This is a genomic window from Nonlabens sp. Asnod3-H03, from assembly GCF_045063665.1.
Taxonomy (GTDB): domain Bacteria; phylum Bacteroidota; class Bacteroidia; order Flavobacteriales; family Flavobacteriaceae; genus Nonlabens; species Nonlabens ulvanivorans.
The window spans coordinates 1,917,793-1,974,869 of record NZ_JBEFOD010000008.1 but is presented as its reverse complement, the minus strand read 5'-3'; the positions used below and the strand labels follow the sequence as shown (position 1 = coordinate 1,974,869).

Here is a 57,077-nt window from a genome sequence, read left to right as displayed (position 1 = left end):
CAAATTGGATTGTCATTTCATACTCATCTTGTCCTGTTTTACCTATCCAGGCTTTAGTAATAATTTTCCTAGAATCATTAGCACTCTTTTTAGTCAGTTGACTGTCTGGAATCGGAATCGACGAAACGCCATCACACCAAAATTCTTTTAAATCATCTCTCTCGGATAACTCAAATGTTTTTCCAAGATGATATTCCAAATGAGTGCAAAAATCCTCATTGAAAGATAAGTTCTCGTCATATGTTTTATTATCATCTGTCAATTCTATTTTCTACAGTTTCTTTCAAAATGTTTTACAATGGCAAAGGTATAAGGCGAGTGAGGCGTTTTAGCCGGTACGCGTAGACCATTTGTTTGTTGGTTATTGGTTGTGAAGTTACTGAATTTATGAATGATCACAGCCTCGCTATAAGCCTTTAAAACGTCTCAATCGCCATTATACAACGTTCTTGTTTGTTTCCTAGCGGCTGGCGAGTATCGGGTAAGTACAAGCTGACTATAGCTCTAGAGATTTTACAGCTTTGCCATTATTGTCTCCGACGAGCACAGCGAGAGGAAGACAGTTGAGTAGGTTGGGAGACTTGTGATTTATAATGACTAAAGCTGGTTGATCTATTGCAGCGTTATTGCAGTTCTATAGTTTCTAATCCCAAGAGCGTAATTATAAATTACAAAAGCGAAAACCTACGGCCGCAGGCAATGGACTAGAACGTGTTTGTATATGGTTTGTTGCGTGGTTAGGCAACTAAGTTAGCAAATAAAAATCGAATAGAAAATCCGCGAGGATTTTCGTAAGTAGGCTAGAACTAGCAATAAATTATACACGTTGTTGCCACCAGTTATTTTATTCCGACAACTGTTTCAATCGGTTCGTTTTTATAATCAAATTCAACTTTTTTCATTCTGTGAATTGGACTGTCAAATCCTATAATTAAATCTCCGCTAAATGACCTTAAATCCAAAACTCGAAATTTTTTCTTGTATTTAGTCAGCGTTTGTTTTTCCAAATCTAAAAGTCCAATTCTTTGAAATGTTCCACCAAAAAATGATTTATCCCAAATCGGAATTGCAGTTTTCTGTCCATTTCTTGTCCAAATTGCAGGTCCACCACATTTCTCGCTAATTAAAATTACTTTTGATTCATTCGTTTTGAGTTTGCATATTCCGCTCAAAGGTGCTCCCATTCCAATTTCGTTTAGGTTTGAGTATTCCAAAGTTGCGTAATTTCCATTTTCAATTCCGTTTGAGTTTTGATTCGGAAAATCCCAAGCATTTGGATATTTCAAAGCATCTATTGAATAGCCAATAATTCGGCTTATCGAAAGTTCATCAAATTTTAATGCTTGCAATATTGTTCTTGCTAAATACTTATCGTGTTTTTTTGCTTTATCAAACAACGTCATTAATCCACTCGCAGAAAGACGTTCATTTCCTGTCATTCCTCCAATTCCAATAACGCTATTTGCTTTTTCGTAAATTTCTTGTTTCGTCATTTCTCTAATTGGTGGCAATGGCAAAGGTATAAGGCGAGTGAGGCGTTTTAGCCGGTACGCGTAGACCTTTTTTTGTTGGTTATTGGTTGGTGAAGTTACTGAATTTATGAATGATCACAGCCTCGCTATAAGCCTTTAAAACGTCTCAATCGCCATTATACAACGTTCTTGTTTGTTTCCTAGCGGCTGGCGAGTATTGGGTAAGTACAAGCTGACTATTGCTCGAGAGGTTTTACAGCTTTGCCATTCTAGTCCATTGAGTAGGTTGGGAGACTTGTGATTTATAATTACTAAAGCTGGTTGATCTTTTGCAGCGTTATTGCAGTTCTATAGTTTCTAATCCCAAGAGTGTAATTATAAATTACAAAAGCGAAAACCTACGGCCGCAGGCAATGGACTAGAACGTTAAATATATGGCAAGTTGGGCAGAAAATAAGCGATTACTTTCGGTTTAGCCACAAGCCAAATCTTTTTATTTTGTTTTAATTTTTCTCTTTTAATACCAAATCAAAAGATTTGGCGACTTTGCAAATAGACAACAACCTTTCGGTTAAACACTAATCGCCCTATTTGCTATATATAGTGTTCTACACCTTTTTTTCTTTTCGATATACGTTTATTTCACTACTTGTCGCTGTAATAAAATATTCTCCATTGGATGAAAATCCGAAAGCTCTTAATTCATAATCGTGAAAGATTCGGAAGCAATGTTTTCCATCATCTTCTTTATATATACTTTTAAAATTCGGTTCAAATATTAAGTCAATTATTGGCCATTCAGTTGCCATATATTGAATTCCGTCTCCAAATTTGCTTAAGAGTGGTAATCCGCCTCCACATAATCCACTAACAGTTATTTTTTCATCCGCCAGTTTTCCAATTCCCATAGACCAAAGTTCATAAGAATTAAACCAATCAAAATCGGTATTATAATCTCTTTCGGTCAATTCAAATTTCGAACAGTCAATAATTCCTCGACCTTGACTTGAAACAATTAATAACAATTCAGGATGATTTTTTGAAAATCCAACTTCGCTTAATCCTCCAACAGCAAATGTTTCTTTTTTCCATCCAGTTGGAATGTCAGATTTCATTGCATTATCGACTAATTTTTGAAGTCTTAATCGATTTTCGTGTTCTGGATTATTGTTTTTACTAAAAATTTTCAATGCGTTGTCAAATGGTGTAGAACGGTCTTGGCTATGATTTCGGCGTGGAATCATCCGCAGGATTATTCCGCATAGAAATCAAGCTAATTATTATTAATGTCCTTTGTTTTAGTACTATCGCCACGCTGAATTATAGCCGTTGTTGTATGCCGTTTTTTTAATTCGGTTTGTAATGAGTCAATTGTTTTTTCCAACGCCTCTATTTCAGTTTGTTGATTGTCAATTTTTTTATTGTCGATATAATTTAACCATCCTAAAATAGCTGTAGATAAACCAAATATGATAGCAATACCAATTTTAATAACAACAGGGGTTATTTTTCTCCTTTGCGCCTTTTTTTGGGCAACATTTTCAGAACGTAAAAAAGATGAATAAGAACCAAATTTTTCAATCACTTGTTGTCCGTCGTATTTTATCTTTACGTCAAACTTGCTATGATTTGATGGCTCAACCCAATTGTTTTCAATCATTTCATCAACGATTGATTCAACCATATTTTCGTCAGTTGTATCAAACTCACGTTCAGATAAAGTCAACATACTTAAAAATCCGTTTGGGTTATCAAGTCGGTTTTGTAAAAGTTTGTCAAATAATTCTGTTCTATTCATAGTGTTTGGTCAAATGTCATACAATGGCAAAGGTATAAGGCGAGTGAGGCGTTTTAGCCGGTACGCGTTGACCTTTTGTATGTTGGTTATTGGTTGTGAAGTTACTGAATTTATGAATGATTACAGCCTCGCTATAAGCCTTTAAAACGTCTCAATCGCCATTATACAACGTTCTTGTTTGTTTCCTAGCGGCTGGCGTGTATTGGGTAAGTACAAGCTGACTATAGCTCAAGAGGTTTTACAGCTTTGCCATTATTGTCTCCGACGAGCACAGCGAGAGGAAGACAGTTGAGTAGGTTGGGAGACTTGTGATTTATAATTACTAAAGCGTTAACCACAGGAACATAAATGGAGTAACTATCCAAGATTATAATAATTATAAAGAAGCTATTCAAGATCCTGATTTATCACAAATGGATCAACTTTTTATGGACGGTAAGCTTGAATTGTTAAGTGAGATTAAGTTGGATAAGGTACAGTTGAGTTTCTAGAATTAAATCTTAAAGGTTTCTGGTAAGGATAAATGAAGGTCGTTCACTATTGAATTAATAATCAAAACTTCATATAGTGGTCTAATTATTAAAGATATAGCACTATCATTTTGAATTCTACAATGTTTGTAATTTCTAGAGATTTTTGTGGGAATTTTTACGTACTTACTTGGTAAACACTATATTTGAGTCTTAAATATTGCTCATATTTTATCTTAAAAAAGATGCTCAAATTTTATTGCGTTACAGTTCTTTATATTTTAAATCATTTATTGGCTTCTTCTCAAGTAGGTATAGGTACCATTTTACCAGAACCGTCGTCTATTTTAGATATAGAATCGACCACTCATGGTGTATTGTTTCCCAGAATGACCACAACAGAAAGAGATGCCATCACAACTCCTGCCGAAGGTCTTTTTATCTATAATTTAGATAGTGATTGTTTTCAATATTACAAGGGTACATCGTGGTCTGGTTGTTTAAGTGAGACACCGGTAAATGCATTAGTCTGTTCATCTACATCTGTAAACGGTACATATGTAGCTGGTAATCCTTTAAACGCGAGCAATACAATAACCATTGATGTTATTGTTAATGTAATTGAATCCTACACCATCAATACCAATACTGTAAATGGTTATAGTTTTACGAGTTCTGGTGTGTTTACTCATATAGGTGTAAATACAATCACTCTTACTGGTTCAGGAACACCTATTCTTCAACAAACAGATGATTTTACAATAACCTTCACGGGTAGAGGAGATACCTGTCTTACAAGCATTAATATAACCACAGTTCAGCCTAATTGTCTAGCTTATTATAACGCAGGTTCTACTACAGATGGAGTTTATACGATAGATCCAGATGGTGCTGGTGTTAATCCTGCTTATGATTGCTATTGTGATATGACAAATGATGGTGGTGGATGGACACTGGTATTCAATCATAATACCGCTGGTGGTTACTGGGCAAACAACACGGAAGCCAATGAATTCAACATTGCTTCACCTGGTTTAACGACTAATAAATATTCTATTTTAAGCAAACTTGATGAGCTTATAAGCGGATCAGATTATGAGTTCAGGTTACATTACCCAACTTTAGGTTTAACAAATCATTGGTCTCAAACTCTTGATCCTAGAAGTAGTGCTTCGGGAATTAGACCTGTTGCTGGTTATAATCCTATAAGCGTTAGTATGACTAACAGTAATTGGGGTGGATTAGAATTATCAGGTGGTAACACATACATAGATGGTTCTGTAAATTCGGGTAGTTGGTTTTATTCTATAGGTAGTGTTAATCAATGGAATGGTGGTATACCGGCTAATGCAAGTGCGGTGAATACTGTCCAGCTATTTGTCAGGTAATACTAAAAGATCATCTTTAAAACCTCATTTATAGGATGACAAATATCATGTTAATTAAGGAAGCTGTTATTTAATTTTGAATGAATAACAAAAACTAATAACATGAATAACGTAGAAATCAATCAAGGAGAAATTAAAGTAAAACTTAAAGGTTTAAGCGGTGGTAAGCTATCATTTGCTACGATGGGTTTTGAAAAGGATGTGGTGAATTTAGAAAGCGGATTACTACGTCTAGTTTTTGATCTTAAGGATATAGGTGAACACAACTACTATCAAGTGCCTACAATTGAAGTTTTCTATGAAGAGAATATGTCTGAGACTCATTGGATATGTGAGTTTAATGGAAAAACCATTTTAGATAAAATGGATCATCATGGTAATTCTACCATCTTGTTATTAAATAGAAAAGTATTGAGTGAACTAGAGCAGCATCATGAGAACGCTATTATTGTGCATGCAGAGTTTCCTCAACCAGCTCATATTAATTTGGAGAAGTCGTTCATACATTTCTTTAAATAAAAGTTGAGAAATCATCAGTTTTAAAACCTCAATGACAATTCATATTGTCGTTGAGGTTTTTTTATCGTGAAATCATTTAATTAGAGACGACTTTCAAACCTACAATAGATATTATTAATGTTGAAATAAAGAATAATCTCCATAAAGTCGCAGGTTCTTTAAAGACTATAATACCTAATAAGACTGTTCCTACAGCACCTATTCCTGTCCATACGGCATAAGCGGTTCCTATAGGTAGTTCTTTAGTCACTTTAACTAGCAATATCATACTTATAGATAGACACACTATAAAGCCTATATACCAGTAGGTAGTCTGTATACCTGTACTTTCTTTTGCCTTTCCTAAACAGGTAGCAAAAGCTACTTCAAATAAACCTGCAATGACTAATAAAATCCAATTCATAAAGTGTGATGTAATATTGTTAGAATCTTTTTTAAATACGATGCTACCTAAATTGGTTCTTGAGCAAAACAATTCTAACACGCTATAAGGAATAAGATAAGACGATTTTAAAGTACATAATCTTCAAATAATTCCTCTAATGTTTTTTCAGGGTCATCGGTTAGACCTGGATGTGTTTTAGAACTTTGAATAATCGTACTCCTACAAGCAGATAGCCATCTGAAACGATCAGATAGTTCCATAGCTCCTATTTTACCACCTGATAAACTTCCATCACAAACTAATTTCCACGCCTTAAGGTAATCTTCAAAAACTGTAATGTTGGCATCTGGATCAAAGGCTTTTAATTTATCTAAATCAATGTGATATTTAATACCTACGTATTTTTTACGCTTGCAAAACATAATCACACCTACATTAAAGAACTCTTCTCTTTCAACTCTAGGAACTATTCTTATAACAGCGTATTCAAATGTAAATCTACCTTGCATCTATAGCTTCTTTAATAAGTGCATCAATTTTAGATAAACGCGTCTTTAAAAATAAAGTGTAGGCATTTTTCATCTCTAGACCAGTCATCTCGTCTGTTTCACTTGTCAACCAGTCTGCGGGAATACTTGAGATTATATCTGTAATCTTCTCTAGACTCAGTGATTTTTTAATAATTGCAGCAGCTTCTTCTAGTTTAGTTGCTTTAGATAATAAAACATGATCCTTAATTAATGGAAAAGTTCTTGTTAAATGATTTTCCCAGGTGCTCCAGTCGTGATGAAAGTAAAAGCTTGCGCCATTATCAATGATCCATAATTCTTTATTCCAATGCAATAAATTAGTGTTTTTTGCAGTGCGGTCTATATTACTAATAATACTATCTAGGAGTACCACCTTTGAGGCAGTAAGAGCATCTACTTCACTTACTAATGGATCGTAAGTTATAGAGCCAGTTAAAAAATGTAATCCTAAATTTAAACCAACGCTAAATTTAAGTAGGTCTTGTATCTCTTCATCTGGTTCTGTTTTACTGAAAGAGTCATCTAGATTCATGAACACGATTTCAGGTACGTTAAGACCTACAGAGCGAGCCATTTCTCCTCCTATAAATTCAGAAATTAAAGCTTTTTTACCTTGTCCAGCACCTCTGAATTTTATGACATAGAGAAAGCCATCATCTGCTTTAACGATGGCTGGTAGTGAGCCGCCTTCTCTTAAAGGTTGTACATATCGTACTACATCTACGGTACGAATTTCAATTTTATTCATAAATCTAATTTACTAAAAAAGCGTCTGATAAAGGCTTTTTACATCGTACAGTTTATTTTTTACTCTTACGAGAATTACGTCTACCACGTCGGGTACTTTTACGGCTATAAACTATGTCAATAAATTTAAGTAAAGGCAATAATAGGATAGGTGTAAATCTAGAGAGGATTACAAACTTTAAAGAAACGATTATCGCTAGTAACCATATGAAACTCGCTGCTAGATCTCTAGACTTAATCCATTGTAGGGTGATCTTTTCTTTAGGATTATTTAATAAGCCATCTTTCTGAATCCTATATACCATTAAATATTTGAACAAGCTGAGTGCTATTATATTCGCAGAATACACCATAAATGGTTCGTTTATATAAAATGTTTTGCAATAGAAAGCTGTTGTAAACGGCATTAATACTACCATAAACAATAGCATGATATTGATCCACAGTACCGATGTAGTATAATGTTTAATATGCTTAGAAATATTCATGTGACTAACCCAATAAACGGCTATCACAATAAAACTAACTGTATATCCTATAAAGTTAGGAATCAGTTGGGTAATATTAAAAGCAAAGGTTTTGGTCTGTATCGCTTGATAACTAGGAACTGCGAGGTCCAATACAAGCAATGTCATGGCTATAGCAAATACGGCATCAGTGAAGTTGTTAACTCTGGTTTTGTCGTAGGTAAGATTCATTTAGTAAATATATAAGATTTTAATAATTACGCTTTCGCGAAAGCATAAACTAAAATCCTATCCTAATACTTCATTGAGTAATGCCGCTAGTCGTACTCCACCTTTCTGCAATTGTCCTTTAAGGACATCAAAATAATCGTACATATACCTGTAACCCAGTTTTTGCCCTACAGTAGTATTTGCATAAATATCTTTTACCACTATGCGACTATCTTCTAACCAGTCTCTATGGGTACCACTAGCCATAGTTTTGCGTTCTTTTTTGGAAAGTTGTGGCATATTCATGGCTAGTTCACTATAGGACATCCCATAACTTTCAATCATTTGAGAATCCCAGACGCGATGCAAATTTGTTCCATCTCTATACCATCGTACTTGAAAATCGTTGCCGCCTTTATCTTCACTTATTCCTGTGTGTAATGGCTGGTGTAGATCACCTATAAAATGAACTAATAGACGCAGTTGGAAAGCTTTTTCTTCCTTAGTGGCAGTATCTGACTTTAAGGTAGCGATGCAGTGATCTATGGCCTGTATAATATCACCTTTTTCACTATGTGGATGTGTGTCATACGTTTTGTCAAATGGTACATTTACATAATGCTGTGGTCCATAGGCTCTATATAGCGTATCGCTCTTAATATCGTCTGCATAAGTAGATACTAAGGCAAGGGATTCTCCATCAAGTAACTGGGCAATCGCTTTACGAGCTTTTTTATTGAGGTATTGCTCTGCAATCGCACCAGTAGCGCGATGACCTGTTTTTCCCCAATCGTCTGCTTGTGCAGTAAAAGCTACTAGAAATACTAAGAAAGTGATGATAAAACGCATGAATCTATTTTTTTGGCAAGTTACTATCGCCTTGATTTAATAATGTTAGGTATTTATTAATTATTCTTCATCTGGCGTAAAACATTTTGACAACATTTGATAGATGTCTGGATGTTTGCGTTTCATTAATTTGGGTCTCGAGAAAAAATACTCTGCTGCAACCGCAAAAAACTCTATCTGACTACTACCACCATAATGACGTATATCAGATTTATCTTTATTAATGCGTTCCATTTCTTCATGCATTAAGTTAATCCAAGGTATGACGTATGATTGTTCTAATAAAGCATGAGGTATACCATCAATAGTACCATCCATTTTATCAATAAGGTGTACAAACTCGTGTATAGCGGTATTTAATTTATCGGTTTCATTTTTAAAACCATGGTAAAGTGCTTCTTTAGAAAGTATCATTTTATGATTCCATTTACTAGTTCCTACCATACCAAAAATACGTCTTCCATTTCCATGACCTTCAAATTCTAGATCTTCATTAAAATGTTCTGGTAAAAGAATAACTGTTTTTAAGTTACTATAATGCCAGTCTGGAAATTGAAAAACAGGAATGATTGCGCTTGCCGCTATTAATAAAGCATCTGTCTCTGTAGGTTCTGTTTCTATAGTTTCAATCTCAATCTCATCTAAGAAAGCCTGCATGCGCAGTTTAAAAAACAATCGTTCTCGAGGCTCGAGTTTTTCAAAAAAGTTGACATGTTCTAATAGTATTTCATCCCAATGATCTGTGGATGGAGCTGGTGACTTTTTACGGAAAAGATTAAAAATGGGCATGCAAGAAATGTATTATAAAAGCTAAATATAATAGCCGAAGAGTGATTTTTTACAATTGAGTTGTGTTTTTCTACAATTGGGTTATTATGACTTTATATAAAGAGAAGACTGCTTCATATTTGTGATGTTCTAAACGAATAAAGTATTTTTAGAATTACAAACAGAAAGTATGTCATTTAAGAAATTCATAAAATTTATAATCGCAGGTATAGTTATCTCTATTGTCATTAATTTAATTAATGCATACATGAGAGGTGGCTTTTTAACCATCGTAAAAGAAATAGAAGGTTTTGGTATCAACTTTATGTTTTCTCTCGTATTAACAGTGGGAAATCAATGGTGGTTTGATTTAATGACCAAAAAGTATTCTTGGAAAGAACATACTTTAAAACGTATTGTTCTTGGTGCAGCAGGATCAGTAATCATTACTATGGTTTTATTAACCATACTTAACTTTTTTACTTATGTGGTCATCTATGGAGGTAGCTGGGATAGCTTTGTGAGTAATCAGTCTATAGATTGGTATTTGTTTGGGTTATTTATTACCCTAGTGATGACACTTATCTATCATGCTATTTACTTCTATAGATTGTCTCAAACTCAAAAAGTAAATGAACAAAAAGTTATTGCAAGATCTGCAACTGCACAATTTGACGCTTTAAAAAATCAGTTAGATCCTCACTTTTTATTTAACAGTTTAAATGTGCTCGTCTCTTTAATTGAAGAAAACCCTAAAGCGGCTACTAAATTTACGACATCGCTTTCTAAAGTATATCGGTACGTACTAGAACAACGTAATAAGGAACTTGTAACTGTAGATGAAGAATTGAGTTTTGCTAGGGCTTATGTAGGTTTACTTAAAACCCGATTTGAAGATAGTATAGAAATAGATATTCCACAAAAAAGCTCAAATCCCGAGATGAAGGTAGTACCATTATCCTTACAGTTACTGCTAGAGAATGCCGTAAAGCACAATGTTGTAAGTGATAGTAAACCGTTAAAGTTGCGCATTTATGAAGATAATAATCAATTGATTATTGAAAATAATTTACAGAAAAAGCAAGTAGCTAATACTAGTAGTGGTGTAGGACTACAAAATATAGCGTCTAGGTATCAATTACTGACTAAACGTAAAATGAGCATCGCACAAGATGATCAGTTTTTCAGAGTACAAATTCCTATTCTAATTAAATCACAAGATGTATTAACCGCAAATATAGAAGACATGACACCAGTAGAAGACATAAAATTAATCAAAGCAAAAGAACGAGTGGCCAGCATTAAAGAGTTTTACGATGATGTTGTTAAGACAGTAGGTATTTTACTTTTTCTAGCCGCTATCAATTACTTTACATCAGACTTTCCATGGGTGATATTCCCTGCGATAGGTATGAGTATAGGGTTAGTATTTCAATACCTACGCACTTATGAAAACAATGCGTTTCTAGGTAAAGGCTGGGAAGACCGTAAAATCGAAGAATTAATGAACGATAAAAACTTTTAAGATGAAAAAAGAAGAAACATATCAAGAACGTTACACAAGAGCAAAGGCTCGAGTTGAAGAGATTAGATCATTTTATAACCACTTATTAATCTATATCGTAGTTAATATAGGCATCGCTTCACTCAATTATTATCAAAATGAATGGGAATATGCATGGTTTTTATTTCCATTAGGTGGATGGGGAATAGGTCTACTAGGTCACGCACTAGGCACATTCAGCGCAAATCCATTTACGGGTAAGAATTGGGAACAGCGCAAGATTCAGGAATTAATGGAAAAAGAACGTTTAAATAACTAGTTATGGAATCTAAATTTAACGAGCAAGAAGCACGTGAAAAAGCCCAGAAACGTGTCAAAGATATCAAAGGGTTTTATGATCACCTGATTGTATTTATTATCATTCATTTGTTAATTCTAGCAGCGGTACTTTATTTTAATGGTGATTTAAGGTTCTTTATAACCTTTACATTATTAGGTTGGGGAATTGGACTATTTATTCATGCACTAGTCGTCTTTAAATGGAATCCATTTACAAGTGAAGATTGGGAAAAGCGTAAACTTAAACAGTTTATAGAGGAACAAGAAAAACAATAATGATGAGCGACGAGTTAGAAAAGGCAAAGAGAAAAGTTAGAAATATTAAAGGTCTTTATAACCACTTGATCATTTTTGTGGTGATGAATTTAATATTCCTTGCGGTAGTGCTATACATTGACTTTAGTGTGAACTATTTTATTAACTTCTTTGTTTTACCATGGGGAATGGGCATCTTTATCCAGTGGATGATTGTCTTTAAGTGGAACCCATTTGTAAGTAAAAAATGGGAAAAACGTAAGATTAAAGAATATTTAGATAAAGAAGATTAATATGAAAGCTATAATCATAGAAGACGAAAAACCGTCTGCCAGAAGATTAAATCGCATGTTAGCAGATATCGGTATTACGCCAGAGGTGATGCTACATTCTGTACACGAGTCAGTAGAATATTTATTGAATAATCCTGCACCAGATCTAATCTTCTTAGATATACAATTAAGTGATGGACTGTCTTTTGAAATATTTGATCAGGTGGACATCAATAGTGCTATAATTTTTACCACAGCATATGACGAGTATGCATTACAAGCTTTTAAGCTTAACAGTATTGATTATCTATTAAAACCTATTGATGAGGATGAGTTAAAAGCAGCAGTAGAGCGATTTCAAGTACGCTTCCGCGAAAGCGAGAAAAAACAGCACATAGATTTTAATGAAATAGCAAAAATGTTAGGTAATCCTGTAGATCGTGTTTATAAGAAACGATATACTGCTAAAGTAGGTGAACATCTTAAATTGTTTAATACAGACGATGTACAACTTTTTTATTCTGAGAATAAAGGTAGTTATCTAAACTTAGAAAATGGTCGCAACTACCTTATAGATGATAAACTAGAAGCGATAGAGAAAGAACTAGATCCAGCTCAGTTTTTCCGCATATCTCGACAAGCGATAATAAATGTAAATGCAATAGATGATATGATATCTTATACTAACTCGCGCCTCAAGATCAAAATAAATTCTTTTAAGGAGATGGACTTAATAGTAAGTAGAGAACGAGTAAAAGATTTTAAAAACTGGCTAGAGAAATAAATAGTGCTTTAAGTATTTGATTTTAAGCGACTCACTAATAGGTGAGTCGCTTTTTTTATGTATTGGGATGATTATTTAGACATTAAGAGAGTTTTAACAATAGAATTAAAACTGCATCTAGTAATCCTGCGTAGGTAAGGTATATAACAATTTATAAAACCCAATTAACATGAAAAAAATTGCCCTTTGGTCTAGCCTTGCACTTGCAGTATGTGTAGGAGCGTTTATCGCAGCAGATCACTTAGATGCACCAGCTGTGGCTAATACAACAGCAGACATCGCAGATTTTTACGCCTTTGAAGGTGCAGACGCTAACTCGACAACATTTGTTGTGACATTACCTGCAGCAAATGCATCAGCTCAATTTGATGAGAATGTTCTTATTGAAATTAACATTGATAATACTGGTGTCGATGCAGGTACCACAGGAGTTACAGAAGATTTAGTAATTCAAGCACTGCGTCAAGGTGATAAGATGTACTTCTTTGGTCCTTATGCACCATCATCAACTGGCCTTAACAGTACGATTGATACTAACGAGCTTGCTGCTAGTGTAGACATAGGTTCTATGACTACTGTAGGTGGCGTTAATTATTTTGCTGGATTAAGACAGGATGCATTCTTCTTTGATTTTGAAGCCTTCAATAATGTGATTAGTATGGCACCAGCTACTGGTTTTGGTACTACTGGTAATAACACATTTGCGCCATTGAATGTAAATGCAATAGTTATTGAGGTACCTAATAGTATGTTAGGAACAGCACCTACTCACATCGTTGATCAATTACTTGCCCCTAATGGTCCTGGTTTGCCAGTGGCTTATAACGTATGGGTAGAAACTAAAAGAAGATAAAAACTAACAATTTAAAATTTACAAAAATGAAAATATTTAAATATTTAATAGCTCTTACCGCTGTTGCTGCACTTACAGTATCATGTGGTGATGATGATGATATAGTAGGAGGTAACCCAGCAACGACAGACTTTTCTGGAACTTTTACACAACAAGATCAAATGGGTCGTCCAGGAATCAATACTGTTTTTACACCTACAGAAGCTGATGAAAATATGTTTAACGTGACAGTTCCGGCAAATGGAATCGCCATGTTTCAACCTACGTTTCAAGCTCGTATAGAAGCATATTATAATGCATATGGAGCAACTTATGAAAATAATATTCTAGGATTGGATTTACCTACTTTAACTACAGCACTTGCCTTAGACGTGCTACAAGTATCTCCAGATGCGCCTACTTCTTATTTTAGTGCCGCTGGTGTGCCATTAACAGGTCGTGCGATTGAAGATGATGTTATCGACGTGTCATTAATATTACTTTTCGGTGGTAATACAGGAGCAAGATTTGATGGTAATAACGGTACTCCTAATCTTGTTTCAGATAATGTTGCACAAGAAGCAGGAACTTCTTCTACAACGTTTCCATACCTAACTGCAGCGCAGTTCTAGATCAATTATAATTTATAACTAGGCTTCCCTAAAGCCTAGTTATATTTTTAAGTACAACAACCCCAAATCATGAAAAATCTCATCACTCTTTTATCTTTATTGCTTCTTATTTCTTGTGCCACGGCACCAGATCAAAACCAAGCAATAATTACAGACATTAACGACTTTCAATCCTATCTTGATAGCGATAGAGATGCTCTAGTCGCAACATTAAAATCAAAAATAGCTCCACTAAAATTAGACATTGAGCAAGACTCTACTCGTATTGTACAGATGTCTCGATTAGCAGGATTAAATAATCAATTGTATGACCTAACTGGTGATATCAGCTATTTAGAACAAGCTGTAAGCTTGCGCGAAAACGTACTTAAAAGAACAGCGATAAAACCAGAAAGTGCGCGAAGATCACTCGCACAGATGTACATTAAACAACATCGTTTTAAAGAAGCAGATAGTTTAATGAAAAACGAGGTAGCAAACGAAAAGCAAGATCATCTAGTCAAATTTGATATTGCCATGGAGTTAGGGAATTATGTTGAGGCAGAAGAATTATTAAACACTTTAAGAAACTTAAATGATTATAATTATCTGATTAGAGCGGCAAAGTGGAACGATTATAAAGGTAATCTAGATGATACTATTAGACTAATGGAAAAGGCCATGGAACTTGCTGAAGAAAGTGGTTCAGAAAACCTGATGTTATGGAGTTATTCTAATATTGCAGATTATTATGGGCATCATGGAGATCTCGCTTTGTCTTACAAATACTATTTGAAAACACTTGAGTTAGATCCACAAAACGATTATGCTTTAAAAGGAATATCATGGATAGCTTATTCTAATGATGATGATACAGCATTAGCAACACAAATTATAAACAAGTTACAATCTCGTCATCATATTCCAGATTATAATCTCATTCTTTCAGAATATGCATCTTATCAAAATGATGAGAAAAAAGCTCTTGAATTAAGGGAATCATTTTTAAAAGAAACAAATAAGCCTGCATATAGAGGTATGTATAATACCTATAGAATTGAAAATTTATTGGCAGGTACTGAAGCACAGCAAAAATCTGGTCTAGAACTTGCGATTATCGAAGTAGAAAACCGTGCCACTCCAGAAACTTATGATTTGTTAGGATATGCATATCTGGTTAATAAAATGCCTGTAATTGCATTAGAAAATCACAAGCAATTTGTGCAGAATAAAACATTTGAACCTGTAGCACAACTACATCTAGCTCAAATTTTTAAAGAAAATAAATTAGTTGACGTTGCTCAACCTATTAAGAATGAATTATTAGAGGCACGATATGAATTAGGTCCAGTCACTTATAAAGAAGTAGAACAAATTTGATAATCGTTAAAGAATCATCAACTCATAAGTAAGTAAATAAGTAAAACAGAATGATGATTCACTTTCCTCTCAAATTGTAAAGTCTAGGAAGATGCATGAGTATTTCTAGATGGCTTTGGGGAAAGTCTTTTTGGTTGGTTAGTTGGGATTCCCGATTTGCGTTTGCAGGTCGGGTTTCTGTTTTAGATACCAACTTATATGAAAATTTGTCTTTTATATTTTGGTGTTATTATCGTCACTTCTTTTGTATTTCTATTTTGTAAATTAATGTCAATATTTGATTTAAAGAACATCTCATTTTCTGTTTTATAGATGATTTGTTCTTGATTCTCGCATTTTTCAAATTCTTTAGTGGTAATTAGTTTTCCTGTGGATAAATTATAATCCACAGTTAACCAATATTCACAAAGCTTAAAATAGTCGCTGGTATAACCTATAAGCTCAAATTGATTATTTTGATATCTATATTTATCGGTATAAGACCATTTCCAACTACTGCCGCCAGAAAAAGCTATTAATAAAGTACCATGATCTATTTCAATTCCGTCAAATGGATCACTCATCATAATGTCTTTCTGATATTTTAAAATTGCATTCTCTGATGAATGCCACAAGATCCACATTCCATTAATATTTCTATAAATTTGAATGAGTCTTGTATTTCCTGACTCTGATTTTTCAATAGTTTCTAGAACTGAAACTTTTTCATCGATTCCATCAGCATTTAAATCTCCATATGTCTCAGCAATGATTTTATACTTACCTGAGATGGTGTTCTTTTCACTTGTTAGATGAAGGCTTAAAATAATTATTGTAATAATGATAATACTTTTCATCATAAAAGGGTAATATAAGTTACCATGTTGGTTATAGGTAACCTTATAAAAATAGAACAAAAAAAACCAGCTCTTTAATAAGAACTGGTTTTAAAATACAATTGATAATAGTATTATCCTTTATCTATTACACCTAGTGTGTAAAGTCGTTCTAGGGTAGGAGCATCGGCACCACCAGCTTCCTCTAGAGTAATTCCAAATGCTTGTGTATCATATGCGTTATCAATTCTTAAAAGCTCGTTATAAGATTCTTTTTCTATAGGTAGAGTACCTAAACTAGTAGGCGTTAATGGATCTAGAGTTAAAGACCATAATTGATATACCATATTTTCTGGCACCTCTGGTAAACCTTGAATATCTATATAAGTAACATTTTTCTCATTGTTATAAAAAGCAACGGCGTTACTAGATTCAAAACCAGCCTGACCAGCTAAATTTACTTTAACCGTTTCCGGATCTGATAAAACTTGTAGGGTAGATGCGTATTGCGAATTAATACTTTCTATTTCTATATTCTCAGTTTCTAGAAATTCCTTTTGTTGCTCAATTTGCACTATTTCTTCATTTGCCTCATTATTTGCATTATAGAAATAACCAGAAGCAATTAGTAACAAACCAGCTGCAGCCCATCCTATATAAGGACTCCATGAGCTAGGTGATTTTACTACCTTATTTTTAGCACCTATAATCGCTTCTAGCTTAGCATAGGTTTCATCGTTATGATCTGGTGCAAGTCCTGCAGCCAGTCGCTGATATGCATTTTCAATACTTATAATTTCTTCCAGTACCTCAGGATGCTGTTTTGAAATTTGTGCGATTTCTTGAGCTCTATTTGCCGGTAATGCACCGCACACATATAATTCAAGATCACCACTGTCTATTAATTCTTTTGTGTCTATCATTCTCCCATTACATTACGTAATTCATTTACACATTTTCTGTGCCTAGTTTTGAGAGTGCCTTCTGGAATATTTAATTCGGCAGCGCCATCTTTAAAAGTAAAGCCTTTAAAGAAAATCAAGTCTATTATTTTAATGCAAGTAGGCTTTAGTTTATTTACCCATTTCATTATACCTAGACTGTCCGTTTGCACTTCCATTTCATCAGTCGCATCCTCTGGGATATTTACGAAATAATCACGACTAAGGTTTTTAAGATTATTCTTATGTGCTTTAGATCTTAGATGATCTATAGCAGCATTACGCGATATATTTAATGCCCATGTAAAAAAGCGTCCTTGCTTTACGTCATATGATGATGAGTTATTCCATATTTTCATGAAAACATCCTGTAAAACTTCTTCAGCAACAGCATCATCTTTAACCACTGCAAATATAATTCCTCGTAAGGCCTCATTATATCTTTCATAAACACGAGAAAAAGCCATTTCGCTTCCTTCTTGCATTTTGAGTATTAGTAAATCGGGTTGATTACTCATATATAAATATTGTAAAGTTCAAGATGCAAAAAATCCGCGAGTTTCCACGCGGATTTTTAGTTAATTATTTTGAACAGAATTACTCTATAACTCCGCAAGCTACTCTAGCACCAGCAGCTCCACTAGGTTGTGATTCAAAGTCATCTGCAGTAGCATGTACAATAAATGCTTTTCCTAAAACATTGCGTGTATCGTCATCACATCCTATACACCATTTATCAGTGTTAAATGTTAGTGTTGCTCCACCTTCATCATTTGCGATTAGATTACCTATATCTCCCATGTGGTGATCGTGATCGCCCCATTTACCGTGATCTTCTGTTGTTGGATTCCAGTGTCCACCTGCACTTTTACCATCATCACTACTACAATCACCATTTTCATGGATGTGTATAGCGTGTTCACCAGCAGTAAGACCTGTTAATGATACGACCATATTGACCTCTTTTTCGCCTTGAGTTAAAATAATCTTACCAGTTACATCACTACCACTTTTAGAGCCCATCGCTACAATAACCTCTTTACCTATCATTAAAGTATCACCATGATCATGGTCGCCATCATCGTGTGAGTGTCCTCCATCATCATCGCCACCATCGTCATCATAAGACATATCGTCGGTGATATCGTTAACTTGTTCTTTGGTAGATTCTTTACAAGAGTTTAAACCTACTATTAATCCTAGTGCCACAATGGCTAGTGTTATTTTTTTCATGGTTGTTTAATTTTGATTTAAAAATAAGCAACTCTAGTTGATTTTCATCATAAGAGTTTCTCAAATTTGATAGGATTATGATTTCCTATTTTAAGGTTTTCCATAATGTTTAAGGCTATATCAACACGTTTTTGAGAGTCAGTTACTCGATAAACCATAAAGATGATGTTACGTTGTTTACCTGGTAATAGAGATTCAAATATCTCATAAGCTTCATAATCACTTAAAAGAACAGCTTCAAGTTCTTCTGTCATAGGAGCTTGATATTTACTAGTGTCTTCTCGCATGTCAATTTTTAACGAGTCTCCTGCGGTCACTCCTAGTGTTTTTTGATTGGCCTTTGAAAACATCATGTAGATGACGCCATGTTTTTTTGCAATACCTGCATATAGCGTAATTTCTTTGTCGTTTGCTATTACAGTGGCTACAACTCTTTTAATTTTATCTGTAGCTAGTTGTGCTGCGATATCATCAGGTATTAAAATGGCTCCTGTATAACCATTATTACCTATAGACGTTTCAAAGGAAAAGGTCATTAACGTACTAATTTAGTAACTACTTGAGTGTCGCTATGCAAAGTTTTGTGAACCGGACATTTATCTGCTATTTGGAGAAGTCGTTGTAGTTGTTTTTCATCTAGGTCTCCTGTAATTTTAATCTCTCTGGTAAAGGTGTCTATTTTTGCACTTGATTCCTCACAATTCTCACAATCTATCGCGTGTTGTTTATCATAATCTACATGACATTCTACATTCTCGATCAACCATTTTTTACGTCTAGCGTACATTTGAATGGTCATGACCGTACAAGCTGCTAATCCACTGGACAAAAGCTCGTATGGATTAGGACCAAAGTCATTACCACCTATACTAGTAGGTTCATCAGCTATAAAATAATGATTACCTGCTCTCATTTGTGTAGTAAATAAGCTATCATTATTTAGACTGGCCACTACATTGTGTCTTGTTGCTAATGTGATATCTTCCTCAATGTCGATATACCTAGAGGACCATCCTGCAATGACCTCACCTACATATTTAGAATCTTTCTTATCCATTAATAGATGGTCTGCACCATCTAAGCTAACAAAACTCTTAGGATGAACTGCCGCATGATACAACTTCTCTGCGTGCTCAATACCTACCGTTTGATCTTGTGGAGAGTGCATGATCAGTATAGGTTTACGTAAACTTTTAAGTGTTTGTGTCACCTTTTGTTCATTAAGGTCTTTAAGTAATTGCTCTTTAATTTTAAACGGTCTGCCACTTAATTGTACGGTAGCCTCTCCATTTTCTACTATAGCATCAAGTTGATCACCAAATAAATGTCGAACATGTTTAGTATCACTAGGAGCACCTACCGTAGCTACCGCTTTTATGGAGTCTGCTTTTGCAGAGGCATATATTACAGCAGCACCACCTAGACTATGTCCTACCAGTAGAGAAGGAGCTTTAAAATGTTCTTTTAAGTAATCAATTGCAGCCAATAAGTCATCAACATTTCCTGAGAAATTGGAGTCGGCAAAATCACCGTCACTATCGCCCAATCCTGTAAAATCAAAACGCAATACACCAAATCCTGCACTAGTCATAGCTCGTGTAATATTCTTTGTGGCACTGAAGTTTTTACTACAAGTAAAACAGTGAGCAAAGACGGCATAACTGTGTGGATGCCTGTCTGCAGGTAATTCTAAACGGCCACTAAGTTCATAACCAGCGGTATTTTTAAAGTTGATTTTCTCAAAGTTCATGCGTTTCTCTATTTATCTCTACAATTTACAACATCACTATATAACACTAACTATGGGCGGGAATTATGCGTAAGGAATCAGGAAATTTTTGATGATTTTATCAATGTGTTTAATTCCTAACATATAGTTCATATTATAATGCACGATATTGAGCTTAAACTGTTTTATTTCATGCTATTCCCATAGGTCTATTGTCACTTCTTTCATCTCAACTACAAAAGGGTCCCAGTTTTCAGTAAGCCATGTTTGTGACTCAATAATTCTTTCATTTGCTAATTCTCTAGCTTGATTAAATAATTGTGTTTCTGTAGCAGTTTGTGGACCTTGACGGCTGCTTATGTATTGATTTGCTAATCCTATACGATTCATTACAGTGACTTCAGGATTACGAGTAATTCCCTGACGTTTATCAGGTGTGCCAAAATACTTATTCTGCTCAAGTTCAATACCTTTTATAATAGAATCGGTTCTTTTGATGTGATCTTTGTATGCTTTTTTATCCTTATCCTTCATCAACTTAAGGAAGGTTTGGGCTTTCTTTTTATTTTCGGCCAGTTGCTCAGTGATTCCAGATACGGTAATCGATAGGGCTTCTAATCTTTTTTGTGCATCATATTTAGACGTCATGTCTGCCATGCTCAGTTCATCAATCCTAGGATCTTCTTTAATAGTAATACTTGTTTCACTTTTAGTATTTCCATATTCTAATACGGCTCTATAGGTACCTGGTAATACACGGACACCACTAGGTTCCCTTTTTGAAGTATTAACTTTTCTTGATGGTCGATCAGCACCTTTTTCTCTCATTCTCCAGCTCCAGGTATGTATACCTTTTTCTTTAGGAGTTTTGCTCGATAACGTACGTATTAATTGTTCATCATCATAGATTTTTAAATAGATTGAATCTGATTTTACGCTATCGTTTTTTGCTTTTAATTCTTTGTCAAAGAAATATTTAAATTTTGCGCCACTACCACGGTTTTCTCCATGGAACATCGCGTCTGCGCCAAATCTACTTCCAGTAGGTTGTTGATATCTAGCAAAGTATGCAGTAGGTGGCTGGTATAGAGCAATAGGTTGTTGAGGTTGCGCTTTCGCGAAAGCAACAAAAGGAGCAAGGTCGTCTAAAACCCAAGCCGCACGACCAAATGTACCTATCACCAGATCATTCTCGCGCTCTTGAATAGCAAGGTCTTTCACAGAAACGGTAGGGAAACCATTAGTGTATTTTACCCAATCATCGCCAGCGTTAATACTTACGTATAGACCATCATCAGTACCTAAAAACATCAAATTGTTCTCTTCTGGATGTTCAATGATACATAAGGCGTAGCTTTCTACATCATCACTATCTACAATTCTAGTCCAACTTTTACCATAGTTAGTCGTACGATATGCATAGGCCTCAAAGTTGAATCTACGATAATCATTTGCCACGAGTAGGGCATGACCTTTTTTAGTTTTCGAGGCTTTTATTTGAGTAATCCAGCTGCCTTGTGGTAGACCTTTTAGACCTTTTGAAATATCATCCCAACTATCACCACCATTTTTTGTGATGTGTACTCGGCCATCGTCTGATCCTGTGTACAGAACATCACGTTCTAAAGCACTAGGTTCTATGACTAGTATAGTTGTATGATTCTCTGCTCCAGTAGCATCCATGGTTAATCCACCAGATTCTGATTGTTTTTGCTTCTCAGGATCATTAGTTGTTAAGTCTGGAGAAATCACTTTCCACGTCAGTCCTTTATCTGTAGATTTATGAACAAACTGACTACCGAAGTATAAGGTAGCGCTATCAAACGGATCCATGTTGATGGCAGCATTCCAGTTAAAACGTAATTGTACATCTGGATCTGGATGTGTAGGTCTAACACTATAGTTATTACCGGTTTGCCAGTCATAACGGCTTACATATCCTTGTTGACTCATAGAATACCCGAATCTACTATTATCTGGATCCGGTACGACGTCAAAACCGTCACCAAAGCTGATTTCTTGCCAGTAACTATTTCTGATACCTTGCGCACGCCATGAGTATGCTGGTCCACGCCAGCTACCATTATCTTGCATACCACCATAAACATTATATGGTACTTCATCATCTACATTAATATGATAGAATTGTGCTACCGGAAGGTTACCTATAAATCTCCATGTCTTACCACGATCGCGTGTGATGTTTAAACCACCATCATTACCATCGATCATAAATTTACCGTTAGTAGGATGGATGTACCAAGCGTGGTGATCTGGATGGACACCATTATCTGCATTATAAGCAGGCATCAGTTGTTTAAAGTTTTTACCACCATCTTCAGAGACGTTTATGTAAGTGAAAACAGAGTACACACGATTCTCGTTTTGTGAATCCACATATATTTCAGAATAATAGAAAGGTCTATTACCTATATCACTTTTATCATTGATCTTTTTCCACTTAAAACCACCATCTGTGGATTTGTACAATGCATTTTTCTTTGCCTCTACTAGTGCATAAACAACATTAGGCTCGCTAGGAGCAATGGCAACACCTATACGACCTAGTTCACCTTTAGGCAATCCATCTTCAGCGGTAATTTTTTTCCAGTTTTCTCCACCATCATGTGTCATATACAATCCAGATCCTTCACCACCAGATTTAAAAAACCATGGATCACGTTTGTGTTCCCACATGGCAGCAATTAATTTATTAGGATTTGTAGGGTCCATTACTAGATCTGCCGCACCAGACTTATCGTTTGTGTAAAGAATTTTTTTCCATGTTTTTCCACCATCAGTGGTTTTAAAAACACCACGTTCTGGATGAATTCCCCATGGAGAACCTATCGCAGCGGCATAAACAACATCTGGATTAGTAGGGTCAATAATGACTCTATGAATGTTACGGGTTTTTTCAAGTCCCATAGATTTCCATGATTTACCACCATCGAGTGACTTGTATATACCATATCCACCGTTCAAAGAGTTACGTGGATTTCCCTCGCCAGTTCCTACCCATATCACACTAGGATTGGATTGTTGTATGGCTACAGCACCTATAGAAGCAGTAACTTCATCTTCAAAAATAGGTTCCCAGGTCACGCCACCGTTATGTGAACTCCACAGTCCTCCACTGGCCGTACCAGCATAAATAATATCTGGATTATCATGTACCACATCTATAGACGTCACACGACCAGACATACCGCCAGGACCTATGTTGCGAGGTTCTAGATTTTTAACTAATTCTAAATCAAGTTTTTGAGAAAATGCGAAGCTGGAAATCAAGCAAACGCATAATAGTAGAGTTCTTTTCATGGTAAAAATTATAGAACTCTAAAGATAAGTCATGAAACCGCTTTCGCGAAAGCGTGTTAACAAAGCATTTGGATTCCGTTAACTATTTGAAGAAACTATAAATTCAAAAACAGACTGTGCCCTTCTAACGGCACCTTCCATATAACCTGCGTATTGAGAAGCAGTTTCAGTACCGGAAATGATTAGTTTATTGTTAAAGTACAAATGATTATATACTGAATGGCCATTGTTTTGATGAGGTGATAATAAATAATGACTTTGCGCCCGAGTGAATTTTTCTTGAGCCCAGCATTGTTCCTCATAAGAAATGAAATCTAGAGCTTCTTTACCTAAGAAGTCCTCTAATTGATTTAAAATCATTTTTTTGCGCTGGGATGACGATAAATCTGAAAGTGCTGGTTTCATAAATCCAGCAAGTGCAAAACGATTTTCATTATAGTTAGTATGATCATATAGTTCTGTAAATGGACCTACATTGCTGAAACAAGAACCGGAAAGGCCTTTCTCTTTCCAGAACGGTTTATCATAAGAGAGCCCAAATTTTATAGAGTCTGCCATCCATGTGTGTGTGTTATTTGCAATGTTCACTAAAGAGTCTGGAAGGTTAGGAGTAAACTCAATATTGTTAACTAGCAATCCTGGCGGAATGGTTGAAACAACCAAGTCAGCTTGGTAAGTAGACTTTGAAGTCCTTACATCAATTAGATGAACATTTTCTTCAAGGTTTAATACCGGTTCATTAAGTTTTAAATCTATAGAACTCAATACGGAGGAAAGTTTTTTAATGATAGAGTTTGTGCCACCAGCCATTCGATAACTGGGTTCTTGATTTTCTGGCAGTTTAAATAGTTGTGGTGGCTGGCTAGCCATGGATTGATAATAAGCGTTACCAGTCGCAAATTGTTGATGTATAGGTATCTCTAGTTCTTTAAGGAGATTAAGAAGATTGGTGTTTTGGTTCCATAACCATGCTGGACCTAAATCGATAGGAGTTTCACCTGACGTATTTTTAGTAAGAATGCGTCCTCCTAAACGATTTCTTGCTTCAATTACCGTGATTTGATAATTAGAGTTTCTAAGCAAGTAAGCCAGTGTAAGTCCGCATAATCCAGCTCCTAGGATGATGATATTTTTGTTTTTCATAAAAGACAAAGCAAGGTCTTAATAATTCTATTAAAACCTTGCTTAAATGTATTTAGAATATTTTAATTTCTTCCAGCTCGTACACCACCATCCGTATCCCAAATCGCTCCAGTTACCCATGATGCTTTATCAGACAATAAGAATGTAATCGTATTAGATACGTCCTGTGCGGTACCATTTCTACCTATAGGATGAAAGGCATTGAAACCTTCAAGTGCCTTTGCTGCTTCATCAGATCCACCGAAAACGCCATCGTACACTGGTGTATGAACGACAGCTGGCGATACCGCATTAACACGTATGTTATGATCTGCAAGTTCCATCGCAAGATGTTGTGTTAAGGAATGTAATCCAGCTTTTTGCATAGAATAAGCACTTGAAGGTGTTGCTTTTACGGCTTGCTTTGCCCACATAGCGCCTATATTAACAATAGATCCACCTTGAGTTTCTTTCATTTTATTTGCAACGGCTTGTGTAATAAAAAAGAATCCACGGTTCAAATCTTGATAAGAATCATAATCTGCTATAGTATGATCTAAGAATGGTTTAGGTCCAAAGATACCAGAAGCATTTACCAGATAATCCACGTTGTCTAATGTGTTTATCGAGTTTCTTAAGTTTTCTACTTCAGATTTATTAGTAATGTCTACTTGATGTTTGAATAGATTGGGAGCATCTGCTACTTTATCTGTATTACGACCTACAATATGAACCTGAGCTCCTTGTTGTAATAAATCTTGAGCAGTAGCATTTCCTATTCCACTGGTTCCACCTATTATGATGGCTACTTTGTTTTTAAATTCTGACATAATAAAAGTTTGTAAAAAGACAGAACAGTCTGTCTGTTTTAGATTAAAAAAAGGGTTAAATAATTTTGTTACACAATTGTTTTGAAGAAGTGATAGGCCATGCATCCTTATGTAAATGACTTTCTGAAACTGCTGCTTCATATAAGAGGTACACTTGTTTTGCCATCATAAAACTTTCTTGAACGTTAATATCTTCAATGTTGTCAATAATAAGCTGCTCAATAAATCGTATAAAATCTCTTTTTTGGGTTTGAATCTCGGTTAAAATAATCTCGTTATCTCGAGGGATTTCGGCAACGGTTTTGATACACCAGCAACCGTTAAAATCCTGATCTTCAAAAAAGAGTTCCAAAAATTCAAAAAGAGCAAGGACTCTACCTTTACCAAGTTCTTTTGATAAACAAAAGGCCTCAATTTGTTTTATAAATGAATTGTTTTTGTGTTGTAGGTAAGCTACACAAATATCTTCTTTAGATTTGAAATGATTATATAATGTGGCTTTTGCCACGCCAGAAGTTGAGATAATCTCATTGATACCAGTAAGATTATATCCATTGCGATAGAACAGCTGCGAGGCTGTTTCAATAATGTGCTGTTTAATTTCTGATCGTTTCACGATGCAAATATAGAAAACATTTATAAAAACAGACAAGTCTGTCTATTTTTTATTTTCAATCACCTTAGTCTTAGAAAATATATCGTGAAAACCGTCTTTCATAAAAGCAAAAGAGAAAGCTTCTAAAGGAATAAAACGACAAGCCGTTCTCATTATTAATTCGGTAATACTAGGCTTTTGGTCTTTTTCTGAAACGACAATGGTACCAGTCACAATTTTACCTAGTGTTTTATTCCAAAAGAATTCTTGGATAAAATAATACAGAAATAGTATAACAGAACCTATAATACGTTGGTAATTGGACCAATTATACTTAATACTATCAGAGCCAAAATTTGAAAGAATAGAATGTATTAAACTAATCAAAACTACAAAACTGAAAAAATCAACGATAAAGTTGATAAGCCTTAGTCGTATCGATGCTCTGTTATCAATAGCTTTTTCTTTTTTAGCAATTCTGAAATAAGTGTCTCTATCATTAATATATAGATAGATGTCAAGACCTCGCTTTTCTGCAATACGTTGCGCTTGCTTTATGTCAGCTAATTTGTGAGAATCTTTGTCATCGGTGATGATGTTTAGAATCTCTAGGTCAGATAAGGATTCCAATATTATTGTGAAATAAGGTAATCACCTAATTCTGTTTCTTTCCACATCTCTTGACTAAAAGGTTTTAGCTCCATACTGCCGCTTAACTCGTCATATTGGATGCTAGATTTATTAAAACTAGGTCTTCCATTGGCCATAATGTCTTGAAGACATGCCGCTAGTAGTGGTTCATTTATATCACCTAAAACTCCTAGGTTTTCAAAATCCTCACGCAATGCTATATCAGGAGCAAGGCCATTAAAGTAATCTGTAAATCCAGCACTGTTGATGCTTTTTAACACTAGTGGCTGTAATGCATATCTATGAGCAGGATTTGCACCAGATCTACCAAAATCGCTACTGTCATATAAGGTAATACTTGCTTGAAATTTACCTGCGGTATCATCACCTACTTGAATAACATCTACATAAGGTTCTAAAGCGGCAATAACTAACTCACTAGCACTAGCGCTGCTACCAGTTGTAATGACATGAACTTTAGAAAGTCCTAGAGTATTTAAAGCTGTGCCAGCATTAGTAGTTGTTTTAAAGAAATTAGTCAAACGATCTGGTTGATTGTTTTCAAAAAATTCTTGCACATCAGGATTCCATTCTTCTGTCGAAAAAACGTCTGTGGTAGGTTGTCCTGCTATAAGGCTTCCTAAGATGATGGAAGTATTTACAGATCCACCACCATTATATCTTAAATCTAATACCAGATGAGTTACTCCTGCAGATTGTAAAGTCCCAAATGCATCATTTAATTGTTCATCAAAATTTGACGTAAAGCTATTATACATTAAGTATCCTATTTTTTGTGAACCTTGATCTATAATGGCAGTTCTGAAAACAGGATTTTCAGTTATGGATGTTTTATCTAAGGTGATTGTCATTCCATTACTAGTAGCAACACCAGCATTTAAATCTGCTAGTCCTATGGTATATGAATCTTGTCCTAACAATACGCTAAAGTTATCACGTGTTAATTGAATTCCATCTATTTGATTAAATATCATTCCACGTGCAACACCTTGTGTACTAGCACTCGAGTTGGGTAGCACATAACGTACATAACCCCATACATTAGACGCGCTACCTGTTTCACCTACCAGACCGAATTCCATACCGTTATTAAGCGTGGTACCAGCAAATAATTGCTCTAATGCTATATAGTCACTTACAATAACGCTGAATCGGTCTGTAAGGGATCTATCAAAAACTAATGATTCAAAAAAGGCCTCTGGTGTATCATAAATACTGTGAAACTCTTCTAATTCTGGAACCGTCGCAAAACGATCGTCTGCCAGTTCTGGAACATCTGGTTTATATAAATAAAAAGCATTCATACCTCTGTAAACAAAGTTTTTTATAGAAGTAGAAGAAGCAAAATTATCGTCGTTATCCTTAAAACAACTCACGGTAATTAAAACGGTAAGGCATAATAGGATTATATTTTTATAAGATTTCATCATTATTAGTGCTTATAATTAGGGTTTAAAGGTAATTGTATTCTAGATAATGATCTAGTCACCACAATTATCATTGTAGAATTCTATGGCTTCAGGAATTCTTTTCTTTTTCATTTTTCCATCTTCAAGTTTAGAAACGAGCTCTGGACAGTCTTTCAACATTTTAAGATGTCTCTTTTTAAGTTTAGTTCCTATTCTCACAAAGCGGTCATTAATGACCATAAAGTATATAGTGTACGGCTCTTGATCTACATAAACAGGTTGTAGGTTCGTACCAGGTCCAAAACCTATACTAGAAGTACCACCTTGCATGTATAATCCATAAAGCACAATTTTTCCACTTTCAATCTCTAGATAAAGTGATGGTGGATCAGTACGATTAGTTCTTACATATCTATATTTTAATCCATCGATATCAAAACCTATGATATGCTTATGATCATAGACTACGGTTTGATCTTCATCATTTTCTTTAAATTTCACACTGTCATTTGCTCGTGTTTTAATGAAACCAGCCTTACTAGTGTTGTTATTAAAGATAATGATGCCTTCTTGATACTGTGCTTTTAAAGAAATACTACACAGTAAAAACAATGCGAAGAGTATAATGTTTTTCATGAAAATATTTTCGGTTTTAGAACTCAAAGATAACGAGCAGTTATCACACTTACATAACGTATTATTCTTTTATTTAGTTTGATTTTTCTGTATTCGCTTTCGCGAAAGCGAACTCATAATACCCATTGTTTCTTTATGAAAGCATGATATTTGAAAAAAAATAAAGGATCTTGTAACAATAAAATAACATGCTCGTCATGGTAGTATAACCAACACAATGAACCAACAAAAATTCATAGCTGTTTTTAAAGAAGTGCAACACAAAATGTACTTTTTATCAAAACGCTTGCTTACCTCGCATGAAGAGGCAGCAGATGCTGTGCAAGAAGTAATGGCAAAGTTATGGGAGAAAAGAGACACTCTAGAAGAAGTGAAAAATAAAGAGGCATATGCCATGCAAATGGTAAAAAACTTTTCTCTAGATCGCTTAAAGAGTAAACAGGCTGGGCATTTAAGAATTGTACATAGCAATTATGAAGATGATCATCGCAATGCTCAAGAAGAGATGGAACGCAAGGCAAAAGTCACAATGGTACAGAATGTGATTAATACCTTACCAGAGCAGTATAAAGTGGTACTGCAATTGCGAGATATACAGCAATATGACTTTGAAGCCATAGAGCGCATATTAGACATGAAAGCCACCGCAGTGAGAGTCACTTTAAGTCGAGCCCGTAAAATGCTCAAAGAAAAAATTGAAGAACAGTATCAAATAGACATCGCATGAACGAACTATTACATAAATATTGGGAAGGACAATCCAGTCTGGAAGAAGAGCAAAAGCTCATAGCTTACTTTAATAGTGAGACTGTAGCTCCAGAACATGAGGTCTACCGCAGCATCTTTAACGCCTTTGAAGAAGAAAGCGTGATGAAAGAGGATTTAGATTTTGATGCCTTTGCAAAACTGGCACCAGAAGAAAAACCTAAAGATCACTCAAAAATCAGAGTGCTTAAAGGATTAGGTATTGCCGCAGGATTTGCTGCGTTGATAGCTGTAGGTTCTAATTACATAGGAACGACTGAAACTAACACAGATTTAGGAACCTATGAAGATCCTAAAGAGGCGTATCACGCAACGGTAGAAGCTTTACAGTTGGTGTCGACTAAGTTTAATAATGGACGTAAAAATTTAAAACCACTAAGTGAAATTAATAATAAGACAGAGAAAGTCTTTAAAACTAAATAATTAAAATCAAGAATCTCTTAAAATAAAAAACATGAAAAATTTAATTTACATAACAGCTTTCTTGCTTACCAGTGGTATAGCAATGGCACAAAACTTCAGCGCACTAGATAATCTTAAAAACACATCAGAGACTGTTGTGACCGATGAGATGTTTGCATTAATTGCAGGAGTAGATATCGATAGTGATGATAAAGAATTCAACGAGATTAAAAAAATTATTGATAATCTTAAGGAATTACGCATTTATGCTACAGATAATCCTACTAGCGCTGCAACCTTAAATTCATTTGCTCAAAAGTATATCGCAAATAATAACCTTGTGAAATTAATGCATGTTAAAGAAGATGGACAGATGTTCTCTTTTCACATGCGCAAAGGTAGTAATGATAAAAAAGTACGTGATCTAGTCATGTTGATTAATGGCTCTGGTGATAATGATGATAAAGACACCGTATTTCTTATTATATCTGGTGATATTGACTTAAACCAGATTTCAAAGCTTACTAAAATGATGAATGTTCCAGGTCAGAAGCAAATAGAAGACGCTACAAACTAATCATTTATCTATACCTGATAAGCCAGATAGTTGACCAGTATCTGGCTTAATTTTAAAACCATTAAAACTTACCATTATGAATAATCTTATTATACGAGTCCTAGCACTAGGAATTACCTTAATCCTGTTTCTTACTTCATGTAGTTCAGATCCTAGTTTACAACAGTACTTTGTGGATAGTCAGGAAAAGCAAGGCTTTATCACAACAACCATCCCTAAAAGTATACTAGGATTAGATGTTTCTCAAATGAGTGATAAATCACAAGAGGCTTATAATTCAATCGATAAGGTAAATTTACTTTATTATCCAATTGATAAGCAAAATACAGCCGCTTTTGAAAAAGAAAATGCACAACTTAATGCGATTTTAAAAAGCGATGATTTTAAAACTTTAATGACTCACAAGTCTGATGGTGTCAATATGCGTTTTTTATATGACGGTTCTAGTGAGAGTATTGATGAAATGATTATTTACGGTTCTTCTCCAGAAATGGGATTAGGTGTCGCTAGAGTATTAGGTGATGATATGAAACTGGGTTCTATTATGAAAATGATGGAAGAAATGAAGGATGTAAATCTAGACCAGACAGGTATCAATAATATTCTTAAAGACATAGGTGTAGATTTAAATGAAGAAGGAGAAATCGATGAAGAAGCCGTTAAAAAGATTATGGCTTCAAAAGGTATGGATACTACTAATTTGCATATCGACATGAATAGTAAAGAGTAAGAGAAAGTAAATTTGTTTAAAAACCGCTATAGTTTCTATGGCGGTTTTTTTGTGTTTAAAAGTGAATATTTTTAAATATAACAAATTGCAAGAATCGGTTTATATTTGCACGCCTTTTAAGATAGTGATGATGGTATATCTCGCTTTCGCAAAAGCGCAATAACAACAAACATTACAACACATGAAAGCAGGAATAGTAGGATTACCTAACGTGGGAAAATCTACCCTTTTTAACTGTCTGTCTAACGCCAAAGCGCAAAGTGCAAACTTCCCTTTTTGTACCATAGAACCTAATGTAGGTGTGGTAAATGTACCGGATCCTAGATTAAAAAAGTTAGAAGAGCTAGTTAATCCAGAACGTGTGATTCCAGCAACTGTAGAGATTGTGGATATCGCTGGACTAGTTAAAGGAGCTAGTAAAGGAGAAGGATTAGGGAATCAGTTTTTAGGTAATATACGTGAGACAGATGCTATTATTCACGTTTTACGTTGTTTTGATAATGATAATATTATACACGTAGATGGTAAAATAAACCCTATAAGTGATAAAGAAACTATCGATATAGAGTTGCAGTTAAAAGATCTAGAAACAGTAGATAAAAAACTAGAAAAAGTAAAGCGCGCAGCTCGCACAGGTAATAAAGAAGCTCAAAAAGAAGAAGAGGCTTTAATGAAAGTTAAAGATGCTTTAGAAGCTGGTAAATCTGTACGTACGATAGAATTTGATGAAGCTATTCATGATGAGTTTATCAAGCCATTACAGTTTATCACAGATAAGCCTGTATTGTATTTATGTAATGTTGATGACGCATCTGCAGTGACAGGTAATGCATATGTTGATCAGGTACGTGAAATGGTAAAAGATGAAAATGCTGAAGTACTCGTTCTAGCTGTAGGAACAGAAGCAGATATTGCTGAACTAGACGATTATGAAGAACGCGAGATGTTTCTAGCCGATATAGGTCTAGAAGAAGCAGGAAGTGCAAAGTTGATACGTAGTGCTTATAAATTACTGAATCAGCAAACTTATTTTACGGCTGGAGTAAAAGAAGTGAGAGCATGGACCGTAAAAATAGGAGCAACAGGACCACAGGCTGCTGGTGTCATCCACACAGACTTTGAAAAAGGATTTATACGTGCAGAGGTAATCAAGTATGACACCTTTGTAGAATATGGGTCGGAAGCAAAAGTAAAAGAAGCAGGAAAGCTTAAGATAGAAGGTAAGGATTACATCGTGCAAGATGGTGATGTAATGCACTTCTTGTTTAATGTTTAAAAATTAAATCTCGAGGTTCAACTCGAAATATAATTGATAAAAAAAAACCGAATCTACTTTATGTAGATTCGGTTTTTTATTTATCCTAAGAATAGAGAATACTTAATATTAAGTATCACTTTTTATTTGTTCAATCTCATATTCTAGATCAATGTTATCATCAGGATTGTCATTGGAATTACGGCGTTGGGCTCGATTTGTTACACGTTCAATTCGACGTTCTTCCCTACGCAACCTTCTTGCTTCTTTACGCGCCTCAGCCGAATCATTTTTTTTAGTAATGGCGTCGTTAAACCCTATTGTATCATCTACATTGCTATCAAACGCATTAAACCATCCATTCTCAAAAATGTTAAAAACAGAACTCCAAATTCCAATCTCTGTATTTTCTACAGATCCTTCAATAGGAATGTTAGTAGCAAGTGTGTCAGTACCTTGATTTTTAAGAACAAATTTGAATAAACCTACAAAACTTTCCCAAGCTATTTTAAATATATTAGTATCCTCATCACTCCACTTATCGACAATTTTAGTATCTGTCATCAGTGGTTTAAAATAACCTTTCATATAACCATCTGCTATTGCCAGTTCACTAGCAAGTTCAAACTTTCCTTCTTCAAAATCTATACCTGCATAATGTAAAGTGAGGTCATTGAGTGCTGTTATGTCGGCATTTTTTATGGTCATGTCTAGGTTCATATCTGGGATTTCTTTGATAAGGTCAAGTTTCCCATTTAAATCTAGATTTCCATTCCCTATGGTGGTTGCGGTAGCTTTAAGTGTAGAAGGTAATGCGAGAGATGATTGCTCAGCATTCTGTAAGTTAGTAGCAAGCGCGTTTACGTTAGATAGGTATAAATCAATATTAGGCTCAGCATATAAACCTGTAAATGTAAATTCACCATCTATAGTTTCAAATCGATTGATTTGTAAAGGGACAATATCAGTAAGAACTGCATACCACACATCGGCACTCGGTTCATCTAGAGAACCATCAGCTGCTATGTGATCCTCAAAAGTATAGCTTATGGATGGATGCTGCATTTCTATTTCACTAACAACGCGACCATCAAGTAATGCGCCCCATTGTATAGAGATATCTGTCTTGGGGAAATTGAGAAAAGGTGTTTGTGTTTTAGAATCAACTTTATCTAAGTACAATCCATTGAGTTGATAAGCACCACGGTATAGTGAGATACCTACATCATCTATATGGCCGTAATATCCTGGGATATCAGCTAATGTTTTATTTAACTCATCACGCACATAGTATGGCAAGTAAATTCGGCCTGCAACTAATATGATAATCAGAGTAAGTGGAATTAGAACCTTCTTACGTTTAAACCACTTTTTCTTTTTTCTAGGTATTTCATTCATTTAACAAAAATATCCAGTATATGTCTGGCATTTTGTTAATTACTTGTTATGTTTATTGTTTTAGATGCTTCATTAGTTTATCTCTTAAAAACTCATTTTGGCATTTAATAATTGAAATAACTTCTCAGGATCTTTACTTAACAAGATAATACTTTTAGAAATTCCATTATGATCAAATTGAATTTGGATTTTCATACGATTTCTCGTTACGGACTTCAAGTTTTGTATTGGTATTCTATGAAGTAAGTCAAACCTGTCTGCAATACTTGCCATAAAGGTGTTTGTAGTAATCCATAATTCTTCATCAGTAACTCTTATTCTTAAAGCTTTATTTGCACCGCCATATTTTGTAATAAAAGATTTTGTTGAATAGCCAGAAGCACCATCTTCTTGATAGATAAAATTGGAATTATCCAGTTTAGGAAAAGGTTTTAGCGCTTTTCTACCGTCGATTACAAATTTTGTACAGATCAAAATAGCTGCAATTAGCCATATGATTAAGAAAATATACTGTGGTTGCATCGATTATTCTTCTTCATCTACAGGAGCGCAGGTCTCTACCCAAAGTGCTTCCACTTTATCACGAGCCCATTGGGTACGCCTTAAGAATTTTAAACTTGACTTTATAGTAGGATTAGTATTAAAAGAGTTGATTCTTATACGGTCGCCCAGCTCATCCCAGCCAAATTTCTCTACGAGATCTTCAACGATTTGAGCCAGTTTAATGCCGTGTAATGGGTTGTTGGGTTGTGTGCTCATAGTTATTTCTCCATAAAATCCATAGATTCCTTAACACCGCTAGATTTACCTGACTCGCTAACACGTACGTAGAAATAAGAATCATAATCGTTATCATCTAACGGGTTATAAATACTATCGTTTTGAAGTTGGTTAGTGTACTCATTAATGGTGTTGCTATGACCAAAAAGCGCAACCGTTTTACCTCTATATTTTTCTAGTAAATCAAGTGCCTTAACCGTGCGCACATCATAGATTTCCACATCCATGTCATGTGCTGCAGCAAGTGGTGCAGCGGTCGCTTTGGTACGTTTGTAATCAGAGCTTATGATGTTGTCTACATTTTTAAGGAAAAAGTAATTTACCCATGCATCAGCACGTTTTTTTCCTTCCTCAGTAAGTTCAGGATCGCTACCTTGATCAGTGCGTTTTTCTGCATGTCTTATAAAATAGAAAGTAGTGATTCCTTGATTGTCAACTGGTTCACCTTGTTTAGGGCCTGTGTTACAAGACAATAGACTTAAGAAAGTGAGTAGTAATAATAACTTTTTCATGATTTTTTAATAAAGCTTAAAACTACTGCTTTTTAGACTTTTATGGTGTCTAGATAGCTGTTGATATTTATCCACAATTGAATTAGAAATGATGTTAATTAATTTCGCTTTCGCGAAAGCGAAATTCAAACAGATATACTTATATTTCGGGAAAGACTGCAGAATTAATTTATGGCTGAAAACACGCAATATACAGAGGATAACATCCGCTCACTGGACTGGAAAGAACACATCAGAATGCGTCCTGGAATGTATATCGGGAAACTGGGCGATGGATCCAGTGCAGATGATGGAATTTATATTTTAGTTAAAGAAGTCATCGACAACTCTATTGATGAATTTGTAATGGGATCTGGTAAAACCATTGAGGTCTCTATACAAGGTGAACGTGTGACTGTACGTGACTATGGTCGTGGTATACCATTGGGTAAAGTAGTAGATGTTGTTTCTAAAATGAATACTGGTGGTAAATATGATAGTCGTGCGTTTAAAAAGTCTGTAGGGTTAAATGGAGTAGGTACTAAGGCTGTAAATGCGCTATCGAGCTATTTTCGTGTAGAATCTACCAGAGATGGGAAAAGCGCCAGTGCCGAGTTTTCTCGAGGTGAATTGAATGATCAAGAGATGTTAGAAGAGACATCGCGACGCAAAGGAACTAAAATGACCTTTGTGCCCGATGGCGAGATTTTTAAGAATTTTAAATTCCGACCAGAGTACGTAGCGCGTATGTTGAAAAACTATGTGTACCTCAATCCTGGATTAACCATTATGTTTAATGGTGAAAAATTCTTCTCTGAAAATGGTTTAAAAGATTTACTGAGTGAAAATATTTTAGACACTGATCGTTTATATCCTATAATTCACTTAAGGAGTGAAGATATTGAAGTAGCAATTACTCATAGTAGAACGCAGTATAGTGAAGAATATCACTCTTTTGTAAATGGTCAAAATACAACACAAGGAGGAACGCATCTAGCCGCGTTTAGAGAAGCTCTTGTGAAAACGGTAAGAGAGTTTTACGGTAAGAACTATGAGGCCAGCGATATACGTAAATCTATAGTCAGCGCTATTGCGATAAAAGTTATGGAGCCTGTCTTTGAATCACAGACTAAGACTAAGCTAGGATCTACAGATATGGGTGGTGATTTACCTACCGTACGCACATTTATAAATGATTTTTTAAAAACTAAACTAGATAATTACCTTCATAAACATAGCGATGTTGCAGAGGCTTTACAACGCAAAATAGTTCAAGCGGAACGTGAACGTAAAGAGCTCTCTGGAATAAGAAAACTAGCAAAAGATCGTGCTAAAAAAGCAAGTCTACACAATAAAAAGTTACGAGATTGTCGTGTTCATTTAACGGACAGTAAGAAAGAAAATAATCTAGATAGTACCTTATTCATTACCGAAGGTGATTCGGCTAGTGGATCAATTACAAAATCTCGTAACGTTAATACACAAGCCGTTTTTTCCTTGCGAGGTAAACCACTTAATTCTTATAACATGTCTAAAAAGATTGTTTATGAGAACGAAGAATTTAACTTGTTACAGGCGGCTCTCAATATTGAAGACAGTATGGAAGATTTGCGATATAATAAAATCGTAATCGCCACTGATGCAGATGTTGATGGAATGCACATTAGATTACTACTTATCACATTCTTTTTACAATTCTTTCCAGAATTGATAAAGAAAGGACATATTTATATTTTACAAACGCCTCTTTTTAGAGTACGTAATAAGAAAGAAACTAGATATTGTTACACACCAGAAGAACGTGCAGCTGCTCTAGCAGACTTAGGAAAAAATCCAGAAATCACCCGATTTAAAGGACTAGGTGAGATCAGTCCAGATGAGTTTAAGCACTTTATAGGTGAGGACATGCGTCTGGACCCTTTAATGCTAGATGATAATATGAGTATTGAAGATTTACTACGTTTTTATATGGGTAAAAACACACCGGATCGTCAAGAGTTTATCATCGATAATTTGAAGGTAGAACTTGATATAATTGAAGAAGATACTGTGTAGTACGCTTTCGCGAAAGCGTGATTAATCTAACAACCGTTAACCGATAACCGTTAACTAACAAATGAGTGAAGAAAACGAAGAATTAGAGCCAATCCATGAAGGCGAGATCATAGAACCTACGGAGAGCATTACTCGTATTACGGGAATGTACAAGGAATGGTTCTTAGATTATGCGAGTTATGTAATATTGGAACGTGCGGTACCAGCGATTGAAGATGGTTTTAAACCTGTTCAAAGACGTATCATGCAGTCTATGAAAGATCTAGATGATGGACGTTATAATAAGGTAGCAAACATTGTAGGTCATGCCATGCAATATCATCCACATGGAGATGCTAGTATAAGCGATGCCATGGTACAAATAGGGCAAAAAGATATGCTCATAGACATGCAAGGAAACTGGGGAAATATCTTTACAGGCGATCCTGCAGCGGCTTCTCGTTATATAGAAGCAAGATTGTCAAAGTTTGCGCTAGAAATTCTTTTTAATCCTAAAATTACAGAATGGCAATCCAGTTATGATGGCCGTCGTAAAGAACCTGTTAACCTACCGGTAAAATTCCCGTTACTACTCGCACAAGGAGCTGAAGGAATCGCAGTAGGACTAAGTACTAAAGTGTTACCACACAATTTTATTGAGTTAATAGATGCTTCTATAAAGCATTTACAAGGTAAAAGATTTACTATATATCCGGATTTTCCGACTGGTGGAGAAATCGATATTTCTAATTATAATGACGGTTTGCGTGGTGGTAAAGTGCGTGTGCGCGCAAAAATGCACGCACCAGATAAGAATACGATAATCATCACTGAAATACCGTATTCAACAAATACAAGCTCTTTAATCGACTCGATTTTGAAAGCCAATGATAAAGGTAAAATCAAAATTAAAAAGATAGAAGATAATACGGCAGCAGATGTTGAAATTATGATACATCTTCATGCTGGAATTTCTCCAGATAAAACGATGGACGCCTTATTTGCTTTTACAAATTGTGAGTCCAGTATCTCTCCACTAGGTTGTGTGATAGAAGATAATAAACCATTATTTGTAGGTGTTACAGAGATGTTGCGTCGCAGTGCAGATCATACTGTTGATTTATTAAAACAAGAGTTAGAAATACAACTTGATGAAGTAGAAGAGCAGTGGCACTTTGCATCATTAGAGCGCATTTTTATTGAGAATAGAATTTATCGCGATATTGAGGAAGAGGAAACATGGGATGGAGTTATCACTGCGATTGATAAAGGATTAAAACCGCACATAAGTCATTTAAAAAGAGCTATTACTGTAGATGATATCACGAGATTAACAGAGATTCGTATTAAACGTATTTCAAAATTTGATATTGATAAAGCACAGCAAAAAATAGATGCCCTTGAAGAACGTATTGCACAGTTAAAGCATCACCTAGAGCATCTTATTGAATATGCGATTGATTACTTTAAATCTCTCAAAAAGAATTATGGAGAAGGAAGAGAGCGTAAAACAGAGATCAAGACCTTTGACGATATCGTAGCTACAAAGGTAGTGATGAGAAACACTAAGCTCTACGTAAATAGAGCCGAAGGCTTTATTGGTACTTCATTAAAAAGAGACGAGTACGTTACCGATTGTGCAGACATAGATGATATCATAGTATTTACTAAAGATGGAACGATGATGGTGACTAAAGTAGATGCTAAAACCTTTATTGGTAAAGACATTATTCATGTTGCTGTCTTTAAGAAAAAAGATAAGCGTACCATATATAATGTGATTTATCGAGATGGTAAAACAGGACCTAGTTATGTAAAGAGGTTTGCCGTAACGAGTATGACCAGAGATAAGGCATATCCTATGGGTAAAGCAGATAAAGGATCTCAGGTACATTATTTTAGTGCAAATCCTAATGGAGAGGCTGAGGTTGTAAGTATAAATCTGCGCCAGCAAGGAAGTATTAAGAAAGTAAAATGGGATTTAGATTTCTCTGAGATTTTAATTAAAGGTAGAGCATCCAGAGGTAATCAAGTGACTAAGTATAACATTAAGAAAGTAGAACTTAAAGAAGAAGGTGTAAGTACCTTGAAACCACGTAAAATTTGGTTTGATGATACGGTACAACGTTTAAATGTTGATGGAAGAGGTGAGCTTTTAGGTGAATTCAGAGGAGAAGATCGATTGTTAATTATCAATCAAAAAGGATTAGTTAAAACTATAATTCCTGAGGTAACAGCTCGTTTTGATGACGATATGATAGCTTTAGAGAAGTGGTCTCCTAAAAAACCGATAAGTGCTATATATTTTCATGGGGAAAAAGAATTATTTTACGTTAAGAGATTCTTAGTTGAAAATGAGGAAAGAGAAGAAACATTCCTGCCAGATGTTGAAGGTTCTTATCTTGAAGTTATTTCTACAGACTATAAGCCTGTTGCTGAGCTAGTGTTTAATAAACCCAGAGGTAAAGAACAACCACCTAATGAACCTGTCGATATCGACGAGTTTATAGCGGTTAAAGGAATAGGTGCACAAGGGAACCAGCTTACTAAAAGTAAAGTGAAACAAATTAACTGGTTAGATCCATTACCGTTTGAAGAGCCAGAAACCACTCCAGCGGTTGAGGTCGAAGTTAATGACGAAACGGTAGTGTCTACTACTGAACCTTCAAATGCTAATGCAGCAGCAAAACCTAATAAAGAAGTTAAAGATGATAATGCGCCAGATCCAGATATCGATGATAGTGGACAAGCGAGTCTTTTTTAAAAGTTAATTATTTATCTAATCCTGCTTTCGCGAAAGCAGGATTTTTATTTTTATACCACAATTTATAAACGATGGGAATACTAACTGAATTTAAGGAATTTGCCGTAAAAGGTAATATGATTGATATGGCGATAGGTATCATCATAGGAACAGCTTTCAATAATGTAGTGCAGACCTTAGTGAAAAAAGTATTACTGCCACCACTGTCATATCTTACTGACGGTATCAATTATGAAGACAAAAAATGGGTTTTGAAAGAAGCAAATCCAGATCTAACGGGTGATGCGGCTAAGGCAATCGAAATAGGGTATGGAGAGTTTTTTCAAGTAAGTCTAGACTTTCTTGTAATCGGTTTTACCGTATTTCTAGTAGTCAAAGGAATGAACAAATTACGTAATAAGTCACATGACTCTAAAGATAAAACAGTCGTTACACCTAAGGATATTGAATTACTTTCAGACCTTAAAGAATTGATGAAAGAGCAAAATGAATTGCTATCTAAAAAGTCTTAACATCGGTTAAAAGCATGTTGAATCGACTGAAAACGTGTATTTTGTCTTTTTTTTTAGCTTTTTGTCTTTTTGTTACATTTTTAATTTGGCGTTACTCATAAAGGGATAAGTAGATAATAAATTTGCATTCCCTATTAATAGCGTTATGAGAATTTTTATTACCCTACTTTTTTTTAGTCTTTCTACCGTTCTTTTTGCTCAAGTCGGAATTAATACTGATAATCCATTTGCAACATTAGATATAAATACAGATACACCAGTATTACCTAGTACAGGAATACTTATTCCACGAGTAGATGATTTTGCGACTACTAATCCAGACATCAACCAGCAATCTTTACTTGTATATCTTACTACGGCAGTTAGTCGTAACATTACTGGTACAGGATTAGAAAATTATGAACCTGGTTTTTATTACTGGGATAATGCCTCTACAAATTGGATATCTTTTACAGCAGGTGGATCAGGTTGGAATATAGAAGGTAATGATAACATTGACGATACCCAGCATTTTATGGGAACCACCACAGCACAAGATGTAGTATTTAAAGTTAATGATATTCAAAGATTTAGAATGACTGAATCTGGTCAATTAGAAGTATTTGCAGAAGCAAAGTCTATATTTATAGGTGAAGACGCCGGTAATAGTTATGTGCCTACAGATGCGACTGGTAGAAAAGGAGAACAGAATGTATTTATAGGTTATCAATCTGGTACTCTTAATACGATTGGGCGTGATAATATGGCGGTAGGTACTTTAAGTCTATCTAAAAATGTAGACGGTAATTTTAATACAGCGATAGGTGATGAAGCTTTGGAGAATTCGGTATCGTCTTCAAATAATACAGCTATAGGTAATGATGCCATGCGTTATGCAACTAGTAGTGCTGATAATACCGCAATAGGAGTTGGATCTCTTGCAAATGCACGCAGTTCAAATCATGTAGCCGTTGGATATCAAGCAGGTAATTCTGTAAGTAACGGTGCAGGTAATACGATTATAGGTGCTAATGCAGATGTGACTGCTGGGAATTTGTCAAATTCTGTTGCAGTAGGTAATCAATCTCAAATAGGTAATAATACAGCTACAGCTATAGGATACCGATCAACTGCGGCTGGTCAAAACTCTATTGCATTAGGACAGTCTAGTTCTGTAACTGCTCAAAATGCTATAGTTATAGGTAGCTTGAGTACTTCAAATGGTTCTAACTCTATCGCTATAGGAGAGTCCGCTAGTGCTAGTAATAATGACGCCATTGCGATGGGAAGTGATGCTATTGTTAATGGTGTGAATACAATAGCTATAGGTCATAACGCTAGTGCCGCAAACTCTAGTTCAATTGCTATAGGATCATCAACAGCAGCACCACAGCAATATGCTATATCTATAGGAGCAAATGCTTCTACAGCATCTACTCGTGCTATTGCGGTCGGATTCAACTCTGAGGCTACAGGTGATAATGCAGCATCTTTTGGTTATCTAGCGATTTCCACAGGAACTAACGCTTTAGCATTAGGTACAACTTCTAAAGCAACCGGTTCTGATGTCATAGCAATAGGTAATAGCGCTACCAATACTTCAAGCAACTCTGTAGCCATCGGTAGTAGCGTTAATAATACAGGTGGTAATAGTGTAACGATAGGTGATACAGCCATCAACACAGCCGCAAACTCTGTTGTTATAGGTTCAAATACAAATGCGACAGGACAAAACTCTGTAAATGTCGGTAGAAATGCAGATACATCTGGATCTAATGCCATCGCCGTAGGAGCAAATACTGATGCGACACTTACAGCAATCGCTATAGGTAGCGATGCACAAGCGCTAGGAGAAAGTTCTACAGTAATTGGAGATGACGCAAAATCTAATAATCTTAATGCTGTTTCTATAGGAAACGAATCTGATGCAAACGGTAATCAATCTATATCTCTGGGTCACAGATCTAGTACTACTGCTACTAATAGTATAGCTATAGGGAATTCTTCTTCTGGAGAAAGTATTTCTGCGGTGGCTATAGGAAATATGGCACGTGCTTCAAAACAAAATTCTATAGCGATAGGAGAAGATACAGATGCTTTAGGAGAAAATGCACTTGCTATAGGAACAGATGCTAATTCTAATGGTGCTCGATCTCTAGCAATTGGCCAAGACGCTTTAAGTTCTTCAGATAGTGCAACATCATTAGGATTCAATTCTGGTGCAAGTGGAGCTTTAAGCACCGCAATAGGAGCTGAAGCAAAAGCAAGTGCAAATAATTCATCTAGTTTAGGAAATAAAGCAAATGCCTCTGGTACAGAATCATTAGCATTAGGTTTTGAAGCCAAAGCATCACAAGACACCGCAATAGCTATAGGTAAGAAATCAACATCTAGTGGTGTAGATGCTATCACGATAGGTAACACTGCCACTGCGGTAGGAACTCGCAATATTGCAATAGGTTCTCAATCTAGAGCTAGCAATAGTGCTGCTTCTAACTCAGTTGCAATAGGTACTGGTGCCGTGGTTAAACACAATAGATCTATTGCATTAGGTGATGGTGCTACCACCACAAAAGATAATCAACTGATATTAGGTAACATTTCTGAACTAGAAGCTGTATCAGCAAATATTAAAACTACGGGAACCATTACAGCAAATAATTTTGTGTCTTCAACAGGTGTTGCTGGTTATGCAGATTATGTATTTGATATCTACTATGAGGGCAAATCAGAATTAAGTAAAACTTATACATTTCCTACTATTGATGAAGCAGAAGCTTTCGTTAAGGCTAATGGACATTTAATAGGAGTGAAGTCTATTGAGGATATTGAAGCTCAAGGAATGACAGTAAATGTTACAGAGACAGCACTGAAAAACTTAGAAAAATTAGAAGAACAATTTCTTTATATAACAGAACTGCATTCTAAATTAAAAACTCAAGAATTAAGAATTCAAAAATTAGAACAATCACTGGAGCGTATTGATGCATTAGAAAAAAGACTGGATGCCTTAAGTAACGATTAGAAGTATTTATTTCGCTTTCGCGAAAGCGTAATTTAAAAAGCCCATCTCTAATGATGGGCTTTTTTTATGTCACCACTAAACTATTGTACATAGATTAAGTCAAATAAGAAAACCAATTTATATGAAAGCACTTAAATTAGTAGCAATAGCAGTAGGAGTTGTAGTATTAACGAGTTGTGGTTCAACAAATACGACTGAAAAAGCAGCAACTTCTAAAAATGGAGAAAAGCCTGATGCGGCAACTCTTATACAGCAAATGGATACAAATAAAGATGGAAAATTATCTATAGAAGAGGTGCAAGGACCGCTCAAAAATGATTTTGATAAGATAGATACAGATGATGATGGTTTTCTATCACTAGAAGAGCTTAAAAACGCTCCAGTACCAGAGAGACGTTCTGGTGGACCTGGTCAAGGTGGTAGGCCTAACGGTGGTCGATAAATATGATTACTTCATTAAATAGCGCCGTAAATTAATTATTTACGGCGCTATTTAATTTATGAGTATAAGTGAATGGTCTAATTTATTTTTTCATCTTCTTCTAAAAGATCTGTTGTCTTCTTAGTCTTGATTTTTTTACTTCGCAATTTAAAGTTCAAGAATTCAATGAACATTGAGAAGAAAATAGCAAAGTATAGGTAACCTTTAGGAATTGTACCGGTACTTTGATTAAAGATAACTAGGTCGGCCATATGAGCACCTTCAGCAATAAGCATAAACCCAATCAATAATAAAAAGGCAAGTCCTAGAACCTGTACCGATGGATGCTTATTTACAAACTTTCCAACAGGATGAGCAAATACCAGCATAATGATAACAGATATTACGATTGCTATGATCATTAATAGTAAAGCTCCATCTGGATCATCACTCAAACCATTTGTCATTCCTATAGCAGTCAGAATACTATCAAAAGAAAAGACAATATTAATCATAGTGATTTCCATGATAACTTTTGATAGTGCAGATGTTCTCTTACGTTTGACCTCTCTTTGGTCATGTCCTATGTCTTCAACTTTTTCATAAATCTCTTGAGTAGATTTATATAATAAGAATATACCACCAGCGATAAGAATTAAAGACTGCCCAGATATGGATCCGTGAGCCCAGCCCCAATCAAATATAAACCATGGAGCCTGTAGAGATATCAAAACGCTAATCCCAAAGAGTAGTGCGATACGTAAAATCATCGCAAGCGCTAAACCTATGTTAGTAGCTTTCTTTCTTTGATCTGCTGGTAACTTGTCTGCCGCTAGGGAAATAAATATGATATTATCTATACCTAGTACAATTTCTAAAAATATTAATGTTACTAAAGCGATCCACGCGTCTGCACTTGAGAAAATTTCAAACATAATATGTGATTTATTTTTTTACGGCAGTACCTTGATACGTTTGTTCACGACCAGATTGTTTAAATTCAAATGTATAAGAATCTTCAGTCGTGTTTAATATTCTAAAAAGATAAGCTCTACTATCTGCATTTGTTTTTGGATTGATAGGAATAATTCTCCACTCACAATCATTTATCCACTCTACTCGAGAACTGTCAACAACACCTTCATAGGTTTCAATTTGGAATTCTTCTGTTCTTGTAAAAGTTGTTTTCAATAATTTACCACCACTTTCTTGTTCCCATATAAAGGTACCTGTTCTGAAATTTGAACAATCTCTTTCAACTTGATAACATGAACTAGTCATCAAAACTAGCATAAGAATTCCTAAAATACGCATCTCTTATTTTTAAACAAATTTAAGCAATAGCTCATCTATTCTGGGAAGTAATCTTTAAAACTTCCGTCACTATACAAGACGATTATTTTTGATATATTTTTCCCTTTAATTAATGTTTCCGTTTCTTTGGTGATCTCGGGTTTTGGAGTGGAAAATAAATCTGGTGATGGAGTGACTGGTGGATTTACAGCAGCGGTTGTTTCAATTTTATCTTCTTTTTTAACGGTAGGAGCTACTGGTTGAGCAGCAGGAGTCTCAATCATTTCCTTTTTAGGGTAAGAACCTTTACCGTTTAGTAACCAATATAGATCTACCTCTGGAAATTGATCTACAATATTCATGACTAGATCTAGACTAGGTTTGTTACGTCCAGATAAAATATGTGAGATTGAACTGCGACCTACGTGTATAGCTTCTGCAAATGATGATGCGTTCAAATCATTTTTTTCCATGATTTTATGGATTCTCTTTGTAAAATCAGCTGAATTGACCATGTGTTACATTTGTAAACAAAAACAGTGTTGTTTTATTGTTTACAAAACTAAACAATATGTGCATCATACGCAATACGTCCTTATGATTGTAGGTTTATAGTTGAATCTATAGTATACTTGGTAGTAATTAATATGCTGAATTAAAGATTTTTATAGCTACAAGATGTAGTGATGATGGTATATGCTAATGTTCCAGTGGTATAGTCTACAGTTCAACAATTAATATTGATTACAGTTGTAAACAATTCAAAGTGTTGTTTTGTTTACAATTGTAAATTAAAAGGTGTTTACATGTGTAAACTGCGGATGAGTTACATTTGTATCACTTATTTTGTCACAATGAATACAACCTGCTTTAATACTAACGTCATGGCACCTGTTCTCGATAAGCGTTACTTTATATATGAAGATTTTATTAGTTCCTTAGATACTCTTATAGGTAGTTTTAAGGGGTATCACTCTATTAAAAGTGAACTAGGGAAATCTGTTTTAGGTAATTCTATTTATAATGTGCAATTAGGATCTGGTTCAATTAAAATATTGATGTGGTCACAAATGCATGGAAATGAATCTACCACTACTAGAGCGTTGATTCCTTTTATGGATTGGTTTGTAAAGTCAGATAATTTTAAAAAATATTCATTATACATAATTCCTGTTTTAAATCCAGACGGATTAAAGAGATGGACTAGGGAAAACGCAAATTCTGTAGATTTAAATCGAGATGCTCAGAATCTTTCTCAGCCAGAAAGTGTTCTTTTAAAAACTGCATTTGAGGTTTTTCAACCTGACTATTGTTTCAACCTTCATGATCAAAGAACGATCTATGGAACACCAGATGGAAGTAAAGGAATTCACTGTTCTTTCTTATCTCCTGCAGCCGATGAATCTAGAGAGGTGACACCTGCACGTTTAAAAGCAATGAATGTTATCAATCGAATAATTGATTGTATTAGCCATGATTCAAATCACATCATAGGTAGATATGGAGATGGTTTTAATGCAAATTGTGTTGGAGATACGTTCCAATCTCTAGGTGTTCCTACAATACTATTTGAGGCAGGACAGGCAGATGATGATTATTATCGTACCGAAACTGTTCATTCCATATTTAAGTCATTACAACGTGCTATTGAGGTTATTGCGTCAAGTGATGATGTAGATTCTCAAAAAGTGCTTAGTGAGTATCATTCGATTACTCCAATAGAAACTAACTTTTGTGATATTCTCATAAAAAATGTCCCATCAGGTAAAAGTACAGTCGATTTATCTATAATGTATCGAGAGGTTTTGAGCGATGATATTCTTTACTTTGTTCCGTTTCTTACTGGTGTTAATGATACTACAGTAAAAAATGCGCATCGCATTATAGATATGAGTTTAATTGATGCCGTTGTTGACTTTGAGATATCTACAGGGCAAAAGATTATTAGTAATAGTTTAGATATTCAGATTTTCTATTAATTATATGATAAAACTGACTTTTTGTTCGGGTTTATCTTAGTTTTTTGTGTTTTTTTGTAAATAATTGATAAAATAAAGAAATGGCAAGGATTGACGACATAGATAAGCAAATACTTGATGTGTTAATTGAAAACACGAGAACACCGTTTACAGACATCGCAAAGCGATTAAATATATCGGCAGGAACAGTTCATGTACGAGTTAAAAAGATGGAAGAAAGTGGTATAATTAAAGGATCTTCTCTAACAGTGGACTATGAGCAATTGGGATATACATTTATCGCATATATAGGTGTCTTTTTAGAAAAAACGTCACAGACTCAATTTGTAATCAGTCGTATTAAAGAGATTCCTTTTGTTACTGTAGCGCATATTACGACAGGTAAGTTTAATATCTTTTGTAAAATTAGAGCTCAGGACACCACTCATGCAAAAAAAATTATTTTCTTGCTTGATGATATTGAAGGAGTTAGTCGTACCGAAACGATGATATCGTTAGAAGAAAGCATTAACGATAAGAAAAGATTGCTTCACAAAGTTTTTCAAGACCTTTAAATAATGACTCGTAAAGAACTTCAATCAGAAGAGTACAATAGCTACTACGATCATTATTTAAATTTAGTACCAGAGGCAGCAACCATTGATACGATTCTTGAAACTAGTTTAGAGGATACCTTACATTTTATAAAAGCGATAGACAAGCCTCTAGACACTAGATATGGAGAAGGAAAGTGGTCGATAGGTGAGGTGTTGATGCATAATATCGATACAGAACGTGTGTTTGCTTATCGGGCCCTTAGATTTATGAGAGGTGATGTAACACCTTTACCAGGATTTGATCAAGATGTATTTGCTAGAGATTATAAAAATTACGCTTTCGCGAAAGCGGATCTATTAAATTCTTTTCAAGCTACAAGAAACGCTACTATTGATTTATTTAAGTCTATTACGGTAGATCAACTTATGATTAAAGGTATTGCGAGTGATAGCGCTATGAGTGTACGTGTGATTCCTTTTTTAATTGCTGGTCACAATAAGCATCACGAAAACGTGATAATGGAGCGGTATTTAAGTTAATTTTTGCTAAAACGGTAAAATTTAAGAGCCTGCTAAGTAAATCTTAGCAGGCTCTTATTATATAAACACATGGCAGTATGTGACTTTTGTAAGGAATTTAAAATAATATATACCATGAAAAAGAAAGTAGCCATATTAGCCACAAACGGATTTGAAGAAATAGAATTAACCAGTCCTAAAAAAGCATTAGAAGATGCAGGTGCGACTGTACATATTATAAGCCCTTCAGGAGAGTCTATAAAGGCGTGGAATGACGGAAATTGGTCAGAAACGTATAAGGTAGATCATGCAGTGTCAGATGTGTCCGCAAGCGACTATAACTCTTTGATGTTGCCTGGCGGAGTATTGAATCCAGATCAATTAAGACAAGATGATGCATCCATAGGATTTATCAAAGACTTCTTTAAACAACATAAGCCAGTAAGTGCAATTTGCCACGGTATTCAACCCTTGATAGATGCTGACGTTTTAAATGGACGTAAGTTAACATCTTACCCATCGTTGCAGAAGGACATTGAAAACGCAGGAGGAAATTGGGTGAATGAAGAAGTCGTCGTTGATGAAGGCTTTACAACGAGTAGAACACCTGATGATTTAGATGCATTCAATGCAAAGCTTGTAGAAGAAGTAAAAGAAGGTAAACATGAAGAACAACATGCGTAATGTTATGTTAGATATAAATAAAAAGGCTCGCATTATGCGAGCCTTTTTATTTATATAAGAAGTAAGTGCTTTTATTGATTAAGCATTACTGGCATCACAAGCATAGTTACATGTTCACCTTCATCTAGACCATCTACTGGTGTTAAGATTCCAGCTCTATTAGGCATAGACATTTCAAGAGAGACATCTTCACAGTTTAAATTGTTTAACATTTCAATTAGGAAACGACTATTAAAACCTATTTGCATATCATCTCCTTGATAATCACAAGTAAGCCTTTCATCTGCCTTGTTGCTGTAATCTAGATCTTCTGCAGATATGTTTAACTCTGCACCAGCCATTTTAAGTCTGATTTGGTGAGTTGTCTTATTAGAAAAGATACTTACACGTCTCACAGAGTTTAAAAATTGATTACGGGTAATCACTAATTTATTAGGGTTTTCCTTTGGAATAACAGCTTCATAGTTAGGATACTTACCGTCTATTAAACGACAAATTATACTCGTTGAGTCAAACGTAAATTGAGCATTGCTTTCATTATATTCTATTAAAACCTCTGTCTCACTACCTTGTAACATTGATTTTAAAAGATTCAAGGGCTTTTTAGGCATAATAAATTCTGCTGTTTCACTAGCAGATAAATCTTCTCTACGGTATCTTACTAATTTGTGAGCGTCTGTTGCAACAAAGGTTAATGAATCTGTTGAGAATTGAAAGAATACACCAGACATTACTGGTCTAAGGTCGTCATTTCCAGCAGCAAAAATGGTTTTATTTATTGCAGTTGCTAGAGTATCACCTAATATAGAAGTACTACTCGGATCTGTTAAACTTACCGCTTTAGGGAATTCCTCACCATTTGCACAGGCTATTTCAGAACTACCTTTATCATGGCTTACCGTCATGATACCATTATCTGCACTGAAAGTAAGCGGTTGTTCAGGAAAAGTTTTTAAAGTATCAAGTAATAGCTTTGCAGGTATAGCAATGCTGCCGTCATCTTCACTTTCAACTTCTAGGGCGGTAAGCATGGTTGTTTCCATGTCTGATGCAGATACTTTAAGCTCTTTACCATTTAACTCCAATAAAAAGTTATCTAATATAGGTAAGGTGTTGTTACTGTTAATAACGCCACCTAACATTTGAAGGTGTTTCTGTAAATAAGAACTTGAGACAATAAATTTCATATTGTGTTATGCTTTTGTGATACTATTATAGCTTATTTGTGTCATTAGAATTAGTTAAATACAAACCAATTGTAATTTTTTTACGTATTTTTCGACTCTAATACAGTAATTTCTGCAAAGATATTTTAATATCGATAAAGCTGAAAGATACTTATTAACAAAAGAACCCTATTTATAAATAAAAACATGAAAAAGACTACACTTATCCTTGGATTAGCTTTGCTTAGTTCAGGTCTTTCTTTTGGGCAGACCGCTGAAGAGCGTGCGCAAATTACAAAAGATTATGATCTGGAAAAATCAGAAATTTTAATTCAAGACTTCAAGAAACTTGCAAGTTTAAGAAATGCCAGAGTGACTGAGTATATAATACAAAACAATGTTGAGAGAACTTATGTTGACGAGTCAGGTAAACATTTTATGATTTTTGATGTTGTAAATAGTGAACCTATATATAAGACGACTTTCAATACGCAGGCTGGAGTAATGCAAGGAGCAAATGAACTTTGGAATGGTGGTTCTCTAGGTATTAATATTGAAGGACAAAATATGGAAATAGGAATTTGGGATGGTGGTAAAGTACGCTCAACTCACGAAGCTTTAACAGGTCGTGTAAGAGATGGTCAGCTTCTATTTTCACTTAGCTCCCATGGAACGCACGTTGCTGGTACTATGATTGCAAGCGGTCCGAATGTGAATGCAACCGGAATCGCTCCTCAAGCCTCTGTAGTTTCTTATAGTTTTACAGATAACAACGATGAGGCTGAAGTCGCAACAGAGGCTGCAGCAGGTATGATTGTTTCTAATCATAGTTATGGTATTCCAGCAGAGAATGTTGCCCAGAATTTTTTGGGAAAATATGTAGTAGATTCTAGAAATTGGGATTTAATATTAAATACCTATCCCAACCTTGTTACTGTAATATCTGCTGGTAACTCTAGGAATGCTGGAGCAAATACTTTTGATTTTGGGTATGACCTTTTAGTTGGTAATGCTACTTCTAAAAATGCTATGGTTGTAGGTGCAAGTGTAGCGCAAACTAATTACAGCGGTCCTGCTTCAGTTCCTATGTCTAATTTTAGCTCGTGGGGACCAACTGATGATGGTAGAGTTAAGCCAGATATTACGACTAAAGGTGTTAATATGTTATCGACTGACTCTGCAAATGATAGTAGTTACGTATCAAGACAAGGAACGAGTATGTCTGCTCCAGCCACAGCTGGAGGATTAACATTATTGCAGCAATATTATAATTCTTTAAATTCTCAATATATGAGAGGAAGTACGGTTAAATCATTAGCCTTACATACGGTAAAAGAAGCTGGGGATAACGATGGTCCTGACTACGAGTTTGGTTGGGGTCTTTTAGATACAAATGCAGCTGCCTTAGTTATTCAAGATAATGGCAATGCCTCATTGATCGATGAAAGAAATTTGGCTCAATCTGCTACCTACTCACAAACTTTTACAGCAAATACTTCTTCAAAATTAATTGTATCAATAGGTTGGTATGATCCTGCGGGAGTTAGTCAAGGAGATTACAATTATCAAGGTCAAAGTCCTGATCCAACTTTAACTCCAGAGGATAATCCAACTGCATCTTTAATTAACAATTTGGATTTAAAAGTAACCGATGCTTCTGGAACGGTTTTCTATCCTTGGAAACTATCACCAAATAATTTTACCACTGCACCTGCTGCAACTAATAACTCAGATAACGATGTTGATAATTTCGAAAAAGTAGAAATTAATAATCCATCGGGAACTTATACAGTTTCAGTTACTCACAAAGGAAATCTTCAAGGTGGGAATCAAGATTATTCACTTATTATCACAGGCGCAGATCCAGCAACATTCTCTAACAAAGAAGATCAATTAGATAGTTTTAGTATTTATCCTAATCCAGCAACAGATCACTTTACCGTAGCATTTAATAATCAGTTATCTGGTGATAAAATTAATGTCAATGTTTATGATGTTTTAGGACAAGAAGTAATGTCTAGATCATTTGACAACAATGGTTTATTTGAGCAACGTATTTCTACGGCCGACTTAAATTCTGGTATCTATCTTGTAAGAGTTGGAAATGGTATAACGGCAAGTACAAGAAAGTTAATAGTTAGATAATAATATATTCTTATTTTTATTAAAAACCGCTTCAAGTTAAATGAAGCGGTTTTTTTACATCTTTAATTTATGATACATAAAGAACTTCTTACCTTTCTTTCTTCACTAGAAAAGAATAATAACAGACCATGGTTTGAGAATCACAAACCTCAATTCTTGGAACTAGATAGTGCTTTTAAAAACAGTATTAATGAAATTACCGACTTGCTAAATCAGCATGATGTAATTGAAAAGTCTAAAACTTATAGAATTTATCGAGATATTCGATTTTCAAAAGATAAAACGCCTTTTAAAGTACATAGAAGCGCTAACTGGATGCGTGCTGGTGTAGAGCGCCGTGGCAGTTATTATATGCGTATAAAGCCAGGTAATCATTTGATAGGAGTAGGTTTTTTTGGTCCAGAGAAAGAAGATCTTTTAAGAGTACGTAAGGAGTTAGAGGTAGACGCACAAGAATTAAGAGATATTATCGAGGAGCCTCAATTTTTGAAAACATGGGGAACCTTTCAAGGAGAACAGTTAAAGACGGCTCCGAGAAATTTTGATAAGACACATCCAGATATTGATTTGATAAGATTTAAAAGCTATCACTTTTTGAAAAGCTTCACAGATCATGAAATTCAGAGTCCAGAGTTCTTTGACAAAATCAATAAGTCATTTGAAACAGCTAGACCATTCTTAGATTATATGACAGATGTTTTAACGACAGATTTAAATGGTGAATCTTTAATTTAATTGATTTTAAAAATCTTACGAGTCATACCGTTGAAAGTAAAAGAATCACCAGCCGTTAAATTCTTCATAGCCTCATAGATAGGCGCATTAGAAGATATAGCATAGAATTTATCTCCTTCATCAGTTATCAGTTCACCTAAGGAGACACTTATTAAAAACATATTTGAGTCAGTAGTGACTAGAGCACCTTCCGTCACGACCGTTTTACCACTACCGTAAGAGATATTTTCAAAAGCTCTCTTTAACTTCTCGTGTTCATCTTTAAGATTGTTGTATCGCTCAAAATCGGCCATTAATTCACCAGAGCCATCATCATCTTCGGCATCATTACTGGCATCGTTGTCTGCTAGCGAATCGCCTAATTCCTGAACACGCACTTTATAGCGGTCTATACTATTTTGTATAACCTCTTTACACTTATTTACCGCATTGATTTTAAGCATGATATATAAAGTTTTAAGTACTGGATAATCATTATGCTATCCTATGTAAATGTATACTTAAACTTTTATAATTCTACTGGTGGACGTTCAAAAAGTTGAATACTATTTATCAATCTTTCACGTACTAAATTCATCATACGCTTGTTAAGAGCACTAGAGTTCTTAATATATGCAAGATATTCATTTACAGTGAATTGACCTATAATGATACCTTTAAGAGAGTTGCGGAATTTCTGATCTCGATTTACAGCATTCTCGATATAATCTATACGCTTATTAGAGGTCAGCCCAAAAAACACATTCTTATGTTTCTTGATATAATTATGAAAAACGGCTATTAATAAATCGTGCTGTAATTTTGCAATGGGTCTTAGTGTTCTATTTTGAAATTGTTCTTCAATAGACATGTCATCACTTACTCGTGCATTAGGAATCTCAGGTCTTAGTGCTACTAGATATTCGTCTCGATTATTCATGATAGAAGGTTTTTTAAAGTTACTAAGGCTTGTGTTTATTACGCTTTCGCGGAAGCGTAGTTTCTCAACAACCTTATCAACACTAATTTTATAGTCGTTAAACTCGTGTAAATCTTGCCTTCTTTAGATTCAATAATCAGTATCTTTAAAATAAAAAGTGATACAAACTATTAATCCATATAACGGTAAAGAGCTCGAAAAATATCAAGAAGATAATTCAAAAACTATAGAGCATAAATTACAAACGGCACAAGATCAATTTGAGCAATGGCGATTAACAAGCTATGAACACAGATCCAATCTTATATTAAAAGTTGCAGGTTTATTGCGCAAAAATACTGATCAATATGCATTAAAAATGACTCGTGAAATGGGGAAACCCATATCACAATCACGCAGCGAGCTTGAAAAATGTGCATGGCTGTGTGAGTATTATGCCGCTAATGCGGAGAGTCATCTTAAAAATGAATATGTAGATACAGATCATTTTAAATCTTATGTCTCCTATGAGCCATTAGGAGTCGTACTAGCAGTGATGCCATGGAATTATCCATTCTGGCAAGTGATGCGTTTTATAGTTCCCGCGTTAATGGCTGGTAATGTAGGTGTGTTGAAACATGCGAGTAGTGTAATGGGTAGTGCTGTATTGATGGAAGATATTTTTATTGATGCTGGATTTCCGAAAGGTTGTTTTACAAACCTAGTAATAGGTAGTAAAGCTGTAGAAAATATAATCAAAAACCCTATAGTTAAAGCAGTAACCTTAACAGGATCAAAGCCTGCAGGTAGTGCTGTTGCCGGAACTGCAGGAAGTGAGATTAAAAAAACGGTTTTGGAATTAGGTGGGAATAATGCGTTAGTGGTGTTTAAAGATGCAGATATCGAACAATCTGTCGAGACCTGTGTGGCTGCACGCTATCAAAATACGGGACAAAGCTGTATAGCAGGTAAGAGACTCTTATTACATGAAGATATTGCAGATGTGTTCATGGAAAGATTCAAAACTGCTGTAAAAGATTTAAAAGTAGGAGATCCTGAAAATGATGAAACCTATATAGGAGTAATGTCTAGAGAAGATCTTGCAGAAGAGTTAGAAGATCTTATGAATAAGTCTATAGAAATGGGCGCAACCCTTGAACTAGGAGGAAAGCGAGATAAAGCGTTTTTTGAACCTACTATTTTAACAGGTGTTACTAAAGATATGCCTGTATTTAAGGAAGAAACATTTGGTCCTTTAATGGCTGTAAGAACTTTTAAAAATGAGGATGAAGCTGTTGAATTAGTAAATGATTCCGAATTTGGTCTAGGAGTATCTCTATTTACACAAGATGTAGAAAAAGCGGAAAAACTCGTCTCTAGGTTTGATGATGGTGCCGTATTTGTAAATTCTAAGGTTGCGAGTCATCCAGCATTACCATTCGGCGGAACAGGAATTTCTGGTTATGGTAGGGAATTATCACATTTTGGTATCAGAGAGTTTTGTAACATTAAAACTGTAGTGATTGATAAATAAATTTATGATCATAGTGTAGACTACAATGAGAGATAAACAGTTACTTCAAAATGATTCCAGCAATTCAAAGGAAAATCCTAATACAAGCAAACCTAATGATATAGACGCTAAGAAGGTACTAAATAAAAAGTCTTTTATTGAAAAATGGGAGCATAGTCCATATTGGTTTATTAGTGGATCTTATAAAGTACTTCATTCTATCTGGATGGTAGTTATGGCTGTTGGAATGTTTCTGGCGTGGTTAATAGCGTTGTTAGCTACATGATAAAGAAGGTATCTTTAGTAACATTGCATATTGTAGCATTAATATGCATGGTGATGTATGCTGCTGTTCAATTCATGAAGTTAGTACAGTACGAATCTTATCCATTCATTTTTAGTTATCTTAATGATATATTGGTCATCCCTATCATCGCTACTATATGTCTTCATGTACTATGGATGGTAAAAAAGAATTATCAATTACGAATAGGTGTTTTAAGCCTTATAAGTTTAGTGGTTTTATACTCTTATTATTTTGAATACTATCTTCCCTTAAACTCAGAACGATATACTAGAGACGTTTGGGATATAGGTTGCTATGTAGCCGGAGCTGTAATTTTTTACATCGCTCAAAAGTTGCCCTAGGCTAATCTTTTATTTAATAAATACCACTGAATTCCTATCAATGAAATGGAATTATTAAAAGCACCTTCATCAAGGTGTATTTTAATATCAGATCGTTTTATTTTAATCAACTCAATATCTTCTTTTTCAGAGACAGCTCCGCCACCTTTTAAAGTCTTTTGAGAGCTGTTGACCTCAGTATAATACAAATGGATTTGTTCTGAACAGCCACCTGGTGATGGGAAGTAAGTGGTTATCAATTCCAGTTCATTAGTTTCATAACCTATTTCTTCTTCAATTTCTCGTTGTGCACAATCCATAGGATTTTCTCCTTCTTCTACAGATCCAGCTACAAGTTCTAACATCCACGGATGATTACGTCTGGCACTAGGATATCTGAATTGTTTGGTAAATAAAAAACTATCGGTATCCGTTTCATAAATAAGCACCGCTACGCTATCTCCTCGTTCTAAACAAATGCGTGTAGCTTCTATAGAACCACTTTGTTTGATTTTATCGTGAGTCACTTGAGCTTCTAGGACTTTGAAGAAGCCGTTGTAGACTGTTTTTTCGTTGTTGATGGAGTATTTCATGGTTGGATATTAAAAAGCCAGTCACAAAGGACTGGCTTTAAAAATTAAAAAATAACTCTACTGCTTACTATACTTCTCCATATAGCGATCGTTTAAATCCTTCTGTCTAGTGTTCAATGAAATATCTCTACCATCAATAAAAGCACGAGTGAGTTGATTACCTCGCATATCTAGGGCATCTCCTTTTGAGATGAATAGGGTAGCGCTTTTACCTTGTTCTAGAGATCCATAATCTTTCTCAATCCCTAAAACAGTTGCAGCGTTAAGTGTTACAAGCTGCAAAGCTTTTTCTGGATCCATTCCAAAACCTACCGTATGTCCAGCATAGAATGGGAAATTACGAGCTTGGTGACGTTCCATATCTCCTGAATTCTCTAATGCGACTAACACACCA

At 35.0% G+C, this 57,077-nt stretch carries 64 protein-coding genes (2 of these 64 only partly in view); 29 read left to right on the top strand and 35 right to left on the bottom strand.

Annotated elements, in window-relative coordinates; translation table 11 throughout:
* The 4 genes from ACJJVI_RS12260 to ACJJVI_RS12245 form a co-directional block, all read right to left on the bottom strand.
* Positions 1–262, bottom strand: the 5' portion of a protein-coding gene (locus ACJJVI_RS12260) for a hypothetical protein (RefSeq protein WP_405352179.1). 125 nt of this gene lie to the left of the window's left edge; 262 of the gene's 387 nt are visible here — the first part of the coding sequence; it begins with the start codon at positions 260–262; its stop codon lies beyond the left edge, outside the window.
* Between the two features lie 577 nt (positions 263–839).
* Positions 840–1,493 carry a hypothetical protein gene (locus ACJJVI_RS12255; protein ID WP_405352177.1) on the bottom strand — a complete coding sequence of 218 codons (654 nt, stop codon included), beginning with the start codon at positions 1,491–1,493 and terminating at the stop codon, positions 840–842.
* A gap of 587 nt (positions 1,494–2,080) precedes the next feature.
* Entirely contained in the window at positions 2,081–2,716 is a 636-nt protein-coding gene (locus ACJJVI_RS12250; protein ID WP_405352175.1) for a hypothetical protein, read from the bottom strand.
* 29 nt (positions 2,717–2,745) lie between these two features.
* A complete protein-coding gene (locus ACJJVI_RS12245) occupies positions 2,746–3,270 on the bottom strand; it encodes a hypothetical protein (RefSeq protein WP_405352173.1) in 525 nt (174 codons plus the stop codon).
* Between the two features lie 715 nt (positions 3,271–3,985).
* Here ACJJVI_RS12245 and ACJJVI_RS12240 point away from each other — a divergent pair.
* Entirely contained in the window at positions 3,986–5,128 is a 1,143-nt protein-coding gene (locus tag ACJJVI_RS12240) for a fibrinogen-like YCDxxxxGGGW domain-containing protein (RefSeq protein WP_405352171.1), read from the top strand.
* A 102-nt stretch (positions 5,129–5,230) separates the two neighbouring features.
* Positions 5,231–5,647: a hypothetical protein gene (locus ACJJVI_RS12235; protein WP_348020999.1), complete on the top strand. Its 417-nt coding sequence runs from the start codon at positions 5,231–5,233 to the stop codon at positions 5,645–5,647.
* A 76-nt stretch (positions 5,648–5,723) separates the two neighbouring features.
* Here the strand turns inward: ACJJVI_RS12235 and ACJJVI_RS12230 are convergent, their stop codons facing one another.
* The 6 genes from ACJJVI_RS12230 to ACJJVI_RS12205 all read right to left on the bottom strand — a co-directional run bounded on the left by ACJJVI_RS12230 (position 5,724) and on the right by ACJJVI_RS12205 (position 9,624).
* Entirely contained in the window at positions 5,724–6,050 is a 327-nt protein-coding gene (locus ACJJVI_RS12230; protein WP_042248945.1) for a multidrug efflux SMR transporter, read from the bottom strand.
* A 107-nt stretch (positions 6,051–6,157) separates the two neighbouring features.
* Positions 6,158–6,541: a DUF3037 domain-containing protein gene (locus ACJJVI_RS12225; RefSeq protein WP_317291189.1), complete on the bottom strand. Its 384-nt coding sequence runs from the start codon at positions 6,539–6,541 to the stop codon at positions 6,158–6,160.
* Positions 6,531–7,310, bottom strand: coding sequence for a HipA family kinase (locus tag ACJJVI_RS12220; protein WP_405352168.1), 780 nt, complete (start codon positions 7,308–7,310; stop codon positions 6,531–6,533). Before ACJJVI_RS12220 ends, ACJJVI_RS12225 begins: the two co-directional genes overlap by 11 nt.
* 52 nt (positions 7,311–7,362) lie before the next feature.
* Entirely contained in the window at positions 7,363–8,007 is a 645-nt protein-coding gene (locus ACJJVI_RS12215; RefSeq protein WP_405352166.1) for a TMEM175 family protein, read from the bottom strand.
* Positions 8,008–8,064: 57 nt separating this feature from the next.
* Positions 8,065–8,835, bottom strand: a complete 771-nt coding sequence (locus tag ACJJVI_RS12210; RefSeq protein ID WP_036580861.1) for a S1/P1 nuclease — start codon at positions 8,833–8,835, stop codon at positions 8,065–8,067.
* Positions 8,836–8,895: 60 nt separating this feature from the next.
* Positions 8,896–9,624 (bottom strand): zinc-dependent peptidase, encoded by a 729-nt coding sequence (locus ACJJVI_RS12205; protein WP_405352164.1) that lies wholly within the window; start codon positions 9,622–9,624, stop codon positions 8,896–8,898.
* 169 nt (positions 9,625–9,793) lie between these two features.
* On the opposite strand from ACJJVI_RS12205, the gene ACJJVI_RS12200 reads away from it, so the two are divergent.
* The 8 genes from ACJJVI_RS12200 (at position 9,794) to ACJJVI_RS12165 (ending at position 15,580) form a co-directional block, all read left to right on the top strand.
* Positions 9,794–11,128, top strand: coding sequence for a histidine kinase (locus ACJJVI_RS12200; protein WP_405352162.1), 1,335 nt, complete (start codon positions 9,794–9,796; stop codon positions 11,126–11,128).
* A gap of 1 nt (position 11,129) precedes the next feature.
* Entirely contained in the window at positions 11,130–11,426 is a 297-nt protein-coding gene (locus ACJJVI_RS12195; RefSeq protein ID WP_397299014.1) for a 2TM domain-containing protein, read from the top strand.
* A 2-nt stretch (positions 11,427–11,428) separates the two neighbouring features.
* Complete coding sequence (locus tag ACJJVI_RS12190; protein ID WP_036580851.1) at positions 11,429–11,722, top strand: 2TM domain-containing protein; 294 nt, start codon at positions 11,429–11,431, stop codon at positions 11,720–11,722.
* A gap of 2 nt (positions 11,723–11,724) precedes the next feature.
* Positions 11,725–11,994 carry a 2TM domain-containing protein gene (locus ACJJVI_RS12185; protein WP_036582023.1) on the top strand — a complete coding sequence of 90 codons (270 nt, stop codon included), beginning with the start codon at positions 11,725–11,727 and terminating at the stop codon, positions 11,992–11,994.
* 1 nt (position 11,995) lies between these two features.
* Positions 11,996–12,757 (top strand): LytTR family DNA-binding domain-containing protein, encoded by a 762-nt coding sequence (locus ACJJVI_RS12180; protein WP_042272630.1) that lies wholly within the window; start codon positions 11,996–11,998, stop codon positions 12,755–12,757.
* Positions 12,758–12,926: 169 nt separating this feature from the next.
* Entirely contained in the window at positions 12,927–13,610 is a 684-nt protein-coding gene (locus tag ACJJVI_RS12175; protein ID WP_036580848.1) for a DUF4331 family protein, read from the top strand.
* Between the two features lie 26 nt (positions 13,611–13,636).
* On the top strand, positions 13,637–14,221 hold the full coding sequence (locus tag ACJJVI_RS12170; protein WP_036580845.1) for a DUF4331 family protein: 585 nt from the start codon (positions 13,637–13,639) through the stop codon (positions 14,219–14,221).
* A gap of 69 nt (positions 14,222–14,290) precedes the next feature.
* Positions 14,291–15,580, top strand: coding sequence for a tetratricopeptide repeat protein (locus ACJJVI_RS12165; RefSeq protein WP_405352159.1), 1,290 nt, complete (start codon positions 14,291–14,293; stop codon positions 15,578–15,580).
* Between the two features lie 194 nt (positions 15,581–15,774).
* Here the strand turns inward: ACJJVI_RS12165 and ACJJVI_RS12160 are convergent, their stop codons facing one another.
* From ACJJVI_RS12160 to ACJJVI_RS12100, 13 genes are all read right to left on the bottom strand, one after another.
* On the bottom strand, positions 15,775–16,416 hold the full coding sequence (locus ACJJVI_RS12160; protein ID WP_152556336.1) for a hypothetical protein: 642 nt from the start codon (positions 16,414–16,416) through the stop codon (positions 15,775–15,777).
* 113 nt (positions 16,417–16,529) lie between these two features.
* On the bottom strand, positions 16,530–17,318 hold the full coding sequence (locus tag ACJJVI_RS12155; protein WP_405352157.1) for an anti-sigma factor domain-containing protein: 789 nt from the start codon (positions 17,316–17,318) through the stop codon (positions 16,530–16,532).
* A complete protein-coding gene (locus ACJJVI_RS12150; protein ID WP_036580839.1) occupies positions 17,315–17,854 on the bottom strand; it encodes an RNA polymerase sigma factor in 540 nt (179 codons plus the stop codon). The genes ACJJVI_RS12155 and ACJJVI_RS12150 overlap by 4 nt, the downstream gene beginning before the upstream one ends.
* A gap of 79 nt (positions 17,855–17,933) precedes the next feature.
* Positions 17,934–18,569, bottom strand: a complete 636-nt coding sequence (locus ACJJVI_RS12145; RefSeq protein ID WP_317291198.1) for a superoxide dismutase family protein — start codon at positions 18,567–18,569, stop codon at positions 17,934–17,936.
* Between the two features lie 47 nt (positions 18,570–18,616).
* On the bottom strand, positions 18,617–19,105 hold the full coding sequence (locus ACJJVI_RS12140; RefSeq protein WP_042272563.1) for a hypothetical protein: 489 nt from the start codon (positions 19,103–19,105) through the stop codon (positions 18,617–18,619).
* Complete coding sequence (locus ACJJVI_RS12135) at positions 19,105–20,319, bottom strand: bifunctional alpha/beta hydrolase/OsmC family protein (protein ID WP_042272558.1); 1,215 nt, start codon at positions 20,317–20,319, stop codon at positions 19,105–19,107. The genes ACJJVI_RS12140 and ACJJVI_RS12135 overlap by 1 nt, the downstream gene beginning before the upstream one ends.
* A gap of 174 nt (positions 20,320–20,493) precedes the next feature.
* Positions 20,494–23,619, bottom strand: a complete 3,126-nt coding sequence (locus ACJJVI_RS12130) for a WD40/YVTN/BNR-like repeat-containing protein (protein WP_405352154.1) — start codon at positions 23,617–23,619, stop codon at positions 20,494–20,496.
* Positions 23,620–23,697: 78 nt separating this feature from the next.
* Positions 23,698–24,762, bottom strand: a complete 1,065-nt coding sequence (locus tag ACJJVI_RS12125) for an FAD-dependent oxidoreductase (RefSeq protein WP_042272552.1) — start codon at positions 24,760–24,762, stop codon at positions 23,698–23,700.
* Between the two features lie 62 nt (positions 24,763–24,824).
* Complete coding sequence (locus ACJJVI_RS12120; protein ID WP_348020988.1) at positions 24,825–25,571, bottom strand: SDR family oxidoreductase; 747 nt, start codon at positions 25,569–25,571, stop codon at positions 24,825–24,827.
* 55 nt (positions 25,572–25,626) lie between these two features.
* Complete coding sequence (locus ACJJVI_RS12115; protein WP_042248791.1) at positions 25,627–26,187, bottom strand: TetR/AcrR family transcriptional regulator; 561 nt, start codon at positions 26,185–26,187, stop codon at positions 25,627–25,629.
* Between the two features lie 42 nt (positions 26,188–26,229).
* On the bottom strand, positions 26,230–26,796 hold the full coding sequence (locus ACJJVI_RS12110) for an RDD family protein (protein WP_042248795.1): 567 nt from the start codon (positions 26,794–26,796) through the stop codon (positions 26,230–26,232).
* Positions 26,797–26,798: 2 nt separating this feature from the next.
* Positions 26,799–28,244 (bottom strand): S41 family peptidase, encoded by a 1,446-nt coding sequence (locus ACJJVI_RS12105; protein WP_405352150.1) that lies wholly within the window; start codon positions 28,242–28,244, stop codon positions 26,799–26,801.
* A gap of 54 nt (positions 28,245–28,298) precedes the next feature.
* Complete coding sequence (locus ACJJVI_RS12100; protein ID WP_042272548.1) at positions 28,299–28,862, bottom strand: hypothetical protein; 564 nt, start codon at positions 28,860–28,862, stop codon at positions 28,299–28,301.
* 217 nt (positions 28,863–29,079) lie between these two features.
* Here ACJJVI_RS12100 and ACJJVI_RS12095 point away from each other — a divergent pair, with 217 nt between their 5' ends.
* The 5 genes from ACJJVI_RS12095 (at position 29,080) to ychF (ending at position 32,612) form a co-directional block, all read left to right on the top strand.
* Positions 29,080–29,589, top strand: coding sequence for an RNA polymerase sigma factor (locus ACJJVI_RS12095; RefSeq protein WP_042248801.1), 510 nt, complete (start codon positions 29,080–29,082; stop codon positions 29,587–29,589).
* Positions 29,586–30,050, top strand: coding sequence for a hypothetical protein (locus tag ACJJVI_RS12090; RefSeq protein WP_042272547.1), 465 nt, complete (start codon positions 29,586–29,588; stop codon positions 30,048–30,050). The genes ACJJVI_RS12095 and ACJJVI_RS12090 overlap by 4 nt, the downstream gene beginning before the upstream one ends.
* Before the next feature lie 31 nt (positions 30,051–30,081).
* Positions 30,082–30,606: a DUF4252 domain-containing protein gene (locus ACJJVI_RS12085; protein WP_036580804.1), complete on the top strand. Its 525-nt coding sequence runs from the start codon at positions 30,082–30,084 to the stop codon at positions 30,604–30,606.
* 76 nt (positions 30,607–30,682) lie between these two features.
* Positions 30,683–31,336 (top strand): DUF4252 domain-containing protein, encoded by a 654-nt coding sequence (locus ACJJVI_RS12080; RefSeq protein WP_348020986.1) that lies wholly within the window; start codon positions 30,683–30,685, stop codon positions 31,334–31,336.
* Positions 31,337–31,517: 181 nt separating this feature from the next.
* The gene (ychF, locus tag ACJJVI_RS12075) at positions 31,518–32,612 is read left to right on the top strand and encodes a redox-regulated ATPase YchF (protein ID WP_036580798.1); all 1,095 of its coding nucleotides are present in this window, start codon (positions 31,518–31,520) and stop codon (positions 32,610–32,612) included.
* A 108-nt stretch (positions 32,613–32,720) separates the two neighbouring features.
* On the opposite strand, the gene ACJJVI_RS12070 is transcribed toward ychF, so the two are convergent.
* The 4 genes from ACJJVI_RS12070 to ACJJVI_RS12055 form a co-directional block, all read right to left on the bottom strand.
* The gene (locus tag ACJJVI_RS12070; protein ID WP_405352146.1) at positions 32,721–33,989 is read right to left on the bottom strand and encodes a DUF748 domain-containing protein; all 1,269 of its coding nucleotides are present in this window, start codon (positions 33,987–33,989) and stop codon (positions 32,721–32,723) included.
* An 84-nt stretch (positions 33,990–34,073) separates the two neighbouring features.
* A complete protein-coding gene (locus ACJJVI_RS12065; RefSeq protein WP_348020983.1) occupies positions 34,074–34,511 on the bottom strand; it encodes a hypothetical protein in 438 nt (145 codons plus the stop codon).
* 3 nt (positions 34,512–34,514) lie between these two features.
* Positions 34,515–34,748, bottom strand: coding sequence for a VF530 family DNA-binding protein (locus tag ACJJVI_RS12060; protein ID WP_036580793.1), 234 nt, complete (start codon positions 34,746–34,748; stop codon positions 34,515–34,517).
* Between the two features lie 2 nt (positions 34,749–34,750).
* Positions 34,751–35,281, bottom strand: a complete 531-nt coding sequence (locus ACJJVI_RS12055) for a phosphoglycerate mutase family protein (RefSeq protein WP_042297190.1) — start codon at positions 35,279–35,281, stop codon at positions 34,751–34,753.
* 171 nt (positions 35,282–35,452) lie between these two features.
* Here ACJJVI_RS12055 and ACJJVI_RS12050 point away from each other — a divergent pair, with 171 nt between their 5' ends.
* From ACJJVI_RS12050 to ACJJVI_RS12030, 5 genes are all read left to right on the top strand, one after another.
* Positions 35,453–37,315 carry a DNA topoisomerase IV subunit B gene (locus ACJJVI_RS12050; RefSeq protein ID WP_036580788.1) on the top strand — a complete coding sequence of 621 codons (1,863 nt, stop codon included), beginning with the start codon at positions 35,453–35,455 and terminating at the stop codon, positions 37,313–37,315.
* Positions 37,316–37,376: 61 nt separating this feature from the next.
* Positions 37,377–40,058 carry a DNA gyrase/topoisomerase IV subunit A gene (locus ACJJVI_RS12045; protein WP_405352142.1) on the top strand — a complete coding sequence of 894 codons (2,682 nt, stop codon included), beginning with the start codon at positions 37,377–37,379 and terminating at the stop codon, positions 40,056–40,058.
* 71 nt (positions 40,059–40,129) lie between these two features.
* The gene (gene mscL / locus ACJJVI_RS12040; RefSeq protein WP_042248818.1) at positions 40,130–40,570 is read left to right on the top strand and encodes a large-conductance mechanosensitive channel protein MscL; all 441 of its coding nucleotides are present in this window, start codon (positions 40,130–40,132) and stop codon (positions 40,568–40,570) included.
* A gap of 145 nt (positions 40,571–40,715) precedes the next feature.
* Positions 40,716–43,574, top strand: a complete 2,859-nt coding sequence (locus tag ACJJVI_RS12035) for a hypothetical protein (RefSeq protein ID WP_397299059.1) — start codon at positions 40,716–40,718, stop codon at positions 43,572–43,574.
* 121 nt (positions 43,575–43,695) lie between these two features.
* Positions 43,696–44,016 (top strand): EF-hand domain-containing protein, encoded by a 321-nt coding sequence (locus tag ACJJVI_RS12030; RefSeq protein WP_405352140.1) that lies wholly within the window; start codon positions 43,696–43,698, stop codon positions 44,014–44,016.
* A 77-nt stretch (positions 44,017–44,093) separates the two neighbouring features.
* Here the strand turns inward: ACJJVI_RS12030 and ACJJVI_RS12025 are convergent, their stop codons facing one another.
* The 3 genes from ACJJVI_RS12025 to ACJJVI_RS12015 are packed head-to-tail and all read right to left on the bottom strand — an operon-like array spanning position 44,094 to position 45,761.
* A complete protein-coding gene (locus ACJJVI_RS12025) occupies positions 44,094–44,930 on the bottom strand; it encodes a TerC family protein (RefSeq protein ID WP_348020978.1) in 837 nt (278 codons plus the stop codon).
* Positions 44,931–44,940: 10 nt separating this feature from the next.
* A complete protein-coding gene (locus tag ACJJVI_RS12020) occupies positions 44,941–45,309 on the bottom strand; it encodes a hypothetical protein (protein ID WP_042297195.1) in 369 nt (122 codons plus the stop codon).
* Between the two features lie 35 nt (positions 45,310–45,344).
* Positions 45,345–45,761, bottom strand: coding sequence for a helix-turn-helix transcriptional regulator (locus ACJJVI_RS12015; RefSeq protein WP_235183318.1), 417 nt, complete (start codon positions 45,759–45,761; stop codon positions 45,345–45,347).
* 381 nt (positions 45,762–46,142) lie between these two features.
* On the opposite strand from ACJJVI_RS12015, the gene ACJJVI_RS12010 reads away from it, so the two are divergent.
* The 4 genes from ACJJVI_RS12010 to ACJJVI_RS11995 all read left to right on the top strand — a co-directional run bounded on the left by ACJJVI_RS12010 (position 46,143) and on the right by ACJJVI_RS11995 (position 49,006).
* Complete coding sequence (locus ACJJVI_RS12010) at positions 46,143–47,267, top strand: M14 family zinc carboxypeptidase (protein WP_405352138.1); 1,125 nt, start codon at positions 46,143–46,145, stop codon at positions 47,265–47,267.
* Between the two features lie 80 nt (positions 47,268–47,347).
* On the top strand, positions 47,348–47,821 hold the full coding sequence (locus ACJJVI_RS12005; protein ID WP_036580768.1) for an Lrp/AsnC family transcriptional regulator: 474 nt from the start codon (positions 47,348–47,350) through the stop codon (positions 47,819–47,821).
* A 3-nt stretch (positions 47,822–47,824) separates the two neighbouring features.
* Positions 47,825–48,343, top strand: a complete 519-nt coding sequence (locus tag ACJJVI_RS12000) for a DinB family protein (RefSeq protein ID WP_042272135.1) — start codon at positions 47,825–47,827, stop codon at positions 48,341–48,343.
* Between the two features lie 114 nt (positions 48,344–48,457).
* Positions 48,458–49,006, top strand: coding sequence for a type 1 glutamine amidotransferase domain-containing protein (locus ACJJVI_RS11995; RefSeq protein ID WP_348020975.1), 549 nt, complete (start codon positions 48,458–48,460; stop codon positions 49,004–49,006).
* Positions 49,007–49,077: 71 nt separating this feature from the next.
* On the opposite strand, the gene dnaN is transcribed toward ACJJVI_RS11995, so the two are convergent.
* Positions 49,078–50,193, bottom strand: a complete 1,116-nt coding sequence (dnaN, locus tag ACJJVI_RS11990) for a DNA polymerase III subunit beta (RefSeq protein WP_036580761.1) — start codon at positions 50,191–50,193, stop codon at positions 49,078–49,080.
* Between the two features lie 186 nt (positions 50,194–50,379).
* On the opposite strand from dnaN, the gene ACJJVI_RS11985 reads away from it, so the two are divergent.
* A complete protein-coding gene (locus tag ACJJVI_RS11985) occupies positions 50,380–52,317 on the top strand; it encodes a S8 family serine peptidase (RefSeq protein ID WP_348020974.1) in 1,938 nt (645 codons plus the stop codon).
* Between the two features lie 69 nt (positions 52,318–52,386).
* Positions 52,387–53,052 carry a DUF2461 domain-containing protein gene (locus ACJJVI_RS11980; RefSeq protein WP_405352134.1) on the top strand — a complete coding sequence of 222 codons (666 nt, stop codon included), beginning with the start codon at positions 52,387–52,389 and terminating at the stop codon, positions 53,050–53,052.
* On the opposite strand, the gene ACJJVI_RS11975 is transcribed toward ACJJVI_RS11980, so the two are convergent.
* Both ACJJVI_RS11975 and ACJJVI_RS11970 read right to left on the bottom strand, forming a co-directional pair.
* A complete protein-coding gene (locus ACJJVI_RS11975) occupies positions 53,049–53,495 on the bottom strand; it encodes a hypothetical protein (RefSeq protein WP_036580755.1) in 447 nt (148 codons plus the stop codon). The genes ACJJVI_RS11980 and ACJJVI_RS11975 overlap by 4 nt on opposite strands.
* Before the next feature lie 65 nt (positions 53,496–53,560).
* A complete protein-coding gene (locus tag ACJJVI_RS11970; RefSeq protein WP_036580753.1) occupies positions 53,561–53,971 on the bottom strand; it encodes a hypothetical protein in 411 nt (136 codons plus the stop codon).
* Between the two features lie 157 nt (positions 53,972–54,128).
* Between ACJJVI_RS11970 and ACJJVI_RS11965 the strand changes: the two genes are divergently transcribed.
* From ACJJVI_RS11965 to ACJJVI_RS11955, 3 genes are read left to right on the top strand one after another with little or no spacing between them, the layout of a single operon-like run.
* On the top strand, positions 54,129–55,484 hold the full coding sequence (locus ACJJVI_RS11965) for an NAD-dependent succinate-semialdehyde dehydrogenase (RefSeq protein ID WP_405352132.1): 1,356 nt from the start codon (positions 54,129–54,131) through the stop codon (positions 55,482–55,484).
* 25 nt (positions 55,485–55,509) lie between these two features.
* Entirely contained in the window at positions 55,510–55,749 is a 240-nt protein-coding gene (locus ACJJVI_RS11960) for a hypothetical protein (RefSeq protein ID WP_405352130.1), read from the top strand.
* Positions 55,746–56,111 (top strand): hypothetical protein, encoded by a 366-nt coding sequence (locus ACJJVI_RS11955; RefSeq protein ID WP_152565664.1) that lies wholly within the window; start codon positions 55,746–55,748, stop codon positions 56,109–56,111. The genes ACJJVI_RS11960 and ACJJVI_RS11955 overlap by 4 nt, the downstream gene beginning before the upstream one ends.
* Here the strand turns inward: ACJJVI_RS11955 and ACJJVI_RS11950 are convergent.
* Complete coding sequence (locus ACJJVI_RS11950; RefSeq protein ID WP_405352127.1) at positions 56,108–56,683, bottom strand: NUDIX domain-containing protein; 576 nt, start codon at positions 56,681–56,683, stop codon at positions 56,108–56,110. The two genes, ACJJVI_RS11955 and ACJJVI_RS11950, sit on opposite strands and share 4 nt — an antisense overlap.
* A 57-nt stretch (positions 56,684–56,740) precedes the next feature.
* Positions 56,741–57,077, bottom strand: the end of a protein-coding gene (locus ACJJVI_RS11945) for an amidohydrolase family protein (RefSeq protein ID WP_036582003.1). Its footprint extends 950 nt past the window's final position; the window shows 337 of its 1,287 coding nt (coding positions 951–1,287); the start codon falls outside the window, past its right edge; its stop codon occupies positions 56,741–56,743.

Coding starts and splice junctions, on each gene's coding strand:
- ACJJVI_RS12125 (WP_042272552.1), bottom strand. CDS start 24,762: ATGAAAAACAAAAATATCATCATCCTAGGAGCTGGATTATGCGGACTT.
- ACJJVI_RS11970 (WP_036580753.1), bottom strand. CDS start 53,971: ATGAATAATCGAGACGAATATCTAGTAGCACTAAGACCTGAGATTCCT.
- ACJJVI_RS12055 (WP_042297190.1), bottom strand. CDS start 35,281: ATGAAAAAGTTATTATTACTACTCACTTTCTTAAGTCTATTGTCTTGT.
- ACJJVI_RS11985 (WP_348020974.1), top strand. CDS start 50,380: ATGAAAAAGACTACACTTATCCTTGGATTAGCTTTGCTTAGTTCAGGT.
- ACJJVI_RS12255 (WP_405352177.1), bottom strand. CDS start 1,493: ATGACGAAACAAGAAATTTACGAAAAAGCAAATAGCGTTATTGGAATT.
- ACJJVI_RS12015 (WP_235183318.1), bottom strand. CDS start 45,761: ATGGAAAAAAATGATTTGAACGCATCATCATTTGCAGAAGCTATACAC.
- ACJJVI_RS12010 (WP_405352138.1), top strand. CDS start 46,143: ATGAATACAACCTGCTTTAATACTAACGTCATGGCACCTGTTCTCGAT.
- ACJJVI_RS12225 (WP_317291189.1), bottom strand. CDS start 6,541: ATGCAAGGTAGATTTACATTTGAATACGCTGTTATAAGAATAGTTCCT.
- ACJJVI_RS12175 (WP_036580848.1), top strand. CDS start 12,927: ATGAAAAAAATTGCCCTTTGGTCTAGCCTTGCACTTGCAGTATGTGTA.
- ACJJVI_RS12215 (WP_405352166.1), bottom strand. CDS start 8,007: ATGAATCTTACCTACGACAAAACCAGAGTTAACAACTTCACTGATGCC.
- ACJJVI_RS12185 (WP_036582023.1), top strand. CDS start 11,725: ATGAGCGACGAGTTAGAAAAGGCAAAGAGAAAAGTTAGAAATATTAAA.
- ACJJVI_RS12135 (WP_042272558.1), bottom strand. CDS start 20,319: ATGAACTTTGAGAAAATCAACTTTAAAAATACCGCTGGTTATGAACTT.
- ACJJVI_RS12200 (WP_405352162.1), top strand. CDS start 9,794: ATGTCATTTAAGAAATTCATAAAATTTATAATCGCAGGTATAGTTATC.
- ACJJVI_RS12195 (WP_397299014.1), top strand. CDS start 11,130: ATGAAAAAAGAAGAAACATATCAAGAACGTTACACAAGAGCAAAGGCT.
- ACJJVI_RS12060 (WP_036580793.1), bottom strand. CDS start 34,748: ATGAGCACACAACCCAACAACCCATTACACGGCATTAAACTGGCTCAA.
- ACJJVI_RS12050 (WP_036580788.1), top strand. CDS start 35,453: ATGGCTGAAAACACGCAATATACAGAGGATAACATCCGCTCACTGGAC.
- ACJJVI_RS12190 (WP_036580851.1), top strand. CDS start 11,429: ATGGAATCTAAATTTAACGAGCAAGAAGCACGTGAAAAAGCCCAGAAA.
- ACJJVI_RS12065 (WP_348020983.1), bottom strand. CDS start 34,511: ATGCAACCACAGTATATTTTCTTAATCATATGGCTAATTGCAGCTATT.
- dnaN (WP_036580761.1), bottom strand. CDS start 50,193: ATGAAATTTATTGTCTCAAGTTCTTATTTACAGAAACACCTTCAAATG.
- ACJJVI_RS12160 (WP_152556336.1), bottom strand. CDS start 16,416: ATGAAAAGTATTATCATTATTACAATAATTATTTTAAGCCTTCATCTA.
- ACJJVI_RS12090 (WP_042272547.1), top strand. CDS start 29,586: ATGAACGAACTATTACATAAATATTGGGAAGGACAATCCAGTCTGGAA.
- ACJJVI_RS11995 (WP_348020975.1), top strand. CDS start 48,458: ATGAAAAAGAAAGTAGCCATATTAGCCACAAACGGATTTGAAGAAATA.
- mscL (WP_042248818.1), top strand. CDS start 40,130: ATGGGAATACTAACTGAATTTAAGGAATTTGCCGTAAAAGGTAATATG.
- ACJJVI_RS12085 (WP_036580804.1), top strand. CDS start 30,082: ATGAAAAATTTAATTTACATAACAGCTTTCTTGCTTACCAGTGGTATA.
- ACJJVI_RS12230 (WP_042248945.1), bottom strand. CDS start 6,050: ATGAATTGGATTTTATTAGTCATTGCAGGTTTATTTGAAGTAGCTTTT.
- ACJJVI_RS12140 (WP_042272563.1), bottom strand. CDS start 19,105: ATGACCTTTTCCTTTGAAACGTCTATAGGTAATAATGGTTATACAGGA.
- ACJJVI_RS12095 (WP_042248801.1), top strand. CDS start 29,080: ATGAACCAACAAAAATTCATAGCTGTTTTTAAAGAAGTGCAACACAAA.
- ACJJVI_RS12005 (WP_036580768.1), top strand. CDS start 47,348: ATGGCAAGGATTGACGACATAGATAAGCAAATACTTGATGTGTTAATT.
- ACJJVI_RS12020 (WP_042297195.1), bottom strand. CDS start 45,309: ATGCGTATTTTAGGAATTCTTATGCTAGTTTTGATGACTAGTTCATGT.
- ACJJVI_RS12150 (WP_036580839.1), bottom strand. CDS start 17,854: ATGAGTAATCAACCCGATTTACTAATACTCAAAATGCAAGAAGGAAGC.
- ACJJVI_RS12205 (WP_405352164.1), bottom strand. CDS start 9,624: ATGCCCATTTTTAATCTTTTCCGTAAAAAGTCACCAGCTCCATCCACA.
- ACJJVI_RS11955 (WP_152565664.1), top strand. CDS start 55,746: ATGATAAAGAAGGTATCTTTAGTAACATTGCATATTGTAGCATTAATA.
- ACJJVI_RS12220 (WP_405352168.1), bottom strand. CDS start 7,310: ATGAATAAAATTGAAATTCGTACCGTAGATGTAGTACGATATGTACAA.
- ACJJVI_RS12245 (WP_405352173.1), bottom strand. CDS start 3,270: ATGAATAGAACAGAATTATTTGACAAACTTTTACAAAACCGACTTGAT.
- ychF (WP_036580798.1), top strand. CDS start 31,518: ATGAAAGCAGGAATAGTAGGATTACCTAACGTGGGAAAATCTACCCTT.
- ACJJVI_RS12170 (WP_036580845.1), top strand. CDS start 13,637: ATGAAAATATTTAAATATTTAATAGCTCTTACCGCTGTTGCTGCACTT.
- ACJJVI_RS11960 (WP_405352130.1), top strand. CDS start 55,510: ATGAGAGATAAACAGTTACTTCAAAATGATTCCAGCAATTCAAAGGAA.
- ACJJVI_RS11980 (WP_405352134.1), top strand. CDS start 52,387: ATGATACATAAAGAACTTCTTACCTTTCTTTCTTCACTAGAAAAGAAT.
- ACJJVI_RS12210 (WP_036580861.1), bottom strand. CDS start 8,835: ATGCGTTTTATCATCACTTTCTTAGTATTTCTAGTAGCTTTTACTGCA.
- ACJJVI_RS11975 (WP_036580755.1), bottom strand. CDS start 53,495: ATGCTTAAAATCAATGCGGTAAATAAGTGTAAAGAGGTTATACAAAAT.
- ACJJVI_RS12155 (WP_405352157.1), bottom strand. CDS start 17,318: ATGATAGACACAAAAGAATTAATAGACAGTGGTGATCTTGAATTATAT.
- ACJJVI_RS12180 (WP_042272630.1), top strand. CDS start 11,996: ATGAAAGCTATAATCATAGAAGACGAAAAACCGTCTGCCAGAAGATTA.
- ACJJVI_RS12025 (WP_348020978.1), bottom strand. CDS start 44,930: ATGTTTGAAATTTTCTCAAGTGCAGACGCGTGGATCGCTTTAGTAACA.
- ACJJVI_RS12070 (WP_405352146.1), bottom strand. CDS start 33,989: ATGAATGAAATACCTAGAAAAAAGAAAAAGTGGTTTAAACGTAAGAAG.
- ACJJVI_RS12250 (WP_405352175.1), bottom strand. CDS start 2,716: ATGATTCCACGCCGAAATCATAGCCAAGACCGTTCTACACCATTTGAC.
- ACJJVI_RS12165 (WP_405352159.1), top strand. CDS start 14,291: ATGAAAAATCTCATCACTCTTTTATCTTTATTGCTTCTTATTTCTTGT.
- ACJJVI_RS12100 (WP_042272548.1), bottom strand. CDS start 28,862: ATGAAAAACATTATACTCTTCGCATTGTTTTTACTGTGTAGTATTTCT.
- ACJJVI_RS12130 (WP_405352154.1), bottom strand. CDS start 23,619: ATGAAAAGAACTCTACTATTATGCGTTTGCTTGATTTCCAGCTTCGCA.
- ACJJVI_RS12000 (WP_042272135.1), top strand. CDS start 47,825: ATGACTCGTAAAGAACTTCAATCAGAAGAGTACAATAGCTACTACGAT.
- ACJJVI_RS12120 (WP_348020988.1), bottom strand. CDS start 25,571: ATGTCAGAATTTAAAAACAAAGTAGCCATCATAATAGGTGGAACCAGT.
- ACJJVI_RS12105 (WP_405352150.1), bottom strand. CDS start 28,244: ATGAAATCTTATAAAAATATAATCCTATTATGCCTTACCGTTTTAATT.
- ACJJVI_RS12035 (WP_397299059.1), top strand. CDS start 40,716: ATGAGAATTTTTATTACCCTACTTTTTTTTAGTCTTTCTACCGTTCTT.
- ACJJVI_RS12145 (WP_317291198.1), bottom strand. CDS start 18,569: ATGAAAAAAATAACACTAGCCATTGTGGCACTAGGATTAATAGTAGGT.
- ACJJVI_RS12045 (WP_405352142.1), top strand. CDS start 37,377: ATGAGTGAAGAAAACGAAGAATTAGAGCCAATCCATGAAGGCGAGATC.
- ACJJVI_RS12030 (WP_405352140.1), top strand. CDS start 43,696: ATGAAAGCACTTAAATTAGTAGCAATAGCAGTAGGAGTTGTAGTATTA.
- ACJJVI_RS11950 (WP_405352127.1), bottom strand. CDS start 56,683: ATGAAATACTCCATCAACAACGAAAAAACAGTCTACAACGGCTTCTTC.
- ACJJVI_RS12235 (WP_348020999.1), top strand. CDS start 5,231: ATGAATAACGTAGAAATCAATCAAGGAGAAATTAAAGTAAAACTTAAA.
- ACJJVI_RS12080 (WP_348020986.1), top strand. CDS start 30,683: ATGAATAATCTTATTATACGAGTCCTAGCACTAGGAATTACCTTAATC.
- ACJJVI_RS12240 (WP_405352171.1), top strand. CDS start 3,986: ATGCTCAAATTTTATTGCGTTACAGTTCTTTATATTTTAAATCATTTA.